Consider the following 57,671-nt stretch of genomic DNA (forward strand, 5'->3'; position numbering starts at 1 on the left):
GTCAGCGCGTGCACCCGCTTCGACGCCTCGTCCCACTCGGGCCGCACGCCCAGCAGGGCCAGCACCTCGGCGATGTCGTCTCCGGAGGTGCGCATCGCGGACGTGCCCCACACGGAGAGTCCGACCGACTCGGGGTAGGCGCCCTCCTCCTCGAGGTAGCGGCCGACCAGCGACTCCGCCATCGCCTGCCCGGTCTGCCAGGCCAGCCGGGACGGCACGGCCCGCGGGTCCACGGTGTAGAAGTTGCGGCCGGTCGGGAGCACGTTGACCAGGCCGCGCAGCGGCGAGCCCGAGGGGCCGGCCGGGACGTAGCCGCCGGCCAGCGCGTGCAGCGTGTGGTCGAGCTCGTCGGTGGTGCGGGCCAGACGGGGCACCACCTCGGTGGCCGCGAAGGACAGCACCCTGCGGACCTCGGGTGAGGGGTGCAGGTCGTCGACGCGCGCGACGTCCCACGACGCCTTCTCCATCGCCTCGACCAGCTCACGCGCCTCGGCCTCGACCCGGTCGACCTCGGCGGTCGGCGCGTCGGGCGCGAGGCCGAGCGCGGCGCGCAGGCCGGGGACCGCGTTCGACGTACCTCCCCAGACCTGGGCGGCCCGCAGGATCGCGAGCACGAGGTTGACCCGCGCCTCGCCCTCGGGCGCCTGGCCGAGCACGTGCAGGCCGTCGCGGATCTGGACGTCCTTGATCTCGCAGAGCCAACCGTCGACGTGGAGCAGGAAGTCGTCGAAGTCGTCGTCCTCGGGCTGCTCGTCCATGCCGAGGTCGCGGTGCAGCTCGGCGGCGTGCATCAGCTGCCAGATCTCGCCGCGGATCGCGGCCAGCTTGGCCGGGTCCATCGCGGAGATCTTGTCGTACTCCTCGAGCAGGCCCTCGAGGCGCGCGATGTCGCCGTAGCTCTCGGCCCTCGCCATCGGCGGGACGAGGTGGTCGATGATCGTCGCGTGGGCGCGGCGCTTGGCCTGCGCACCCTCACCGGGGTCGTTGACGAGGAAGGGGTAGATCAGCGGCATGCTGCCGATCGCGGCGTCGGTGGCGCAGGACGCCGACAGCGCGGCGTTCTTGCCCGGCAACCACTCCATCGAGCCGTGCTTGCCGAGGTGCACCACCGCGTGGGCGCCGAAGCCGTTGGCCACCCAGCGGTACGCCGCCAGGTAGTGGTGCGACGGCGCCAGGTCGGGGTCGTGGTAGATCGCGACCGGGTTCTCGCCGAAGCCCCGCGGCGGCTGGATCATCAGCACGATGTTGCCGGCCTGCAGGGTGGCCAGCACGATCTCGCCGTCGTCGTTGACGAACAGCGAGCCGGGCGACTCGCCCCACGCCTCGACCATCTCCTCGCGCAGGTCGTCCGGCAGGTCGGCGGTCCACGCGTCGTAGTCCGCCTTGCTGACCCGCACGTGCGCGTCGGTCAGCTGCGCCGACGTCAGCCACTCCTCGTCCTGGCCACCGGCCGCGATGAGGGCGTGGATGAGCGTGTCCCCGGCGACGGTGTCGTCGTCGAGGTCGAGCACCCCGAAGCCGTCGCCGACGTCGTAGCCGGCGTCGCGCAGCTTGCGAAGCATCCGGACGGCCGACACCGGCGTGTCGAGACCGACGGCGTTGCCGATCCGCGAGTGCTTGGTCGGGTAGGCGCTGAGCATCAGCGCCAGCCTCTTCTCGCTGTTGGGCACGTGGCGCAGGCGGGCGTAGCCGACCGCGAGGCCGGCGACGCGGGCGGCGCGCTCCGGGTCGGCGACGTACGACGGCAGGCCGGCCGGGTCGAGCTCCTTGAACGAGAACGGCGCCGTGCTGATCCGGCCGTCGAATTCCGGGATCGCCACCTGGTTGGCGTAGTCGAGCGGGCTGACGCCGTCGTCGGACGCCTCCCACTCCTCACGGCTGCTGGTCAGGCACAGGCCCTGCAGGACCGGGATGTCGAGGGCGGCGATCCGCTCCACGTCCCACGTCTCGTCGGCGCCACCCGCACTGGCGGCGGCCGGCGTCGACCCACCGGCGGCGAGGACGGTGACCACGAGGGCGTCGAGCTCGCCGAGCGCCGTGAACAGCTCGTCCGGCGCCGCTCGCAGTGACCCGGCGAAGACCGGTACGCCGACGGCCTCCCCCGTCGCGTCGATCGCGTCGCACAGCGCGTGCACGAAGTCGGTGTTCCCGCTGGCGTGGTGGGCGCGGTAGAAGAGCACCCCGACCCTCGCCTTCTCGACACCACCGGGCCGGTCGAGGATCCCCCACGCCGGGATCTCCTCCGGCGCCTCGAAGCCCTCACCGGTCAGCAGCACGGTGTCGGACAGGAAGGCGTGCAGCTGGCCGAGGTTCCGCGGCCCGCCCTCGGCGAGATAGCGGTGCGCCTCCGCCGCGACCCCGACCGGGACGGTCGAGGCCTCCATGAGCTCGGCGCTGGGCGTCAGCTCGCCACCGAGCACCACGAGCGGCCGGCCCGTGCCGCGCAGCGCGGCCAGCTCGGCGTCGTACTGCTGCGGGGAGCCGAGGAGGCGGATGACGACGAGGTCCGCCGCCTCCGCGAGCGCCACCAGGCCCGGCAGGTCGCTGCGCGACGGGTTGGCCCACGCGTAGTCGGCACCGCTCGCGCGGGCCGACAGCAGGTCGGTGTCGGACGTGGAAAGGAGTGCGATCTGCACGGGTCCTCCTCGGGGTTCGCGCCCCTCTTCGGCAGGTGTCGTCCGAGCGCAGTGTCTGGCTCTCCCGGCCGCGGGGGCCGGGATCACAGTGGCGGAACCGCCCCGGTCTCACACCGGGTTCCTGCCTCACGGACCTGTGGGGGCTCAGCCTACGGTGGTCCCATGCAGGCTCAGGCGAGTGGTCTCCAGGTCTCGGTGCACGGACATCCGAATGCGGACACCCTGCTCCTGTGGCACCCGGCCGCGGCCACCGACCCCGACGGCGTCGCGGCGCTCGCCAGCCGGATCGCGACCCGCAGCAGCGTCCGCGTCGTCGTACCGGTCTGGACGCTCCACTCCGCCGGTCGCGACCTGCTCCGATCGGTCCGCTACGCCCGCGAGTCGTCGGTGCACCCGCCCGACAACCTCTCCGTCGTCGGGTACGACGCCGCCGGCATCGCCGCGCTCAGCCTCGCCCTCAACCAGCGACGCCTCGGGATCGGCCTGACCCGGGTGACCTGCGTCGACGGTGGTCCGGACACGCTCGACCCGATCAGCGGCCAGCCGCTGCCCGCGCCGTCGCCCGCTCCGGTGGAGACCGCGGTCGACGTCGTCGAGACCGACGGCGACTGGGCGCGCGCGACGGTCGCCGCGTGGCAGGGCGCCGGCTGGGCCGCCACGCTGGTGCCGCGGTCTCAGTTCACCTGGCGGGTGAACCCCTCCCAGTAGGGCGCGCGCAGCTTGAACTTCTGCAGCTTGCCGGTCGCCGTGCGGGCCAGCTCGTCGCGGAACTCCACCGAGGTCGGCGCCTTGTAGCCCGCCAGCCGGTCCTTGCACCAGCGGACCAGCTCGGCCTCCATCTCGGGCCCGGCCCGGCCGGCCTCCTCGGCGGTGAGCACGACGAGGGCCTTGATCGTCTCGCCCCACTTCTCGCTCGGGACGCCGATCACCGCGACCTCGGCGACGGCCGGGTGCGAGAACAGCGTGTCCTCGACCTCGATCGAGGTGACGTTCTCACCGCCGGTGATGATGACGTCCTTCTTGCGGTCGGCGATGGTGAGGTAGCCGTCGTCGCCGAGGTAGCCGCCGTCGCCGGTGTGGAACCAGTCGCCGGCGAGCGCCTTCGCGCTCTCCTCCGGTTGCTCCCAGTAGCCCTCGAGCACGACGTTGGAGCGGGCCAGCACCTCGCCGGCGCCCTCCTCGGACTCGTCGATCCTCAGCCGCACGCCGATGGCGGGCGCGCCCGCACGGGTCAGCCTCGCAGCGCGCTCCTCCGGCGGCAGGTCGTCCCACTCGGCCCGGGTCCGGTTGAAGGTCAGCAGCGGCGAGGTCTCGGTGAGGCCGTAGATCTGGATGAACTCCCAGCCCAGCTCCTCCTGGACCCGGATCACCGTCTTCGTCGGCGGCGGCGCGCCGGCCATGATGATGCGGACCCGGTCGCGCCCGGGGATCTCGCCCTCCCACGACTGCGCGGCCTCGAGGACGGCCGCCGCGACGGCAGGGGCGGCGCACATGACGGTGACCCCGTGGTCGCGCACCCGGCGCAGGATCTCGGCGCCGTCGACCTTGCGCAGCACGATGTGCTGGGCGCCGACGCCGGTCATCGCGAACGGCATGCCCCAGCCGTTGGCGTGGAACATCGGCAGCGTGTGGAGGTAGACGTCGCGGTCGCCGATCTGGGCGTGCAGCCCGAAGGTCATCGCATTGGTCCAGATGTTGCGGTGGGTGATCTGCACGCCCTTGGGGCGCGCGGTCGTGCCGGAGGTGTAGTTGATCGTGGCGGTCGCCGCCTCGTCGTACTCCCAGGGCTTGGGCTCGGCGCCCTCCGGCGCGTAGAGCTGCTCGTCGTCACCGAGCACGAACTTCCGCTCGCAGGTGACACCCGCGAGGTGCTCCTCGATCTCCGGGTCGACGTAGAGGACCCGCGCCCCGGAGTGGTCGACGATGTACTGGACCTCGTCGGCGCTGAGCCGGAAGTTCACCGGCACCAGCACGCGTCCCCACCCGCTGACGCCGTAGAAGGAGGTGAGCAGGCGGGCACTGTTGTGGCTGACGACCGCGACCCGCTCACCCACGCCGATGCCGAGCTCGTCGAGCTTCGCGGCCTGGCGCCGCGCCAGCTCGCCCACCTGCGCGTAGGTGAGCCCACCCAGGCTGGGCGCCGGCTGGTCCGGCTCGTCCACGACGCCGACGCGCTCGCCGTACACCTGCACGGCGCGGTCGAGGAAGTCATTGACGCTGAACGGGACGAACACGGTGGTCCTCCTGGGGGTCGCGGGCGCGGGACGTGACGCTCACCACCCTAGTGTCGGAGCGGGTGCGCGTGACCCCCTCGATCGGAGGGGGCCACGCGCTGGGCGGGCACCGCCCGCCCGGTCGGTGGACGGGTCAGTGGACGACGGCCCGGCGGCCCCTGTGCACCAGCCAGGCGCCGGCCAGCGTGCCGAGCCCGCCGAGCAGGGCGAGCGCGGGCAGGTGGTCGGCTGCACCCGTCGCCGGGAGGGCGCTGCCCGAGGAGCCGACCCCGGGGACACCGGGCCCGGCGTCGTCGCCGATCCCGCCGGTCTCACCCGACGCCCCCTCCCCGGGCGGCTCCTCACCCGGCGGCTCCTCACCCGGCGGCTCCTCGCCCGGCACCTCGGCAGGGCACACGGCCTCGCTGATCTCGCTGGCCCGCTCGCCGGGCGCCGCATAGCGCACGGCGACGGACTTGAAGTGCGCATCGGAGAACGGGAACGGGAACACCCCGGCGAAGCCCTTGCCGAGAAGGGCGTTCTCGTTGACGACGATGATGTGGGAGAAGACCTCCGCGGCCCCGGGCTTGCGGACGTACTTGCACACCACGACCTTCTGCCCCGGCGCGGCCTCGGCCGCCGGAGCCCCCGGCACCCCGTCGCTCCCGACGCCCGCGGGCGGGCCGGCGGGGACATCGGCGGGGACGTCGGCGGGCCCGTCCGCGGGCCCGTCCGCGGGCACCTCGGCCGGCGGCCCCTGGGGTACGCCGCCTGGCGGGCCGGGGTGCTCTCCCGGCGCGGAGTCTCGCGTGATCGCGTCGTGCGCCGCGGCGTGCTCCGGCGCGGGCAGCGACCCGGTCTGCGCCGGCGCCTCGCCGGACCGTCCCGCCCCGGGAGGGGCATCCGGATCGGCGTGTGCCGGCGTGGTGGAGAGGACGACGAGGGCCAGGACGGCCCCGGGCAGGGACAGCGCGCTGCGCCGTACCGCTGGTGCACGGCCCGCGGGCACGAAGGGTCGCCGGAATGTCTCGGACATGGGAGCTCCAGGAGTGGACGTGCGGATGACCGCTGATGGGTGCTGAACGGGCTGGCCCCCGAAGACCAGGCGAGGGAGTGCCGGCCTCTCGCGGCGTCCCGCGAGCATGTGCGGCCTGCACTCCCTCCATCGGTCGTCACGCTGCCGAGTCGGCGCGACGACCACCCGGTCCCCCGGTATCCACAACCCGACGTTGCACACCCCCCGGGCGTATCGGGGAGGCGGCCTGACAGCACGACGCCGGCCGTCTACGGTGCGGGCATGTACCTCGAGCTCGTCAGCGACCGTCAGCGCCGCCGCCTGCGCCGGGTCGCGCTGACCTGGCTGGCCGCCGCCATGACCTGCGGCTACCTGCTGCCGTGGGCGGTCGCCACCACCCGCGGCAAGGCCAACGCCGGCGCGATCGGCGTCCTCAACGTCGCCCTCGGCTGGACCGTCGTCGGCTGGATCGTCGCCCTCGGCCTGGCCTGCGGGCGCCACGGGATCGCGGGCCTGCGCGTCACCGACTGACGCGCCGCACCGGCCGGACCGGACCGGGTGGGCGCAGAGGGGATCGAACCCCCGACCACCTCGTTGTAAGCGAGGGGCTCTACCGCTGAGCTATACGCCCCAGAAGCGCGGATCAGCCTACCGAAGCCGCCCCCACCCCACCGAACCGGCGGCCCCACGCGCCACCGACGGAAGCCAACCGCGAGCGCGGCAGCGCGGCGAGAGCCGCCGCCTGGCGGCTTGCCGCCACCTCACGAGGCGAAGACGCGCTCGCGCATGAATGAGAAGACGCCCTCGCGCCCCATGCCACGTCTTGCCGCCAGGCGGACACAACCACCTACGGAAGCCAACCGCGAGCGCGGCAGCGCGGCGAGAGCCGCCGCCTGGCGGCTTGCCGCCACCTCATGAGGCGAAGACGCGCTCGCGCAAAAATGAGTTGAACCGCCGGCGTCTCGGGTCACCAGCGGTTCAACGAGTAGAACTCTAGCGGCCACCTTCCGGCCTTCCAAGGGCTGCGGTGGATTTGGTTGAAAAATGACCCAGATGGACTAGGCGGTCCGACCGAGCGAACTATCCATCACTTGCGGCGCGCAGCGCGGCGAGCAGGTCGTCGAGGCTGCGGGCGGCCGGCTTGGGGTGGTGGACGGCCCAGGTGAGCCGGCCCTCCTTGTCGATGACGTACGACGACCGCTCCGGGCAGCCGGCACGCTCGTCGAGGACGCCGTAGGCGCGGGTGACCTCGCCGTGCGGCCAGAAGTCGCTGAGCAGGGTGAAGTTGAGCCCGTCGGTGTCACTGAACGCGCGCAGCGCGTAGACCGGGTCGCAGGAGATCGCGAGGACCTCGGTGTCGAAGGTCAGGAACTCGTCGAGCCGGGCTCGGATGCCGCCCATCTCCCCGGTGCACACGCCGCTGAAGGCGTAGGGGTAGAAGACGAGGGCGACCGCCTTCCTCCCCCGGTATGACGACAGGGTGATGTCCTGCCCGAACTGGTCGCGCAGGGTGAAGTCGGGGGCGATCGCGCCGAGCTCGATGCCGGTCGCGGCGCCCGATCCCGCGGCGTCGGGTCGAGCGTCGGAGCGCACGCCGGGCCTCACGCGTCGGGCTCGAGCGCGGCGAGCTCGCGCTTGAGCACCTTGCCGGTGGCGTTGCGGGGCAGCTCGTCGAGGAACACGATCTCGCGCGGCACCTTGTAGCGCGCGAGGTTGGCCTTGACCAGGTCCTTCAGCTCGTCGGCGCTGACCGGCTCGGCCTCGGGGACCCGCACGACGAAGGCGCGCAGCCGCTTGCCGAAGTCGTCGTCGTCGACACCGATGGCCGCGACCTCGGCGACCCGGTCGTGGGTGGCGATGCAGTCCTCGACCTCCTTCGGGAAGACGTTCTCGCCGCCGGAGACGATCATCTCGTCGTCGCGGCCCTCGACGTACAGGCGACCGTCGGCGTCGAAGCGGCCGACGTCACCGGAGGACATGAGGCCGTCGATCATCTCCTTGCCGCCGCCGCCGGTGTAGCCCTCGATCTGCAGGGAGTTGCCGACGAAGATCCGGCCGGACTCCCCCGTCGGCACCTCGCGGCCGTCGGCGTCGAGGATCCGGACGACGGTCTGGTGCGGCAGGCGCCCGGCGCAGCCGGGGGCCTCGCGCAGGTCCTTCGGGTCGGCGATGGACGCCCAGGCGACCTCGGTCGAGCCGTAGATGGAGTAGAGGTTGTCGCCGTAGCGGTCCATCCACTGGATCGGCAGGTCACCGGGCAGCGCGGACCCGGAGGACGCGACGGCCTTCAGCGCGGGCAGCGGGTACTTGTCGAGGGTCTCCTCCGGGAGCGCGAGGATGCGCTGCAGCATCACCGGGATGACGGCGAAGGAGTCGCACTCCTCGTCGTGGAGGACCTTGAGCGCGCCCTCGGGGTCGAACTTGCGGGTCAGCACGAGCGTGGTGCCCAGCATCATCGCGAGCTGGTAGTGCGCGAAGCCCCAGGTGTGGAAGAGCGGCGCGGCGACGTGGCACTTCCAGCCGCTCTTCAGCGGCATCCGCGACAGCAGCGAGATCGCCGCGGGCAGGCCGCCCTGGGGACGGGGCGCGCCCTTCGGCGTACCGGTCGTGCCGGAGGTCAGGATGATCGTGCGGCCCTTGCTGCTCGGGGCCTTGAGGTCGCCGGTCTGCCCGGCCTTCGTCGCGGCGGCGATGATGCCCTCGAGGCTGTCGTCGCCGGCCTCGCCGTCGGTCCAGCCGAGCACGCGGTCGGCGATGTCGGCCGTGGCGAGCAGCCCGGTGAACTCCTCGTCGTGGACGACGACGCGCGGCTTCTCACGCGCGATGACGTCGGCCAGCTGCGGGCCGGCGAAGGCGGTGTTGAGGTAGAGGACGTCGGCGCCGAGCTTGCTGATCGCGATGGACGCCTCGATGAAGCCGCGGTGGTTGCGGCACATGACGGCCACGCCGTCGCCGGGCTTCACGCCGCGGGCGCGCAGGCCGTGGGCGAGCGCGTTGGTGCGCTCCTGGAGCTCGCCGAAGGTGAGCGAGCCGCGCTCGTCGATGATCGCGACCTGCGTCGGCATCCGCAGCGCGATGGTCTTGAAGCCGCCGGCGGGCGTGGTGCTCCACTGCCGCAGGGCGTTGGCCATGCCACCGAGCACCACCGGCGAGTAGGGACGGACGATGCCCGACTCGGTCAGGATCTTCAGGCTGGTTCCGGCGTCCTTGACCCGGCTGGCGATCTTCCCCATGGGCCTAGGGTATGTCCGGCGGTTCTCGGCGGATGGCCGGGCCGTCCAGTGCGTGCGATGGCAAGGCGCCGACGCGCTGCCAGACCGGGCGTCTTTCGAGCGTCGGCAACGCCGCCAGTGTGCGTGCTGGGCGGTCCGGACGCCGCCATGGAACCGCCGGACATGCCCTCACGTATGGCCCCGCCGATCCGCGGCGTTCAGCTGATCGACTTGGGGGCGACCAGGCGGGTCGCCGCCCAGTCCTTGCTGACCGTCGCCGCCGTCGTCTGCGCGAGGCCGGCGATGGGCGCGGCCTCGGCGATGTCGGCGGCGTCGACCGCTCCGGGTCGCCCGATCTTCGGGGTGAGCAGCCAGATCACGCCGCCCCCGACGAGGTCGGTCAACGAGTCGACCAGGCCGTCGACGAGGTCGCCGTCGTCGTCGCGCCACCACAGCACGACGGCGTCGACCACGTTGCCGTAGTCGCCGTCGACCATGTCGCCGTCGATCGCGTCCTCGATCGCGACGCGGAGGTCGTCGTCGGTGTCGTTGTCCCAGCCGAGTTCCTGGACCACCAACCCCGGCTTGAGGCCCATCCGCTCGGCGGGTCCGGTCGGGGTGGTGCCGCCAGGGGCGGTCGAAGTCACGGTGCATCCTCCAGGGTGCTCGGGGTACGACGAAGGCCCCGCCCGGTGCGGGGACTGGCCCTAGTCCAGCGGAGTCGGGGGGCGGGGCGCAACCCTCACGCTCCAGTCCGGCCCTCCGAAGGTCTACTCCCGAGTAGATTCCCCGGCTGGATCTCCGGTGCAAGGATGGCTGCGTGACCTCCGACACCCCCGATGCCACAGCCCCCGGCCCGACCCCGGCCGTCCGCCCCGCCTCGGTCATCCACGAGGGCCTCCCGACCCAGCTCCCGGACATCGATCCGGAGGAGACCCAGGACTGGATCGACTCCTTCACCGCCCTCGTCGACGAGCGCGGTCGCGAGCGCGCCCGCTACGTGATGCTGCGGCTGCTGGAGAGCGCGCGCCAGAAGCAGGTGGGTGTCCCGGCGCTGCGCAGCACCGACTACATCAACACGATCCCGCCGGAGCGGGAGCCGTGGTTCCCCGGTGACGAGGACGTCGAGCGGCGGATCCGCGCGTTCATCCGCTGGAACGCCGCGGTCACCGTCTCCTCGGCCAACCGCAAGGGGCTGGAGGTCGGCGGCCACATCGCCACCTACCAGTCGTCGGCAAGCCTGTACGAGGTCGGCTTCAACCACTTCTTCAAGGGCAAGGACCACCCCGGTGGCGGCGACCAGCTGTTCATCCAGGGCCACGCCTCCCCCGGCATCTACGCGCGCGCGTTCCTCGAGGGCCGGCTCACCGAGGAGCAGCTGTTCCGGTTCCGCCAGGAGGTCCAGCACGGGCGCGGGGCCGGCCTGCCGTCGTACCCGCACCCGCGGCTGATGCCGGACTTCTGGGAGTTCCCGACGGTCTCGATGGGCCTGACCGGCATCAACTCGATCTACCAGGCGCGCTTCAACCGCTACCTGCACAACCGCGGCATCAAGGACACCAGCCAGCAGCACGTCTGGGCCTTCCTCGGCGACGGCGAGATGGCCGAGCCGGAGTCGCTCGGCGCGATCCGGATCGCGGCCCGCGAGGAGCTCGACAACCTCACCTGGGTCATCAACTGCAACCTGCAGCAGCTCGACGGCCCGGTCACCGGCAACGGCAAGATCATCCAGGAGCTCGAGGCCAACTTCCGCGGTGCCGGCTGGAACGTCATCAAGGTCGTGTGGGGCCGCGAGTGGGACGCCCTGCTCGCCCGCGACGTCGACGGCGTGCTCGTCAACAAGATGAACACCACGCCCGACGGCGCCTTCCAGACCTTCTCCGTCGAGTCCGGCGCCTACAACCGCGAGCACTTCTTCGGCCCCGACCCGCGCCTGCGCGCGATGGTCGAGCACATGACCGACCGGCAGATCGAGAAGCTGCCGCGCGGGGGCCACGACTACCGCAAGGTGTACGCCGCCTTCGACGCCGCGACCAAGCACGTCGGCCAGCCGACGGTGATCCTCGCCCACACGGTGAAGGGCTGGACGATCGACGCCCTGGAGGGCAAGAACGCCACCCACCAGATGAAGAAGCTGACCAAGGACGACCTCAAGAAGTTCCGCGACCGGCTCTACCTGCCGATCAGCGACCGCGACCTCGAGACGGCCTACGAGTCGACCGGCACGGCACCCTTCTTCCACCCGGGCGCGGACTCCCCCGAGATCGAGTACATGATGGAGCGCCGCCGCCAGCTCGGTGGCTCGCTGCCCCGCCGGGTGGTGCGGGCGAAGGCCCCGAAGCTCCCCGGCGACGAGATGTACGCCGAGCTCAAGAAGGGCGCCGGCAACCACAAGGTCGCCACCACGATGGCTGCCGTCCGGCTGCTCCGCGACTGGATGAAGGACCCCGAGATCGGCAAGCGGATCGTCCCGATCGCGCCCGACGAGTACCGCACCTTCGGCATGGACTCGATGTTCCCGTCGGCCAAGGTCTACGACCCGGCCGGCCAGACCTACGAGTCGGTCGACCGCAACATGCTGCTGCAGTACAAGATGTCGCCGCAGGGCCAGATGCTCCACGAGGGCATCTCCGAGGCCGGCGCGATGGCGTCCGCGATCGCCGCCGGGTCGTCGTACTCGACCCACGGCGAGGCGATGATCCCGTTCTACATCTTCTACTCGATGTTCGGCTTCCAGCGCACGGGCGACTCGATCTGGGCGATGGCCGACCAGCTGGCGCGCGGCTTCCTCGTCGGCGCCACCGCCGGCCGCACCACGCTGACCGGCGAGGGCCTGCAGCACGCCGACGGCCACTCGCCCCTGATCGCGGCGACCAACCCGGCGGTCGTGCACTACGACCCGGCCTTCGGCTACGAGGTCGGGCACATCATGCGCTCGGGCCTGGAGCGGATGTACGGCACGAGCGAGGCGCACCCGCTCGGCGAGGACGTCATCTTCTACATCACCGTCTACAACGAGCCGGTCGCCCAGCCCGCCGAGCCCGAGGGCCTCGACGTCGCGGGCCTGCTCAAGGGGATGTACCGGGTCTCCTCCCCGGGCGGCGACGCGGAGGGCCCGCGGGTCCGGCTGCTGGCCTCCGGCGTCGGCTTCCCGTGGATCGACGAGGCGGCCCGGATGCTGAGCGAGGACTGGGGCGTCCAGGCCGAGACCTGGTCGGTCACGTCGTGGAACGAGCTGGCCCGCGACGGCATCGAGACCGGCAAGTGGAACCTCCTCCACCCGGACGAGGCCCACCGGACGGCGTACGTCACCGCAGCGCTGGGCGAGGGCGCCAACGCCAACGCCCCGGTCGTGGCGGTCTCGGACTACATGACCGCGGTCCCGCTGCAGATCGCGCCGTGGGTGCCGGCCGACTACCGCGTCCTCGGCGCCGACGGCTTCGGCTTCGCCGACACCCGCCCCGCCGCCCGCCGCTTCTTCCAGGTCGACGCGCCCTCGGTCGTCGTCCAGGCGCTCGCCGCCCTCGCCGACGCCGGCGAGATCGACCCGGGCCGGGTCAAGGACGCGTTGGAGAAGTACCGCATCGACGACCCGACCGCGGTCGCTGGCGTGAAGCAGGAAGGCGGCGACGCCTAGGGACTGCTAGGACACGCCCTGGCCCCGCGCCTTCACGACGTCCCAGCTGCGCGAGATCCACGCGCTGGGCGGCGTGCCGTTGAGCAGGTGGTCGCCGACGATCGTCTGCCGGTAGATCGCCGGGTTGTGCGAGGCCAGGGTGCGGGCGTTGCGCCAGTGCCGGTCGAGCCGGAAACGGTCGGTGACCGCGGAGGACCCGCCGACCTCGAACAGCTCGGTCACCAGGGCGAGCACGGTGTCGATGACGACGGACTGCGCCGCGAAGGTCGCGGCGTCCGCCTCGTCGAACGGCTCGGTGCCGACGGGGCCCGGCCCGCCCGCGACCTGCACCTGGTACGCCGCCTCCACGCGCTCGGCCGCCGCGATCGTCGTGGCCTCGGCGGCGAACGCCCTGCCCTGGACGCGCCCGACGACCTGCTGGACCTGCGGGTCCTGCGCCGGGTCCGGGTAGGCCGGGTTGGCGAAGTTGCGGCCGCGCTGGCGCACGAACGCGACGGCGTCGTCCACGGCGGCCTTCCCGATGCCGGCCAGCGTGGCGAGGTGCACCAGCTGGAAGAAGGCCAGCAGGTAGCTGCCGCTGAAGTCGCCGTTGGGGTGGATCTCCACGTCGTCGAGGTGGATCGGGACGTCCTCGAAGATCGTGGTCCCGCTGCCGGTGAGCCGCTGGCCGAAGCCGTCCCAGTCGTCGATCCGCTGGACACCCTGCGCGCTGGTCGGCACCAGCACGGTGGCGCTGTTGGCGGAGTCGACCGTCGCCGTGGTGTGGATCCAGTCGGCGAAGAGGCTGCCGGTGGAGTAGAACTTGCGGCCCGAGAGCAGCCATCCGCTCCCCTCGCGGCGGATCGTCGTGGCGTTCTGCCAGAACGAGCTGTTGCCCTGCTCGGACTGCGCATTGCCCACGAGGACACCCGCGGCGACCCGGCGCAGCCACCGGTCCCGCACGTCCGGGTCGCGGTGGGTGAGCCGGGTCTCGACGAAGCCCGCATGACCGCGCAGCAGCTGCGGGAGGTTCGAGTCGGCGCGGGCGAGCTCGACGAGCTGGCGGAAGTACTGCGGCAGGGTCGCGCCGAGGCCTCCGTTCTCGACGGGCACCCGGATCCGGCCGAAGCCGGACTCACGCAGCCACTCCACCTGCTCGAACGGCAGCGTCCGGTCCGCCTCCCGCTCGGCCGCGCCCTCGGCGATCTTCGCGAAGACGGGGCCGAAGCGCGCGGAGAGCTCGGCGTCCGTCGTACCCGGTCCGGGGGCGGTCACCGGGTCGTCTCCAGCCGTGGGAGCGCCGTGAGCAGCTGCTGCGTGTAGGGATGCTGCGGGCGCTCGAACACGTCGTCGGCGGTGCCGGACTCGACGACCTCGCCGTCCTTCATCACCAGGACCCGGTCGCACATGTGGTGGATGACGCCGAGGTCGTGGGAGATGAACAGGTAGGTCACACCGAGCTCGTCCTGCAGGTCGGTCAGCAGGTCGAGCACCTGCGCCTGCACCGAGACGTCGAGCGCGGAGACCGGCTCGTCGCAGACGATCAGGTCGGGCTCCGGCGCGAGCGCCCGGGCGATCGCGACCCGCTGCCGCTGGCCGCCGGAGAGCCGCAGCGGAGCGGCGTTGAGGTGCTCGGCGCCGAGGCCCACCTGCTCCAGCAGGGCCCGCGACCGCGAGCGCGCCTCGCGGGAGCTCTCCGGCGGGTTCGGGCCGCGGGACAGGGCGTCGGCGAGGATCCGCGCGACGCTCCAGCGCGGGTCGAAGCTGCTCAGCGGGTCCTGGTAGACGACGCCGATCCGACTGCGCTCGGGCCGCCGCTGCCGGGGGCTCAGCGACGACCAGGGCTCGCCCCGCAGCAGCACCTCGCCGCTGGTGGGCGCCGTGAGCGCGAGGGCGATCCGCGCCGTGGTCGTCTTGCCGGACCCCGACTCCCCCACGATCCCGAGCGTCTCGCCGCCGAACACCTCGAAGGACACGTCGCGCACGACCTCGCGGTCCTTGCCGTCCGGGCCGCGGAAGGCCTTCACCAGGTGCCGGGCCTCGATCAGCGGGCGACCGCGGTCGATCGGGCGCCTCGTCCGCGCCGGCTTCTCCTCGCCGTCCGCGGGCCGCACCAGGCGGGTGCCCCGCGTGTGCTCCGACGGTACGGCGTCCAGGAGCGCCTGCGTGTACGGGTGCTGCGGCCGCTGCAGGATCTCCTCGACCGGCCCGTGCTCGACGAGCACCCCGCCCTGCATCACGGCGACGTCGTCGGCGAGGCGGGCCACGACGGCGAGGTCGTGGCTGATCAGGATGATCGACGTGCCCCGCGCCTTCGACTCGGCCAGCAGGTCGAGGACCTGGGCGCCGACCGTCACGTCGAGCGCCGTGGTGGGCTCGTCCGCGATCACCAGCGGTGGGTCGAGCGCGATCGCGGACGCGATCAGCGCGCGTTGCCGCAGGCCCCCGGACAGCTCGTAGGGACGTTGCGCGGCCCGGACCTCGGGCTCCGGAACCCCGACGGCACGCAGCAGCTCGATCGCCTTCGCCGCACGGGAGCGCCGGTCGCCGACCTTGTGCACCGCCAGCGGCTCGGCCACCTCGTGGCCGACCTTGCGGAGCTGGTCGAGCGAGACGAGGGCGTCCTGGAGCACGAAGCCGACCTCCTTGCCGCGGATCCGGCGCCACTGCCGCTCGCGGAGCGAGGTCAGGTCGTGCGGTCCGAGCTCGAGCCGGTCGGCCTCGACCTGCGCGCCCGGACCGGTCAAGCCGACCAGGGTGCGGGCCGTGACGCTCTTGCCGGACCCCGACTCCCCCACGATCGCGAGGCAGCGGCCGGCGTGGGCGGTGAACGAGATGCCCTTGACCACCTCCCTGCCCGCGAAGGAGACCCGGAGGCCCTCCACCTCGAGCAGCGGGACCGGCGCCGCCGGACCCTCCACGGCGCGGGCGGTGGGCGCGACGGCGGTCGCGGGCGTCGTACCGGCGGGGGTGTTGGTCTCGACGATGCTCATCGGCTGGCTCCTTCGAGTCGGCGTTGCAGGGTGCGGCCCAGGGTGGTGACCGAGATCGCGAAGAGCACGATCACCAGGCCCGGCAGGATCTCCAGCCACCACGACGTGGTGATGTAGAGCCGCCCGGCGTCGAGCAGGGCACCCCACTCGGGGTTGGGCGGGGCGATGCCGAGGCCGAGGAAGGCCAGGCTGGAGGCCCAGACGATCGACTGGCCGACACCGAGGGTGACGACGGCGACGAGCGGCCGCATCGCGTTGGGGAAGAGGTGCCGGCGGACCACGGTCCACCGGCCGTGGCCGAGCGCCGCGGCGGCCTCGATGTAGCCGGCCTGCCGGACGTTCAGCACCTGGCCGCGGACCATCCGGGCGTAGCCGGGGGCGGACCCGATCCCCACGGCGATGACCTGGGTGGTGGCCGACGGCCCGAAGATCGCGATGAGGAGCAGGGCCAGCAGCAGCGCCGGGAAGGCGAAGGCCACCTCGAGCACACGGGTGATCGCGGTGTCGACGATCCCGCCCGCCAGCGCGGCCGTGAAGCCGAGCAGGATCGCGATCGACATCGCCAGCGCCGTGGCGCCGAGGCCGATCCCGAGCGAGAGCCGGGAGCCGTAGATGACCCGGGTGAGCAGGTCGCGGCCGACCTCGTCGGTCCCGAACGGATGGCTCCACGACGGCGCGGCGAGGGCGTTGCCGAACTCGATCGCCGTCGGGCTGCGGTCGGTGAGCACGCCGGGCGCCACGGCCGCGACCACGACGAGGGTGACGAACGCCAGCGCCAGGAGGGTGCCGGGACGGGCGCGCAGGCCGGTCAGTCGCGCCGCGGGGACCCGCAGCGCCGGTGCGAGGGTCGTCATGCCGTCGCCGCCTTCGCGTGGGTGCGCAGCCGCGGGTCGACCGCCGCGTAGGCGAGGTCCACGAGCAGGTTCGCCACGACGTACACGCCGGCGACGACGAGGACGATGCCCGACACGGTCGGCACGTCCCGGGTGTTGACCGCGGTCACCAGGACCTGCCCGATGCCGGGCCGGCCGTAGATGTTCTCCGCGATCACCGCCCCCGAGATCAGGGCGCCGAGCGCCCAGCCGGACAGGGTGATCCCCGGCAGCACGGCGTGCCGCAACCCGTGCCGGAGCCGGACGGCCGTGTCCCCCATCCCGCGGGTGCGGGCGGTGGTCACGAACGGCTGGTCCAGCACCTTGTCGAACTCGTCGCGCGTCACCTGGCCGAGGAACCCGGCCAGCGGGATGGCGAGGGTGAGGACCGGCAGGACGGTGCCCCACACCCCGCTTCCCCCGATGACCGGGAAGACCGGGATCTTCACCGCGAGCACGACGAGCAGCACCACGCCGACCCAGTACGTCGGCAGGCTGGCCGCGAAGGTCTCCCACCCCGACCCGAGGCCGGTCACGAACCGGCCCCGCTTGACCGTCAGCAGGGTCACCCCGACCGCCAGTCCCCACGCGACGACGAGCGCCGCCGCGGTGAGGACCAGGCTCGGCCCGATCTGGGCGCCGATGACCGAGGTCACCGACTGGTACTGCGTGTACGACGTCCCCAGGTCGCCCTTGAGCAGGCCGCCGACGTAGTGCAGGTACTGCAGCGCGAGCGGGTCGTCGAACCCGAACTTCGCGTTGACGGGTGCGAGCTCGGCAGCGGTCCACTCCTGCTCGCGCCCGTTCTGCAGGTTCAGGATCGTGGTGGCCCGGTCACCGGGCACCAGCAGCTGCGCGAAGAAGGTCACCGAGGCGGCCGCGACGAGCACGGCCACGACGGAGAGCAACCGGAACAGGATCTTCATCCGCCATCACTCCACGAAGTACGCATCGGAGAAGATCGGCTCGCCCTGGCTCTTCTCGACCCAGACGTCCTTGAGGTTGTTGGCGACGGCCATCGTCGTGTTCTGGGTGTAGAGCCCGATGCCGGCGGCGTCGTCCTGGATGATCTGCTGCGCCTTCTTGTAGAGCTCGGTCGCCGTCGCGGGGTCGAGCTCGCTGTTGGCCGCCTGGATCGTGCGGGACAGCTCCTCGTTGTTGTAGAAGGAGCGGTTGTTGTAGTTCGGCAGCGCCTCGGTCGACGGCCGCCACACGATCCACAGGATCGCCGGGCTCGGGCTCGTCCAGTACGACGGCGTCGCGTCGAAGGTCGACGGGTCGGAGTACTTCCCGCCCCACAGCTCCGCCATCGTGGCCGGGACCAGCTTCACGTCGAAGCCGACCTCCTTCCACTGCTCCTGCAGGGCCTGCAGCACGGTGGCGCCCTCGGAGGTGAAGATGAACCCGGCGCCGTACACGAGCTTGGCGCTCAGCGTCCTCCCGCCCTTGGTGCGCACGCCGTCGGCGTTCTTCTCGCTCCAGCCGGCCTCGTCGAGCAGCTCGTTGGCCTTGTCCTGGTCGAAGGCGTACGCGTCGGCGGCGTCGCTGTTGTAGTCGGGCGTCGACTGGCTGACCGACGGGTTGCCCTCGTAGGGGATCACGCCGTGGAAGCCGGTCTCGACGGCACCCTTGCGGTCGGCGCCGTAGGCGAACGCCTGGCGCACGAGCTTGTCGGTGAAGATGCCCTGCTGCGTGTTGATGTAGAAGGACACCGGCTTGCCCGGCGTGATGTAGCGGATCGTGTTGTCGAACTTCTGCTCCGCGTCCTTCCAGTTCACCGTCGGCACCTCGTAGATGACGTCCGTCTGTCCGGTCGTCAGCGAGGCGTAGCGGGAGACCCCGTCGGCGACGAACTTCCAGCGCAGCTCGTCGACGTACGCCGGGCCCTCGTGCTTCGCGGTGGACGGCCAGGAGGTGTAGTCCGGGTTCTTCTTGAAGACGACCTCCTCGCCCTTCTTCCACTCCTCGACGGTGAAGGCGCCCGAGCCGATCGGCTGCTCGCAGTTCTGCTCCTTCGTGCGGGTCTTCAGCGCCTTCGGCGACTGGATCCCGAAGTAGCCCTGGGTGATGAGCGTGAGGAACTGGGGGTAGGGCTTGTTGAGCGCGATCTCCACGTGCGTGGCGTCGATCGCCCGGGCCTTCTTGTAGTACGGGTCGATCGAGACCTTGGCCGTGCCGTTGAGGTCGGTGTGCTCGAACTGCTCGAAGTTGTAGGCGACCGCCGCGGCGTCCAGCGGCGTGCCGTCGGTGAACTTCACGCCGTCCTTGAGCGTGAACGTGTAGGTCAGGCCGTCCTCGGAGACCTTCCACTCCGTGGCCAGCCACGGCTTCACCGACCCGTCCTCGTCCTGGGTGACCAGGCCGTCGAGAACCTGGCGGGAGATGTAGGCCTGCTGGATCCAGCCGCCGAAGATGCAGGGCGGCTCCTGGACGTGGGCGTAGGTGATGGTGCCGCCCTCGACGCGGTCCCCCGCGCCGGACACCGTGTCGGAACCGCAGGCGGTGAGTCCCTGACCGGCGAGCGCGAGGCCGGCGGTCGCAGCAGCGATCCGGAGGCGGCGGTGGGTGGTGGGACTGGTCATGTGAGTGGTTCCTTCGTGGTTTCTCGGGGTGTGGTGATGGGTGGTCATGCGGTGAGCTGGTCCGGGTCCGAGATCCCGGTCCGGTTGGGCAGGTGGGCGCCGCCGCGGTAGCGCGCGCCGAAGTGCCGCTCGGGAAGGCGGTCGCCCTCGCCGAAGATGCGGTCGCGCAGGGACTCCCCCTCGTCGTACGACGTCCGGAGGCGGCCGCGCTCGCGGAGCACCGGGGCGACGAGCTCGATGAAGTCCTTCGCCGTGTCGTAGGTGTGGTACTGGAGGAGGTTGATGCCGTCGATGTCGAGCTCGTCGAGCCAGCGCTCGACCTCGTCGGCGACCTGGTCGGGCGTGCCGACCGCGAAGAGCGGGTGCGCGCTCAGGTCGCCGAAGCCGGCGAGGTAGTCGCCGACGGTCTGCTCGGGGTCCGCGATCCGGCGCCAGCGGCCGTGGGCCCGGCTGTCGGCGAGCTCGCCCAGCCTCGCGTCCGCCGGGTGCGCGGTCGGGTCCCACGGCAGCCCGGCATGGGCCAGGTAGCCCTCCGGGTCGGAGAGCTCCTGGAAGCGGGCGAGCTTGGCCCGCGCCTCCTCCTCGGTCGCTCCCACGATGATCCCCGCGGTGGTGACGACCTTCAGGTCACCGGGAGCGCGGCCCGCGTCGACCGCGGCCCGCTTCAGCCGCGCCACCGTCGCCGCGAGGCCGGCCTGGTCGGGACCGCCGGTGAAGACGACCTCGGCGTGCTTGCCCGCGAAGGCGGTGCCCGCGTCGGACTGGGTCGCCGTGATCAGCAGCGGCGTGCGCTGCCGGCTCGGCGAGGGCAGGTGCGGCCCCTCGACCTTGTAGTACGTGCCGTCGTGGTCGATCGGCCGGATCTTCGCGGGATCGGCGAAGACGTTGTGCTCGCGGTCGGCGACGATCGCGTCGTCGTCCCAGGAGCCCTCCCACAGCTTGTAGAGGACGTCGAGGTACTCGTCGGCCCGGGCGAAGCGCTCGTCGTGCTCGACCTCGCCCTCGAGGTCGAAGTTGCGTGCCGCGTTCGGGAGGTACGACGTCACGATGTTCCAGCCGACGCGCCCCTTGGTGAGGTGGTCGAGCGTGCTCGCCCGCCGTGCCCAGGCGAACGGCGGCTCGTAGGTCGTGGAGAACGTGATCCCGAACCCGAGGTGCTTCGTCACCGCCGCCATCGCCGGTACGACGACCGCCGGGTCGTTGTTCGGGATCTGCAGCCCCTGCCTCACCGCGGTCTCCGCACTGCCGCGGAAGACGTCGTAGGTGCCGACGACGTCGGCCAGGAAGACCGCGTCGAAGCCGCCGTCCTCGAGCAGCCGCGCCAGCTCGGTCCAGTACTCGATGTCGTTGAACCGCTCGCGGTTGTTGTCCGGCAGCCGCCACAGCCCGTGGGTGATGTGGCTGACGCAGTTCATCTCGAACAGGTTGAGGATCAGCCGCTTGGGCTGGTCCGTGCCCGTCGTCATCGGGCGCCGACCGGGGCGAAGGCGCCGCGGTAGCGGGTCGCCGGGTGCCGGTCCGGCAGCCGGTCGCCGCGGCCGAAGAGCTTCTCGCGCAAGGTGCCCTCGCGGTACTCCGTCTGCGCGAGCCCGCGGGCCTGGAGCGTCGGGATGACGTGGTCGACGAACTCCTCGTAGCTGCCGGGGATCTCGGCGTTGACCAGGTTGACGCCGTCGACGCCGGCCGCCTGCCAGGCCGCCAGCCGGTCCGCGATCTGCTCGGGCGTGCCGACGATGCGGTTGTTGGTCGCCGTGAAGTGCGCGACGTCGCGCAGGGTGGCCGGGCGGTCGGTCACGAGGTCGTGGATCCAGCCGACGATCGACTGCACCCCCTCGGTCCGGATCTCCCCCACCGGGGTGTCGAGGTCGTCGTGTCCGAAGTCGACGCCGACGGCACCCGACATGTGCGAGAGCTGCGCGTCGTAGTCGATCCACTCGTCCAGCTCCGCCGCCTTGCGGCGCGCCTCCTCCTCGGTGGACGCCGGGACGACGTACAGGCCCTGGAAGAACTTGAGGTCGTCGGCCCGCCGGCCCTCGGCGACCGCGCGGCTGCGGATGTCGCCGGTGTCGCGGGCGGCGGCCTCGAGCGTGGGCGCCTGGATGAAGACCGCCTCGGCGTTGCGGGCGGCGAAGCTGCGCCCGGCCTCGGAGGCGCCGGCCTGGAACAGCAGGGGCGTGCGCTGCGGGCTCGGGCTGACCAGGTGCGGGCCCTCGACCTTGTAGCGCGGGCCCTCGTGGTTGATCCGGTGCACCTTGTCGAAGTGCGCGTGGATGCCGCTCTCCCGGTCCTGGACGAGGGCGTCCTCCTCCCACGAGCCCTCCCACAGCTTGTAGGTGACGTCGACGTACTCGTCGGCCCACGCGTAGCGCTCGTCGTGCTTCGTCAGGCCCTCGAGCCCGAAGTTGCGCGAGGCGTTCGGCAGGTAGTTGGTGACGATGTTCCACGCCACCCGGCCCTTGCTGGCGTGGTCGAGCGTGCTGACCCGCCGGGCGAAGTTGAACGGGTGCTCCTGCAGGATCGAGGCCGTGTAGGCGATGCCGAGGTGCTCGGTGGCGTAGGCGATCGCGCTGGCGAGCACGCTCGGGTCGTTGCTCGGGACCTGCAGGCCGGCCTCGAAGTACCGGCGCTCGTCGCCGCGGTACGGCGCGTAGAGGCCGACGACGTCGGCGAAGAAGATCGCGTCGAACTTGCCGCGCTCGAGGGTCTTCGCGAGGCCGACCCAGTGCTCGAGGTCGTTGAAGTCGGTCTGGCGGGCGCTCGGCCGGCGCCAGGTGCCCTGGATGATGTGGCCGGTCGTGTTCATCACGAACGCGGCGAAGTGGAGTGGGCGTGCAGGGGGCGTGGACATGTCGTCCTCCGGGTGGGTGCGTGCGGCGGTGCTGTCGGGCACGCGGTGCGGGCAGGGGGCAGGAGCCCTCGTCGGCGTCGTTGCCGACGACGGATCGACCTGACCGACCCCGGAGGGTGTCCGAGACGGAGCGAGTCAGGCGAGGATCACGAGGTCAGCGACAGGTCGCGCTGGAGACCAGGCAGAGGTCGACGTGGCGGCGGCAGATCAGCCGGGTGGTGGCCATGCGTCGTTCCCTCCTCGTGCGTGGTCGGTCGAGTCGGCACCCCCGACTCTTGAAAGACCATAGAGTTACTCGACTTTGAGGGCAAGCCGATCCGACCACGGTGGCGACAGGGGTTGCCGCTCACCCCCGCGACCGAACCTCTCACCCGGTGGTCGAGGAGGTCGCGCAGCCCGGTGGTCGAGGAGGTCGCGCAGCCCGGTGGTCGAGGAGGTCGCGCAGCCCGGTGGTCGAGGAGGTCGCGCAGCGACCGTCACGAGACCCCCGGGCCCCGCGGTCAGGCGGAGGTGGCCGCCTGCGGCTCCGGCGCGCCCTCGAGGGTCGGCACCGGGCTCGCGGGGGCCGAGCCGCCCGCCTTCAGCATCCGCCGGAAGCGCGCCCGGTTGTACGACGCCGGCTCGGTCGAGCTGACGAAGTCGTCCAGGATCCGCGCGAACTCCTCCGGGTGGTCCTTGTGCGGGAAGTGCCCCGCGTCGGGCAGCACCTCCACCCGGACGTCCGGCGCGAGGGCGGCGGCGTTGCTGGCGTGCCGGACCGGGATGACCTGGTCGTCCCTGCCCCACACCACGGCCATCGGCATGGCGTCGCTGAGGTAGGCCCGGTCGGACATGGTGACGATCTGGCCGCGCCAGTCGATGACCGCACGCACGAGGTGACGGATCGCGAAGCGGGTGCGCCGGTCCTTCCACGACTCGACGATGTCGGCGACCTCGTCGAGGTCACGGGTGACCTTGCGCAGCGGCCCCACGTCGCCGTACTCGTGGGCGGTGCGGAGCGCGAAGGTCTCCAGGTGGCGCACGCCCGGCAGGGTCAGCACGCCCATCACCCGGAACCAGCCGGGGACCTGGATCAGCTTGATCAGGGGGGTCACCTCGGGGCCGAGGCCGCCGGTGGCGACGAGCATGACCCGCTGGGTGCGCTCGGGGAACTGGTAGGCGAACTGCATCGCGACGCCGCCGCCGAAGCTGTGCCCCACGACGGTGACCTTGTCGATGCCGAGGACGGTGAGCAGGTCGCGCATGCCGTTGGCGTAGCCGCCCAGGGTGTAGTCGGCGCGCGGCTTGTCGGAGAGGCCGTGCCCCAGCAGGTCGGGGGCGATCACGGTGTACTTCTTCGCCAGCTGGTCGATCACGGGGGTCCACGTGGTGTGGTCGCAGGCGAGGCCGTGCAGCAGGAGGAGCGCGGGACCGCTGCCCTTGAGCACGAAGGCGCGCTTCTTGCCGTGGATGGTGACGTACTGGACGTCGTCGCGCATCGCCGCGGCGCGGTCAGCCTTCTCCGCCATGGCGGGCCCCCTCACTGACGAGCTAGCAGGCGCTTGCTCCTGCTAGCAGGTGATGGACGATTCAATCACGCCGACCGCTCGCCGCGACACCCACCCGCCGGGATCCGTCCGGTGGCCGCGGGCCTCGGGGTGAGCCCTACGCTGGTGCCATGTCGCCGACCGGACCGAGGGCACACCAGAGCGCCACCCGGCAGCTCCGCGCGGCCTCCGGGTCGCTCAGCACCGCGGCCGTCGCGCGGATGGAGGCCGACCTCAGCTGGTTCCGCCAGCTCGGCGCCGAGGAGCGCTCCTGGGTCGGGATGATCGTGCAGGCCGGCGTGAAGGGCTTCGTCGACTGGTTCGCCGAGGGCGGTGCCACCGACCCCGACGACGACGAGGTGGTCATCCAGGTCTTCGGCGCCGCGCCGCGGGCCATGGCCGGCGTGGTCGACCTGCACCAGACCGTCGAGCTGATCAAGCTGACCATCGACGAGGTCGAGCGCAACATCCAGCTGCTCCTGGAGCCCGACGTGATGGAGGAGGTGCACGCCGCCGTCCTGCGCTACGGGCGCGAGGTCGCGTTCGCCACCGCCGAGGTCTACGCCCGCGCCGCCGAGGTCCGGGGCCGGTGGGACGCCCGCCTCGAGGCGCTGGTCGTCGACGCGGTGCTGCGGGCCGAGACGGACGAGTCGGTGCTGTCCCGGGCCAGTGCGGTCGGTTGGGCGGCGCGTGGCGCCGTGGCCGTGGTGGTCGGGACCGCCCCCGCCGAGGCCACCGGTGCGCAGACCGGCGCCTTCGACGCCGTACGACGAGAGGCGCACGAACGCGGCCTCGACGCCCTCTGTGCCGTGCAGGGCCACCTCCTCGTCGTGATCCTGGGCGGTGTCGGCACCCCCGAGAAGGACGCCGCCCCCCTCGTGGGCCTGTTCGGCGAGGGCCCCGTGGTGGTCGGCCCGACCGCCGCCGACCTGTCCACCGCCCACGTGTCGGCACGCGTCGCGCTGGGTGCCCTGCGGGCCGCGGTCGGCTGGCCCGACGCCCCGCGCCCGGTGTCCGCCCACGACCTGCTCCCGGAGCGGATCCTGGCCGGCGACGACGCCGCGCGTGTCGACGCCGTCGAGCAGCTGTACCGCCCCCTCGCCGAGGCCCGCGGCGAGCTCGTCGAGACCCTGGTCGCCTACTTCGCCAACGGCGGCGGCATCGAGGCCACCTCGCGCGCGCTCTTCGTGCACGCCAACACGGTGCGCTACCGGCTCGGCCAGATCGGCGACGTGACCGGCCTGACGCCCTCGGTCCCCCGCGACGCGCTGGTCCTCCAGCTCGCCCTCGTCCTGGGCCGGCAGGCGGGACTGTAGGCGGCAGCCCGGTGGAGACCCGCCGGCCGATCAACTTGTAGGGGTTCCACAACGCCGCGGGGCCAGTTTCGTCGGCGGCGCAGGCGCGTGTGCCCCGCCCCGCCCGGCAGGCTGGACCCGTGCTCGTGATCGTGGCCCCCGGACAAGGGGCACAGACCCCCGGATTCCTCTCCGCCTGGCTGGAGGACCCGGCCTTCGCCGCGCGCATCGGCTGGCTCTCGGCCGTCTCCGGTCTCGACCTGGCCCACTACGGCACCGAGGCCGACGGCGACACGATCCGCGACACGAAGATCGCCCAGCCGCTCCTGGTCGCCGCGGCCCTCGCCACGGCCCAGCAGCTCGGCCCGCAGCCGGCCGCAGCTGTCGCGGGCCACAGCGTCGGAGAGTTCGGCGCCGCCGTGGCCGCAGGCGTCCTGAGCCCCGAGCAGGCGATGGTCCTGGTCCGCGAGCGAGGCCAGGCGATGGCCGACGCCGCGGCGGTGACCCCGACCGGCATGACCGCCTCCCTGGGCGGCGACCGTGACGAGGTCCTCGCCGCGATCGAGGCCCACGGCCTCACGCCCGCCAACGACAACGGTCCCGGTCAGATCGTCGCCGCCGGCACGCTCGAGAAGCTCGCGGCGTTCGCGGAGAACCCGCCGAAGGGCGCCCGGCTCCGGCCGCTCGCCGTCGCCGGCGCGTTCCACTCCCCGCACATGGCGCCGGCCGTCGAGCACGTCGCCGCTCTCGCGGGCTCGGTGGACGTGGACGACGCGCGGATCCCGTTCATCACCAACTCCGACGGCACCCTGCTGACCGACGGCGCCGTGGTCCTCGACCGGATCGTCGGCCAGATCGCCCGCCCGGTCCGCTGGGACCTGTGCCTGGACGCCATGGCCGAGCTGGGCGTGACCGGCTTCCTCGAGCTGCCGCCCGCCGGCACGCTGACCGGGATCGCCAAGCGCTTCTTCCGCGACCGCGGGATGACGGTCGAGACGTTCGCGCTCAACGGGCCCGAGCAGCTCGACGAGGCACGCGAGTTCTGCGAGCGGCACGCCGCGCTGGCCGAGGTCGTGCCCGCATGAGCGCCACGATCCGCACCGAGACCGGTTCCACCCACGCTGCCTTCCTCGGCGTGGGTGCCTACCGGCCGTCCCGCCTCGTGCCGAACTCCGAGGTCGTCGACGCCATCGACTCCAGCGACGAGTGGATCCAGCAGCGCTCGGGCATCAAGACCCGTCGCTTCGCAGGCGAGGACGAGACCGTCGTCTCGATGGCTGTCGCCGCCTCGCAGAAGGCGCTCGACGCCGCCGGCATCGACGCACAACAGGTCGACGCCGTGATCGTGGCGACCATCAGCCACCTGATCCAGACCCCCTCCGCCGCGACGGCGATCGCGCACGCGCTGGGCACCGCGCAGCCGGCCGCGTTCGACATCTCCGCGGCCTGCGCCGGCTTCTGCCACGGGGTCGCCCTGGCCAACGACATGGTCCGCGGCGGCAGCGCCCGCCACGTCCTGGTGATCGGCGTCGAGAAGCTGTCCGACATCACCGACCCCACCGACCGCGGGACGGCGTTCATCTTCGCCGACGGCGCCGGCGCCGTCGTCGTGGGACCGTCCGACTCCCCCGGCATCGGCCCGGTCGTGTGGGGCTCCGACGGCGAGCACTACGACCACATCCGCACGCCCGACTGGCGCGACATCCTCGCTGCGGGCGGCGGCATGCCCAACCTGTCGATGAAGGGCAACGAGGTCTTCCGCTGGGCGTCGTACGGCATGGCCAAGGTGGCCCAGCAGGCGCTCGACCGCGCGGGCATCACCGCCGACCAGCTCGACGTCTTCGTGCCCCACCAGGCCAACAACCGGATCACCGACACCATGGCCCGTGCCCTCCGGCTGCCCGACACGGTGCGCATCGCGCGCGACATCATCGACGCCGGCAACACCTCGGCCGCCTCGATCCCGCTCGCCCTCGACCGCATGATCGCCGACGGCGAGGCGAAGTCCGGGGACCTCGCGCTCCTCATCGCCTTCGGCGCCGGCCTGGCGTACGCCGCCCAGGTCGTCACCGTCCCCTGACCCTCTGGCACGACCCACGATTTGCCCCGAGTTCCACCAACAACCCTGGAGAAGAAGATGAGCACCGAAGAGATCCGCGCCGCCCTCGCCGACATCGTCAACGAGGTCGCCGGCATCCCCGCCGACGACGTCCAGCTCGACAAGTCCTTCAGCGACGACCTCGACGTCGACTCGCTGTCGATGGTCGAGGTCGTGGTCGAGGCCGAGGAGAAGTTCGGCGTCACGATCCCCGACGACGAGGTCAAGAACCTCAAGACCGTCGGCGACGCCGTCGCCTACATCGAGCGCAACCAGGCCGCCTGAGCCAGCTCGTCTGACCCAGCAAGCCTGACCCTCACGAAGGAGACCGACAGCCATGTCCCGCATCCGTGTCGTCGTCACCGGCCTGGGCACCACCAGCCCGCTCGGCGGCGATGTCGCCAGCACCTGGGAGGGCCTCCTCGCCGGTCGTTCGGGGGTTCGTCACCTCGGCGACATCGCTGACGGCCTCCCCGTGACCATCGGCGGCGTCGCGGCCGTGGACCCCACCGAGGTCCTCGACCGCGTCGTCGCCCGCCGGCTCGACCGCTCCTCGCAGCTCGCGCTCGTCGCGGCGCTCGAGGCGTGGGCCGACTCCGGCCTGGCCGCCGCCCAGGAGGCCGGCGACCTCGACAGCGAGCGCCTCGGCGTCGCCTTCGCCTCCGGCATCGGTGGCGTGCAGACGCTGCTGTCCAACCACGAGGTCCTGATGGAGAAGGGTCCGCGCCGGGTCTCCCCCATCGCGGTCCCGATGCTGATGGCCAACGCCCCGGCCGCCACCATCAGCCTCCGGATCGGCGCTCGCGGACCGGTCAACACGCCCGTCTCGGCCTGCGCGTCCGGCAACGAGGCCATCTCGCTCGCCGCCGACCAGATCCGGCTCGGCCGGGTCGACGTCGCCGTCGCCGGCGGCACGGAGGCGGCGATCCACCCGCTCCCGATCGCGGCGTTCGCGAACATGATGGCGCTGTCGAAGAACGACGGCGACCCCACCACGGTCTCCCGCCCGTTCGACACCGGTCGTGACGGCTTCGTGCTCGGCGAGGGCGCTGGGGCGCTCGTGCTCGAGTCCTACGAGCACGCCAAGGCACGCGGCGCCCGCATCTACGCGGAGGTGCTGGGCACCGGCATCACGGCCGACGCCCACGACATCGCCCAGCCCGACCCGGCCGGCCGCGGCGGCGCCCGCGCCATCCGGCTCGCCGTGCAGGACGCCGGGGTCGCCCCGTCGGACATCGCCCACGTCAACGCCCACGCGACCTCGACCCCGCAGGGTGACGTCGCGGAGTCGCTGATGCTGCACGCCGTCCTCGGCTCGGCCGCCAACGACCTGGTCGTCTCGGCGACCAAGTCGATGACCGGTCACCTCCTCGGTGGCGCCGGCGCCCTCGAGGGCGTGGCCACCGTGCTCGCGCTCCACCACCGCACTGCTCCCCCCACCATCAACCTCGACGAGCAGGATCCGCGGGTCGAGCTCGACGTGGCGACGAAGGTCCGGGACCTCCCACTCGGCGACGTCGCTGCGCTGAACAACTCCTTCGGTTTCGGCGGTGCCAACGTGGCCGTCATCTTCGGGACGCCGAGCTGACGTCGTACGAGGTGGACGAAGGGCCCGGCGCGATGCGCCGGGCCCTTCGTTTTTTCCTTGCCAGGGGCAGGTCAGACGACCTGGTGCAGCCAGCGGACCGGAGCTCCCTCACCGGCGTGCCGGAAGGTCTCGAGCTCGTCGTCCCAGGGCTTGCCGAGCAGCTTGTCGATCTCGTTCTCGAGGGTGACCTCGCCGAGCGCGGCACGCACGACCGCCGCCTTGAGCCGGTCCTCGGGGATCATGATGTCCCCGTGGATGCCGGTGACGGCGTGGAAGACACCGAGGTCCGGGGTCGAGGAGAAGCGGGCGCCCTCGGTGGACGACGTCGGCTCCTCCGTGATCTCGAACCGCAGGTGGTTCCAGCCGCGCAGTGCGGAGGCCATCTCCGCGGCCGCGCCGACCTTGCCACTCCACGAGAACTCGCAGCGGTAGCTGCCGGACTGCGCGGGCTGCGGCGTCCAGTGCGGGTTGACGGGTACGCCGAGCACGCCGCCCACCGCCCACTCGATGTGAGGGCACAGCGCGGACGGCGCAGAGTGGACGTAGAACACGCCCCTGGTTGCACTCATGCTTCCGGTCACCACGAACTCCTCGACTTCTCCCTACCTCCGGCGCGAGATACGCCTTCCCCAGCGGTCTCCTCGGAAGTGGTCGTCGTCATGGCGTTGCAGCAACCGTCACGTGAGCGACAAATGTGTGGTTGTGGTGACCATTGTGGCCCATGGGACACGTCGACACCAGTGATTGGGCCGTGTGTCCTGGGCTACTCGGCGACGGCCCCGGCGGCGCCCAGGCCGATCAGCTCGTCCATCACCTGCTGTGCGATGCCCAGCCCGCCGAGGTGGCTCTCGCCGTCGATGACGGTCATCGTGGCGTCGGGCAGCCTGCTGACGCAGTGCTCACCGTGGCGGAACGGCACGATGTGGTCGTCGTCGCCGTGCCACCACCGCACCGGCACCTGCACGTCCTCGAGCAGGAAGCCCCACTCCCGCGTGAACAGGATCAGGTCCGAGAGCGGAGCCGAGGTCTGGAAGCGGCTGCCGTTGAGCAGGTCGTCGAGGAACATCGCCTTGAACTCCGGGCGCCCGAGCAGGTTCTTGTCCCCCGGCGGCTGCACGGCCGCGTACAGGTCCAACGCGGGACCTGCGAGTGGCTTGACACTGCGGATGGCGCCGGTCAGCGCGATCCCGAGCGGGACGCGGGTCGCGGCGAGCAGGGGTGCCGCGTGGACGGCGAGCTGGATGATGCCCCCGTCCGCCGCGTCCGGGCCGCGCGTTGGCGCCACACCGCCGAGGACCCCGACGCTGTGCACCCGACCCGGCAGAGCCGCGCCCGCAGCCAGCGCGTAGGGACCACCGCCCGACAGGCCCACCACGCCGAGGGTGTCGATCGCCAGTGCGTCGAGCAAGAGGGCCAGGTCCTCGGTCCAGTCCAGGATGTCGGGATAGAGGTACGGCGTCGACGAGCCGATGCCCGGACGGTCGATCCCGATGATCCGCAGGCCCGCCTCCTCGGCGTACTGCCGTGCGTCGACCGGGATCTGTCGCCGCGCCCCCGGGGTGCCGTGCATCCAGACGAGCGCCGGCCCGCGCGGCGAGCCGTACTCGGCGAAGCTGAGCCGCCGCCCGTCGCGGACGGCGACGCTGCCCTCCAGCGTGGGCCGCCTGGGCTGCTCCGGAATCTTCACCGCCGGGAAAGTCATGCGCAGGAGTGTGGCAGGTGCACACGGTGCGCGCTGGGGTGTCCTAAGGTTCGACCATGACCGAGGGGGGAACCGCGACCGACAGCGCCCGCCAGCCGGGCCGGCGCCGGGCGGAGAAGCCCTCGCGGCGCCTGTCCGCGGGCAACCTCGGCAAGCCCCCGCTCCCCCGGATCTCGCTGCAGTCGAGGTTCTGGCGGTTCGTCTTCGCCGGTGCCGGCGTCCTGCTCCTGCTCGGCTGGTTCACCTGGTACGCCACGACGCCCGACGAGCTGCCGACGAGCGACAAGACCATCAGCGCTCCCGGCGTGGCCGGCACCCCGCTCTACGTCGGCATGTTCGGTGCGCCCGACGGCTTCGACCGCACCCTGCGGATCTCGGGAGTGAAGGTGCACGCGACCACGAGCGCCGATCTCACCATCACTCCCCTGCTGTGCCGTCGGGGCACCGTCGGCGTCACGACCGGACCGGAGCAGTTCTGCTCCGAGCTGATCGATCCCGCAGGGCAGCGCATGGTCGGCGGCGACTCGCTCGTGCTGAAGTTCGAGGCCGCCGAGCCGGTGATCGCCGTCGTCGACCAGCTGCGGGTCGCCTACCGCGAGGACGTGCGGTGGGACACGCAGCCGGCCGGCGTCGAGCAGGCCATCGTGACCTTCAGCGCCAGGCCCGACGTCGCGGACGACGCCACGAGCGAGTGAGCACGCCCGCGGTCAGCCGCGGTCGACCCGCTTCTCGAGCGACTCGGCCCGCTCCGCGGCATCGGTGACCTCGTCGGAGTCGATCGCGTTGGTCTTGTGGAACCAGGTGAGCGCGTCGTTGAGCCGGCCGGCCGCCTCGAGCGTGTCGGCGTAGGCATAGCGCAGGCGCACGACCCACGGCTCGCGGCTCTTGCTGTTGAGCGGCGACACCTCGAGGGTGCGCAGCGCGGCATCCATCTGGCCCAGGTCGCGCCGTGCCCCGGCCTCGACGATGGTCATCTCGGCCTTGGCGGCCGAGGGGAACCGAGCGACCGAAGGGCTCTTCGCCAGCTCGAGCGCACGGGTCGGGTTGCCGAGCGCGCGGTGGCAGTCGGCCATGATCGGCAGGTACGCGGTCGCTCCGTTCAGCCGCTTCGCGGCGCGGAGCTCTGCCAGCGCCTCGGCGTAGTGACCCGCCGCATAGGCGGTCTCACCGACGGCCTCTCGCACGACGGCGATCCGCGCAGCGCGCGCCTTGGCCGCCAGCGTGTGCTTGTACGCCGTCTCCGGGTCGTCGTCGACCAGCTGACCGGCCGCCGCGAGGTGACGCGACACGCGCAGCGCCAGCTTCTCCGGCAGGCTCCGCAGCTGGGCGCGGATGGACGCGTCGAGCTCGGTGCCCGTGATGTCGTCAGGGATCGGCGGGCCGTCGTAGACCGCCTGCTCCACGGTGCGCTCGCGCTGCTCAGGCGCGCCACCGATGCGGCGCTCGCCCTGTCCGCCGGCCGGCTTGCCGCGGCGCTGACCGCCGCGCTCGCTGGCAGGCCGGCGGTCTCCGTCCTTCCGGTCGAAGGACTTCTTGTCGTCCCGGCGCTCGTACGGCTTCTTGTCGCCGTCCTTGCGCTCGAAGGGCTTGCGATCCCGACCGGAGCCACCGCTGCTGCGGGGCTTGCCGTCGCCGCGCGACGAGCTGCTCTTGCGTGGGTCACCGCCCTGGCCCTGCCGGGGCCCGCCCGACCGGGATCCGCCGTCCCGGCGTCCTCGCTGGTCTGTCACGTCCGTGCACCTGCTCCGTGTTGAGATCGCTATTGAGATGAGAGAAGTGTGTCTGCAAAAGACAGTAGAGGCCACCCCTGAGGGTGGCCTCTACTGGAATGTTTGTCCGGCGGCGTCCTACTCTCCCACATCCTCTCGGTTGCAGTACCATCGGCGCTGGCAGGCTTAACTTCCGGGTTCGGGATGGGACCGGGTGTTTCCCTGCCGCTATGGCCGCCGTAACTCTATGAACCGCCAGGTGTACCCCGTGTAAGGGGTGGTCGGACCTGGGGTTGGTCTCTTGTAGTGGACGCGCGCACCCCGATTGATGGGGTGGTGTTGTTCCCGTAACACTTGATTTGTTGATGTGTGTTGGGGGTTTGTTGTGGCAAGTCTTCGGCCTATTAGTACCGGTCGGCTGGGCATTGCTGCTGTACACCTCCGGCCTATCAACCCAGTGTTCTGCTGGGGGCCTTAACCCACAAGGGGTGGGAAACCTCATCTTGAAACGTGCTTCCCGCTTAGATGCGTTCAGCGGTTATCACTTCCGAACGTAGCCAACCAGCCCTGCACCTGGCGGTACAACTGGCACACCAGAGGTTCGTCCATCCCGGTCCTCTCGTACTAGGGACAGCCTTTCTCAAGTTTCCTACGCGCGCGGCGGATAGGGACCGAACTGTCTCACGACGTTCTAAACCCAGCTCGCGTGCCGCTTTAATGGGCGAACAGCCCAACCCTTGGGACCTACTCCAGCCCCAGGATGCGACGAGCCGACATCGAGGTGCCAAACCATCCCGTCGATATGGACTCTTGGGGAAGATCAGCCTGTTATCCCCGGGGTACCTTTTATCCGTTGAGCGACGACCCTTCCACTCGGAGTCGCCGGATCACTAGTTCCGACTTTCGTCCCTGCTCGACATGTCTGTCTCACAGTCAAGCTCCCTTGTGCACTTACACTCGAAACCTGATTGCCAACCAGGCTGAGGGAACCTTTGAGCGCCTCCGTTACATTTTGGGAGGCAACCGCCCCAGTTAAACTACCCATCAGGCACTGTCCCTGAACCAGATCATGGCCCTAGGTTAGACATCTAGTACGACCAGAGTGGTATTTCAACGATGACTCCACCCCAACTGGCGTCGAGGCTTCACAGTCTCCCACCTATCCTACACAAGCCGAACCAAACACCAATGCCAAACTATAGTAAAGGTCCCGGGGTCTTTCCGTCCTGCCGCGCGTAACGAGCATCTTTACTCGTAGTGCAATTTCGCCGAGTCCATGGTTGAGACAGTAGGAAAGTCGTTACTCCATTCGTGCAGGTCGGAACTTACCCGACAAGGAATTTCGCTACCTTAGGATGGTTATAGTTACCACCGCCGTTTACTGGGGCTTAAATTCTGAGCTTCGACTTGCGTCTAACCCGTCCTCTTAACCTTCCAGCACCGGGCAGGAGTCAGTCCGTATACATCGTCTTACAACTTCGCACGGACCTGTGTTTTTAGTAAACAGTCGCTTTCCCCTGGTCTCTGCGGCCCTTCACGCTCACCCAGCAAGTGGGGTCACGATCCGGGCCCCCCTTCTCCCGAAGTTACGGGGGCATTTTGCCGAGTTCCTTAACCATGGTTGTCTCGATCGCCTCGGTATTCTCTACCTGATCACCTGAGTCGGTTTCGGGTACGGGCGGCTCGTGGCTCGCTAGAGGTTTTTCTCGGCAGCATAGGATCACCCACTTCCCCCCTACGGGGTCGGCATCACATCTCAGGGTCACCGACCAAACGGCTACGTGGCGGATTTGCCTACCACGTCCCCTACATGCTTACCCGCCGTCTACCATCGCGGCGGTTGGGCTACCTTCCTGCGTCACCCCATCGCTTGCCTACTACCGGGTCGGATCCCACGCTCCACACCAAGCTCTCACCCCGAAGGGATCGATACGAGGTGCTTCGGGTGGTTAGCATCACCGGGTTCAGCATGGGCGCCACTTCGCCGGTACGGGAATATCAACCCGTTGTCCATCGACTACGCCTGTCGGCCTCGCCTTAGGTCCCGACTTACCCAGGGCAGATTAGCTTGACCCTGGAACCCTTGATCAATCGGCGCACGGGTTTCTCACCCGTGATTCGCTACTCATGCCTGCATTCTCACTCGTGTCACATCCAGCCCTGGATCACTCCGGACCTTCACCCGTGACACGACGCTCCCCTACCCACCAGTACCCCTGAACCAAGATCAAGTCCGGCTTGGGTTACGTACTAGTGCCATGGCTTCGGCGGACGGCTTGAGCCCCGCTACATTGTCGGCGCGGAATCACTTGACCAGTGAGCTATTACGCACTCTTTCAAGGGTGGCTGCTTCCAAGCCAACCTCCTGGTTGTCACTGCGACTCCACATCCTTTTCCACTTAGCCGCCTCTTAGGGGCCTTAGCCGATGGTCTGGGCTGTTTCCCTCTCGACTACGAAGCTTATCCCCCGCAGTCTCACTGCCACGCTCTCACTTACCGGCATTCGGAGTTTGGCTAACGTCAGTAACCTGGTAGGGCCCATCGGCTATCCAGTGCTCTACCTCCGGCAAGAAACACGCAACGCTGCACCTAAATGCATTTCGGGGAGAACCAGCTATCACGGAGTTTGATTGGCCTTTCACCCCTATCCACAGGTCATCCCCTCCATTTTCAACTGAAGTGGGTTCGGTCCTCCACGCCGTCTTACCGGCGCTTCAACCTGCCCATGGATAGATCACTCCGCTTCGGGTCTAGAACACGCGACTCAAACGCCCTATTCGGACTCGCTTTCGCTACGGCTTCCCCACACGGGTTAACCTCGCCACGTATCGCTAACTCGCAGGCTCATTCTTCAAAAGGCACGCCATCACCCTATGACAGGCTTTGACGGATTGTAGGCACATGGTTTCAGGTACTATTTCACTCCCCGCCAGGGGTACTTTTCACCTTTCCCTCACGGTACTGGTCCGCTATCGGTCATCGAGAAGTATTTAGGCTTAACGGGTGGTCCCGCCAGATTCACACACCATTCCAGGAGTGGCGTGTTACTTGGGAAATGCTGAACACAGCCTGACACTATCGTCTACGGGGCTATCACCCGCTACGGCACCGCTTTCCAACGGTCTTCGACCTCGTCTCAGGTTTCTGACTGCGCGCCACCCCGGCAGAGACGGCAACAACACTCCCACAACCCCCCGACTGCAACGCCTGCCGGCTATCACACAATCGAGGTTTGGCCTCATCCGATTTCGCTCGCCACTACTCTCGGAATCACTTTTGTTTTCTCTTCCTGCGGGTACTGAGATGTTTCACTTCCCCGCGTTCCCTCCACACACCCTATTTCATTCAGGTGCAGGTAACACGACATGACTCGTGCTGGGTTTCCCCATTCGGACATCCCCGGATCAACGCTCGGTTGCCAACTCCCCAGGGCATTTCGCAGGCTCCCACGTCCTTCATCGGCTCTCGATGCCAAGGCATCCACCATGTGCCCTTAACAACTTGCCCACAACAAACCACCAACACACACAAACAAACCACCCACCCCAAAGGAACAAACCCCCAGAACAGGCAATCGCTCGAGCTCTGTCAGCGGCCTCTTGCAGTACAAACCGATTAAGAGAACACACAAAACAATCAATTCGATACGAAACAACACAACACCCACCAAACCCAACCCACAACGGGGCCAGATCCACGCGGGTGCAATGCTCGCGTCCACTATCAAGAAGTCAAACAACCAGAAGCCAACCAGCACCAACACTCCCGCCCCCCGAAGGGAACAGCTTGTGCGAGCGCGGCGTCTGATGCCTCAGACACCCAACAGCGTGCCATGCCTCCAGGACCAAACCCACCAGTCGAAACCAACTGGCCGATCGGCCCAACAAGACGATTGTGTTCCACTAAGAACACCCCTAGACGTCGACAACTCATTCGGCTGTCGAACTGGGTGTGCTCCTTAGAAAGGAGGTGATCCAGCCGCACCTTCCGGTACGGCTACCTTGTTACGACTTCGTCCCAATCGCCAGCCCCACCTTCGACGGCTCCCCCCACAAGGGTTAGGCCACCGGCTTCGGGTGTTGCCGACTTTCGTGACGTGACGGGCGGTGTGTACAAGGCCCGGGAACGTATTCACCGCAGCGTTGCTGATCTGCGATTACTAGCGACTCCGACTTCATGGGGTCGAGTTGCAGACCCCAATCCGAACTGAGACCGGCTTTTTGGGATTCGCTCCCCCTCACGGGATCGCAGCCCTTTGTACCGGCCATTGTAGCATGCGTGAAGCCCTGGACATAAGGGGCATGATGACTTGACGTCATCCCCACCTTCCTCCGAGTTGACCCCGGCAGTCTCCCATGAGTCCCCGGCATAACCCGCTGGCAACATGGAACGAGGGTTGCGCTCGTTGCGGGACTTAACCCAACATCTCACGACACGAGCTGACGACAGCCATGCACCACCTGTACACCAGTATCAAAGAGACCCCCATCTCTGGGGGCTTCCGGTGTATGTCAAACCCAGGTAAGGTTCTTCGCGTTGCATCGAATTAATCCGCATGCTCCGCCGCTTGTGCGGGCCCCCGTCAATTCCTTTGAGTTTTAGCCTTGCGGCCGTACTCCCCAGGCGGGGCGCTTAATGCGTTAGCTACGGCACGGAATCCGTGGAAAGGACCCCACACCTAGCGCCCAACGTTTACGGTGTGGACTACCAGGGTATCTAATCCTGTTCGCTCCCCACACTTTCGCTCCTCAGCGTCAGGTAATGCCCAGAGAACCGCCTTCGCCACCGGTGTTCCTCCTGATATCTGCGCATTTCACCGCTACACCAGGAATTCCATTCTCCCCTGCATACCTCTAGTCTGCCCGTATCGGAAGCAAGCAACGAGTTAAGCCCGCTGTTTTCACTCCCGACGCGACAAACCGCCTACGAGCCCTTTACGCCCAATAATTCCGGACAACGCTCGGACCCTACGTATTACCGCGGCTGCTGGCACGTAGTTGGCCGGTCCTTCTTCTGTACCTACCGTCACTTTCGCTTCGTCGGTACTGAAAGAGGTTTACAACCCGAAGGCCGTCATCCCTCACGCGGCGTTGCTGGATCAGGCTTCCGCCCATTGTCCAATATTCCCCACTGCTGCCTCCCGTAGGAGTCTGGGCCGTGTCTCAGTCCCAGTGTGACCGGTCACCCTCTCAGGCCGGCTACCCGTCAAAGCCTTGGTGAGCCATTACCTCACCAACAAGCTGATAGGCCGCGAGCACATCCTGCGCCGAAAAACTTTCCACCACCAACACATGCGTGTAGCGGTCATATCCGGTATTAATCACCGTTTCCGGTGGCTATCCCAGAGCGCAGGGCAGATTACTCACGTGTTACTCACCCGTTCGCCGCTCGAGTACCCCCGAAGGAGCCTTTCCGCTCGACTTGCATGTGTTAAGCACGCCGCCAGCGTTCGTCCTGAGCCAGGATCAAACTCTCCATAAGAAGAAACATAATCCCAACAAAGAAACTGCTGACAAACTGTCCACAGAATCATTCATTGACAAGAAAGCACCAACCAAACACCCCACAAAGAGGCATCCAGCCAATGCACACAAACGTCACAATCGAATCTATGCATGACACACTGTTGAGTTCTCAAACATCACACGCTGCGAACCTCGTCGTTTCCGACTCGTCTTCGCGCTGATGTGCGCCCCGGACTCTAGCTCTTCGTCCTGGTCTGTACCAAACCCGCAAGGCTTGCTTTTCTGACCAGCACTCGAAGCTGATGCTCGAGGCAAGTGGTCGCGGGGCCGGAAGCCCTCCGGCTGACCGCCGTCTTGCTTCCCGCCGCACCCGGCGACGAAGAGAACATTACGCATTCCCCCGCAGAAGCACAAATCGAAACGACGTGACCCGGGCCACACCGCTCCGACGGGGCTGTCGGAGCCCTCCGGAGAGGCCCTGGTGAGCCTCCCCGGAGGGGTCGCGTCAGCGCACCCGCACGCCGGCGAAGCGCTTCTTGCCGCGCCGGAGCACCAGCCACGACGAGGCGATCAGGTCGCCTGCGGCGGGGACGTGCTCGGGGTCGTCGACACGGACGTTGTTGACGTAGGCGCCGCCCTCCGCGACGGTGCGCCGCGCCTCGCCCTTGGACTTCGCGAGCCCGGTCAGGGTCAGCAGCTCCACCACGTCGGGGATGCCGGAGGTCCCGTCGACGTCGATGGCCCCGGCCTCGCCCAGTGCTGCCTCGAGGGTCGCGCCCGAGAGGCTCGTGATGTCGCCCGTGCCGAAGAGTGCCTCGGCGGCCGCCTTGGCGTTCTCGGTCTCGGTCGCACCGTGCACGAGCGTCGTGACCTCGTCGGCGAGGACCTTCTGCGCCTCCCGGAGGAACGGCTTCTCCGCGTGCCGCGCCTCGAGCCCCTCGATCTCCTCGCGGGGGAGGAAGGTGAAGACGCGCAGCAGCTCGCCGACCTTCTCGTCCTCGACGTTGAGCCAGAACTGGTGGAAGGCATAGGGCGGCATCAGCTCGGGGTCGAGCCAGAGGGCGCCGCCCTCGGTCTTGCCGTACTTCGTGCCGTCGGCCTTGGTGATGAGCGGCGTGGCGAAGGCGTGGACCGTGGCACCTTCCGCGCGTCGGATCAGGTCGACGCCGCCGGTGAGGTTGCCCCACTGGTCCGATCCCCCGAACTGCAGGGTCACGCCGTGCTGACGGTGCAGGGTGAGGTAGTCCATCGACTGCAGGAGGACGTAGGAGAACTCGGTGTAGCTGATCCCCGACTCGAGCCGGCGGCGTACCGTCTCGCGCGCCAGCATCCGGTTGACCGGGAAGTGCTTGCCGATGTCGCGCAGGAAGTCGATGACCGAGAGCCCGTCGGTCCAGTCGAAGTTGTTGACCATCGTCGCGGCGTTGTCGCCCTCGAAGGACAGGAAGGGCTCGATCTGCCCGCGGACACGCGCCGTCCACTGCTGCACGGTGTCCAGTGAGTTGAGGGTGCGCTCCCCCGAGTCGCGCGGGTCGCCGATCATGCCGGTCGCGCCGCCGACGAGGGCGAACGGCGTGTGGCCGGCGCGCTGGAGGCGCATGGCCGTGACGATCTGGACCAGGTTGCCCATGTGGAGGCTCGGCGCGGTCGGGTCGAAGCCGACATAGAACCGGACACTGCCCTCCGAGAGCGCCGAGCGCAGCGCGTCGCGGTCGGTGGTCTCGGCCAGGAGGCCGCGCCACTCGAGGTCGTCGAGGAGGGTCGGGTCGACGGGCACGTCGTACTTCTTCCGTTCGGTGGAGCGGGCCGTTCCCGCGTCCGGTGCACTCCAAGGGTGCCGCATGGATCACGCCTGCCTCCAATGGGTTCACGGCGGTGGTCACGGGTACCGTGCAAGGACCATGACCACGCGACGGGTAGCAGGCAGGTACGAGCTGCGGCGCGCCGTCGGCCGAGGCGCCAACGGCACGGTCTGGCTCGCGCACGACGAGGTCCTCGGGCGTGCCGTCGCCCTCAAGCGGACGGCGCCGGGTGCAGGCTTCGAGCACCAGGCGGTCCGGGTCGAGCGCGAGGCGCGTCTCGCCGCGCAGGTCGCCCACCCGAACGTCGTGTCGGTCTACGACCTGGTCGACGACGGCAGCGACACCTGGCTGGTCATGGAGTACGTCGATGGACCACCGCTCTCGACCGTGGTCCGCGAGGCGGGGCCGCTCCGCCCCGACGACGCCGCGCGCCTGCTCGCCCCGGTGGCCGACGCCCTCGTCCACGCACACGGGCTGGGCATCGTGCACCGCGACATCAAGCCGTCGAACATCCTCGCTCCCGGGGGCGGCGGGGCGAAGCTGACCGACTTCGGGATCGCCCGCAGCACGGCCGACGCCACGCTGACCCAGACCGGGATGATCACCGGGTCGCCCGCCTACCTGGCTCCCGAGGTCGCCACCGGTGGTCAGGCGACGCCGGCGAGCGACGTGTGGGCCTTCGGGGCGACCCTCGTCCACCTGCTGACGGCCCGGCCGCCGTACCACCGCGACGACCTCGACAACGGCCCGCTCTCGGTGGTCTTCCGGATCGTCAACGAGGAGCCGCCCACCGTTCTCGGCGCGGGCTGGCTCGGCCCGCTCATCGCCGCGACGATGGAGCGCGACCCCGGCGCGCGGCCCACGATGGCCCAGCTGCGCGACCGGCTCGAGCGCACCGCCGACCTGTCCGTCCAGACCATGGCGTTGCCGGCCGTGCCGCCACCCCCGGCGCCTCCCGTGCTCGCACCGCTGCCTCCCCCGCCCCACCGGCCGCACCGGCCGCACCGGCGCCCGTCCGGCCGGATGGCGGCCGTGGTCGCGACCGGCTCGGCAGCCGTAGTCGCCCTCGTCACGATCCTGGCGCTGCAGGGCGCCGGCGACGAGGACCCGGTGAGCGCCGATCCCCGTCCGGGCGCGACCACGACCGACGCACCCACCGAGACCGGACCTCCTGCCCCGACCGCTGCCGAGATGGAGGACTTCGCGCGGACCTACATCCGGACCGCCGACGCCGACCCGGACGCGGGGTTCGCGATGCTCACGCCGACGTACCAGGGCGACAGCCCGCGCTACGCCGACTTCTGGGGCCCGATGCACAACCCGCGCGTCCTCACGATCAGCGCCGACCCGGCCGCGATGACGGTGACCTACACCTACCGCTACGCCTTCCCGCGGAAGGGCAACCTCACCGAGACCGTGACGCTCCGGCTCGAGCAGGCCGACGACGGTCGCCTCCTCATCGCGGGCACCGCCTGACGGACGGCCCTGAGACCCCTCGCTGAAAGTCGCCTCCCGCGCCGTCGCGGTGGGTAGCCTGACCCGGGTGAGCGAGTACGACGCCCGGTTGGCCGACCGGGTGCGCACCCGCGGCGTCCTCGGGCCCGACGACGCCGCGCGCCTCCTGCTCCCCGTCGCGGACGCACTCGCGGCACTCCACGCCACCGGGGCTGCCCACGGGGCGCTCTCCCCCACGGCCGTGCGGATCGAGGGCGAGGGCCGCGCGGTCCTGGTCGACCGCGCGGTGGTGGCACCCGATCCGTCGTACACGGCGCCGGACCCGAGCGCCGGGCTCCGGGCCCACCCGGCCCCGGACGACGTGTGGGCGTTCGCCGCCCTGCTGCGCTTCGTCACCACCGGGACCAGCCCGCACGCGGGCCAGCTGCCCACCGCGGGAACGAACGGCTTCCGGGACATCGGGTGGCTGGCGCCGATCACCGAGCTGGCGCTGCTCGCCGACCCGCGGGAGCGGCCGAGCATGGCGGAGGTGGCGGCGTACCTGCGCGCGCGGGTCGGCGGGCCGGCGCCCTCCGACGGGCGGCGGCGACCGTCGGGCCCCCTGCTCGCCATCGGTGGTGCCGCCGTCATCGTCGGGCTCGCGCTGGTCGGGGCCGCGCTCCTGTTCCTCGGGCCGGACGACGAGCCCGCCGGCCGGAGGCCCGCGGCGTCCAGCACGGGACCGGACCGGTCGGGCGATGCCGGCGACGGGCGGCAGGAGGAGCCTGCGCCGTCGGAGACCGCCGACGCGGTGAGCGCCCGAGAGCTCGAGGAGTTCGCGCGCGACTACGTCGAGCTCGCCAGCCGCGACCCCGAGCAGGGCTTCCGGCTGCTGACGCGGTCCTACCAGCAGCAGAGCCCGCGCTACCGCGAGGTGTGGTCGGCGATCGACGACCCGCGGATCCTGGCGATCACCCCGGACCCGCTGGCGATGTCGGTGAGCTACACCTACCGCTACTCGCTCCCCGGCGGCCGGACCCGGACCGAGGACATCACCTTGCGGCTGGTGCGGCGCGGTGAGCGGCTGCTCATCGCTGGGGCATCGGCACGCTGAGGCCGGAGCCCGCGGCCACGCCCGCGGCGACCGCTGCCTCGACCCGGTCCGGCTCCCCGGCGACGAAGACGTACTCGACGTTGCGCAGCCGCCCCACCTCGCCGACGCGTTGCCCGGTCGGCCCGTGGATCCCGATCTGCGCGCCGACGTACCTCTTGCGGTCGAAGGCGAGCACCGCGACCTCGCGGTGGCCGGCGTCGCGCAGGATCGTCGTCATCTCGGCGGGCGCGATCCACGACTCGTCGTTGTAGGACACGACGGCGACGTCGGCGCGGACCCTGGCCAGCACGTCGGTGAGCGCGGCCGGCATCGTGCGGCGGCTGTTGAAGACGCTGCGCTGCTCGCGGGCGTCGACCCGCTTGCACGCGATGCCGTAGTGCTCCGGGGCGTCCCAGCGGACCAGGGTCTCCCAGATGTGGTAGTTCGCGAAGTACCGGTGCTGGTTGTACGGCGGGTCGACGTAGACGAGGTCGACCGTGGGCAACCGGTCGACCGTCTCCAGCACGTCGCCGCCCTCCGTGGCGCCGGGACCCGCCAGCAGCTCGGGCCGGCGCAGCTCCAGCTCGCCGAGCGCACGCGGCGCCCAGGCCTTGAGGTAGGCCATCTGCACGCCCGTCGTCGAGTCGACCCGGTCGGCCGCGAGCATCAGGCTGGTCAGCAGCAGCGGCCGCAGCGGGCTGCCGGGTGGGTGGTCGCGCTCGATCGCGTCGCGGATGGCGTCGACGCGCTCGCCGTTGCGGGGCTGGAAGAAGCGGGCCCGCTCGCAGAAGGTCTCGGTGAAGTAGCCGCGGTGCCCGGGCAGCGCGCCGAGACGGGCGAGCTCGGCATCCAGGATGGCGAGGTCGACGGTGTCGGCGTCCGTGGCGATGTAGCAGTCGCTCAGCACGGTGGAGTACGACGCCAGGTCGGCCGCCGTGACGAACAGCCCCCGCCGCTTGAGCTCCTGGGCGACCCGGGTCGTGCCGGTGAACAGGTCGACCGCGGTCCGCGCTCCCGCCGCGACGGCGATCTCCCCCAGCGCCGGCACCAGGGTGCGCTTGGAGCCGAGGTACTTGATCACAGGGGCAGCGTAGATGCGACCTGGACCACATCCGGTCAGGCGGAGGTGTGGTGCGGCGTGGCGCGGGAAGGCGGCGGACACCATTTCACTCGGGGGAAGGAACCACCCATGTCCGTCAAGCTCGCCCTGCCCGCCGCGCTGCTCGCGGTCCTCGCGCTCAGCGCCTGCCAGGACGACGAGGTCCCGTCCGCCGGCGACCCGTCGTCCGACGCCACCACCGACACCTCCAGCGAGTCGCCGTCGGAGTCGACCGAGTCGACCGAGTCCACCGAGGAGACCGAGTCCACCGACGACGGCGGCGAGGGTGCCTCCGCGGGCTCCGTCACCGCCCCCGGCACCGAGCTGTCGATCGGCGACAAGGCCGTGCTCCCGCTGACCTACGGCACCGACGGCACCGCCACCGTCGAGGTCACCGTCACCGGCATCCGCGAGGGCGCGTCCGCCGACCTCGAGGCCGCGAAGGTCGAGAACGCCGCCGACTACACGCCCTTCTACATCGACCTCGAGATGACGATCCTGTCGGTCGGCCCCGACGGCTTCGGCGGCTACACGGCCGGCAGCGACTTCGACGGTCTCATCGGCTCGCAGAAGGCCGGCAGCCTCATCGTCTTCGGCGACTTCGCGCCCTGCGCCGACGGTGGCTTCGAGTACGACGCCGCGGTCGGAGACACCGCGAAGGGCTGCGTCCCGGCCCTGGCCACCAAGGGCTCGACCGTCGACGGCGTCCAGTTCAGCGGCGGTGGTGACGACTCGCCGTACGACCAGTTCGACGGCGAGCCCGTCGTGTGGAAGTGACCCACCACCGCTGAGCGGATCGACCCGCTCCACCCGCACCGCCCCGGCCGGCCCACGTGAGCCCGGCCGGGGCGGTGTCGTCCCCGGCCCGGCGGGTACGGCGCGGGCGTGGGCGAGATCCGTGTCGGCACCTCCGGCTGGTCGTACGACGGCTGGCACGGCGACTTCTACCCGGACGACCTGCCGCGGCGCGAGGAGCTGGCGTACCTGTCGCGGCGGCTGACGTCGGTCGAGGTCAACGGCTCCTTCTACTCGCTGCAGCGGCCGTCGTCGTACCGGGCCTGGCGGGACGCGACGCCCGAGGACTTCGTGCTCGCCGTGAAGGGCGGCCGCTTCATCACCCACGTGAAGCGGTTGCGCGGCATCGAGGCGCCGCTGGCGAACTTCTTCGCGTCGGGCGTGCTGGCGCTCGGTCCCAAGCTCGGCCCGGTCCTGTGGCAGCTCCCCGAGAACCTCCCGTACGACACGGCGCTGATGGCGGACTTCTACGCGCTCCTGCCGCGCACCACCGCCGCGGCCGCCGACCTGGCGTCACGCCACGACGAGCGGCTCTCGGGCGACCGGGTGCTGGCGTCGTACGACGTCGACCGGCCGGTCGCGCACGTGCTGGAGTTCCGCAACCGGTCCTTCTGCACGGACGAGGCACTGGCCCAGATGCGGGAGCACGACATCGGGTGCGTCGTCGCGGACTCCGACGGGCGCTGGCCCCGCGCGGAGGCGGTCACCAGCGGCGTCGTGCACGTCCGGCTGCACGGGCACACGAAGCTCTACACCAGCCGCTACTCGTCGCGGTCGCTCGACAAGTGGGCCGTCAGGTGCCGTCGTTGGGCGGAGCAGGCCGACGTCTTCGTCTACTTCGACAACGATGCCGACGGGCACGCGCCGCACGACGCGGAGGCGCTGCTCCGGCGGCTGGACTGAGGCGTCGCGGGTACCACAGCGCCATGTCGGTGCTGCTCACCTTCGCCTTCGCGCTCCAGCTGATCGTGGGGGGCTACATGTACAGCTTCGTCCTCGCCGCGGGCCAGCGCTCGAGCAACGCGCGGGCGACGCGGATCCCCGACCTGGTCGCGTTCGCGCACCCGATCGCGGCGCTCGTGACCTTCTCGGTCTGGATCGCCTATGTCACCAGTGATCGCGCCGGCTTCGCGTGGGCGAGCTTCGCCGCCGTCCTGGTGACCGCGAGTGGCGGAGCGGTGATGGGTGTCGCCACGCTGCGCGGCAGCCGGTACGTCGACCGGCCCGAGCCGCACCGCGGCGTGCTCGACCCGGGCGACCCCTCGGAGGTGCGCGTGGCGGAGAAGCAGATCCCGCTCGTCTCCATCGCGCTGCACGGCGGGACCTTCCTCCTGCTCGCGGTCGGCACGTTCCTCGTGGCGCTCGGCGTGCTCGACTGAGATGCTCGCTGCATGGCGGACACCCCCTCTCCCCTGCAGCCGCTCGACGAGGACTGGCAGCGGGCGCTGTGCATCGTGGCCCACCCCGACGACATGGAGTTCGGCGCCGCCGCGGCGGTCGCCCGCTGGACCGGGCAGGGCAAGACGGTCGTCTACTGCATGGTGACCAGCGGCGAGGCCGGCATCGACGGCCTCTCCCCCGACGAGTGCCGGTCCGTGCGCGAGGCCGAGCAGGTCGCCTCCGCGCAGGTCGTCGGCGTCGACGTCGTCGAGTTCCTCGGCCTCCCCGACGGCGTCCTCGAGTACGGCGTCCCACTGCGGCGCGAGCTCGCGGGCGTCGTACGCAGGCACCGGCCGGAGATCGTGGTCACCGGCAACTTCCGCGACACCTGGGGCGGGCGGAACCTCAACCAGGCCGACCACATCGCCGTGGGCAGGGCCGTGGTCGACGCCGTGCGCGACGCGGGCAACCGGTGGGTTTTCAACGAGCAGCTGGTCGACGGGCTCGAGCCGTGGGGCGGGGTGCGGGAGGTCTGGGCCTTCGGCTCGCCCGACTCCACCCACGCCGTCGACACGACCGCCACCTTCGACGCGGGCGTCGAGTCGCTGAAGGCGCACGCGGCGTACATCGACGGGCTGGGCTGGGAGAACTGGGACCCGCGGGAGTTCCTCGAGGGCATGGCCCGCGGCACCGGGACCCGGCTGGGCGTGGCGTTCGCCGCGCCGTTCGAGGTGTTCCCGATGGGCTGGGGCGACTGACGCACCGAGCTTGGGTGGGGCGGGTGGGGCTCGAACCCACGACCCAAGGATTATGAGTCCTCTGCTCTGACCGACTGAGCTACCGCCCCTTGCATCGCGGAGCACACCCTAGCGGCGGGACCGGGCGACGGCGTGGCCGCTCCGGGGCCCACGACGGATCCACCGTTCGAGCCCCGGCAGTCGCCTCCGACCCTGGTCCGCATCGAACGGTGGATCGCTGGTGCACGGCGATCGGCGAGCCCGGCTCTGCGAGCATGGGCCCATGGACACGCTGCGCTCGATCGCCCTGTTCGTGGCCGCCGCGGTCGCCGAGATCGGGGGCGCCTGGCTGGTGTGGCAGGGCGTGCGGGAGCACCGCGGCTGGATCTGGATCGGGGCCGGCGTGATCGCCCTCGGCGCCTACGGGTTCGTCGCGACGCTCCAGCCGGATGCGCACTTCGGGCGGATCCTGGCGGCGTACGGCGGGGTCTTCGTGGCCGGCTCGCTGGTGTGGGGCATGGTGGCCGACGGCTTCCGTCCGGACCGGTACGACGTGATCGGCGCGCTGGTCTGTCTCGTGGGCGTCGCGGTGATCATGTACGCGCCGCGCTCGGCCTGACCTCGACGGGCGGCACCTCGAGCAGGAGGGCGAGCCAGCGGGCCGGGACGTAGCCCCACTCCGCCTGCTCGTCGCGGGTCATCGTCGCGACGCAGCGCCGCCAGGACTCCACCCGCGCGAGCCGGGCCAGCTGCAGGGCGGCCGGCAGGGCGGCGCGGAGCGCGGCGATCGGGGCGAGATCGCTCCACACCTCGAGACCGGCGTCGGCGATGCGCCACAGCCGCGGGTCGTCGTGGGTGGCGTGCAGCTCGCCCTGGGCGATGTAGAGCGGCACGAGCAGGTTGCCGAGGGGCTCGCCGACGACGGCGTCGCCGAAGTCGAAGAAGCGCAGGGTGCCGTCGAGGGGCACGACATTCGCCGCGTGCAGGTCGTTGTGGACCAGGGTCAGCGGCAGGTCGAGGTCCTCGACACGGTCGGACCAGCGGTCCACCGTGGGCAGCAGCCGCTCGAGGCGGTGCGCCACCTCGGGTGCCAGCCGCCGGGGGTCGTCGGGCGGGAGCGCGGCGAGGCGGCCGACCGCGTCGGCGACGTACGTCGACGCGTCGGACGGGTCCATCACCGTCAGTCCGGGGTCGAAGCCGACCGAGGCGACCCGACGTTGGAGGGCCGCGGACTCGGCGACGACGCGGCACCACACGTCGACGTCGGCGGCACGCCCGAGCTCCTGGAGCGTCGGCCCGAGGTCCTCGGTCAGCAGGAGGTCGCGCCCGGCGTCCGCGGCGAGCACCGGCACGACCTGGTCGGGGGCGATCCGCGCGAGCTCGGCGACGAGCCGCGCCTCGTGCGCCTGGCCCGGGCAGTTCTGCTTGACGTACGACGTCCCGGAGCCCGCGTGCGCCCGCCACACCGCGGACCAGGGCTGCCGTCCGACGGGCTCGAGCGTGACCGGCTCGCCGACGGCGTCCGCCACGAACGAGTGCAGGCCGGCGAGGAACTCCTCATCGGACCACACTGCGCTGGTCCAGGTGCTCACGTTCGCAGCGTGACCCACTCCGGGCCCGGGCGCCAGCGGTTTGTCAGCGAGCGCGGAAGACGCCGCTCGGCGGGCCGCCGGCGGGGATACCGCCACCGCCTCCCCCGAAGCCGCCTCCCCCGAAGCCTCCTTGCTCGCTGCCGCCGCTGGGCAGGTCGGCGTCGAGGTCGGCCAGGACCACCTCGTCGCCGGCCTCCAGCCCGTCGGTCACCTCGATCTGCGTCGCGCCGACGATGCCGGTGGTCACCCGGACCCGCTGGGCCACGCCGTCCTCGACCACGGTGACCGATCCGTTGCTGACCGCGGAGGCCGGGACCACGACGACGTCGTCGGCGGCGCCGACCACCGCCGTCACCGAGGCCGGCATCCCGTCGGGGAGCTGCAGGTCGCGCTCGTCGAGCACGATCCCGACCGTGTACGTCGGGTCTGAGCCGGTCGAGGAGTCGCTCGTCGCCACGTGCTCGATCCGGCTGACCGCACCGGCCAGCGCCTCGGTCGCCCCGGCCGGGGTGACCTCGACGTCCATGCCCTGCTCCAGTTGGGCGGCCTGCGTCGCGGTCGCCTCGACGCTCACCGTGGTCAGGCCGGGCGCGACCACCGTCGCGACGGTGTCTCCGGCCGCGACCTCGTCATCGGTGGCGACAACGAGGGACGCGACGGTCCCGTCAGCGGGAGCGCGGACGACGGCGCCGGCCAGGTCGGCCTCCGCGGCCGCGAGGTCCGCCTTCGCGCGGTCGATCGACGCCTGGTCCTGGGCGAGGGTCGCGGCGGTCACGGTCTGGCCGGACGCGCCACCGGCCGGCGCGGCCGCCGAGGACCCGGTGGATCCGGTGGATCCGGTGGACCCGGTGGCCCCGGTGGACCCGGTGCCGCTCGGGGCGCTCCCGGAGCCGGTCGAGCCGCCTCCCGATGAGCCCGTCGAGGGGTCCGCCTGCACGGATCCGAGCGCCTCCGTCAGCGTGCTGCCGAGCGTCTCCAGCGCCGTCTGGAGGGCGGTCTGGGCCTCGCTCGCCGTCGCCTGCGCGGACTGCACGGCGACCAGCGCCGCGCTGCACTCCTCGCTGAGCACGGCGGTGGTCGTCGTACCGGCGTCGGCGGTGGTGCCGTCCGTCGCCGAGTCGGTGGCCGCGTCGGTGGCCGCGTCGGTGCTCTCCGTCGTGGTGACCGGGTCGGCACAGGCCGTCTGCTGGTCGGCGAGCGCGGTCCCGGCGGCGGACAGCGCCGTGCCGGCGGCCGTCTGCGCCGCGAGGACGGCGTCCTGCTGCGCGGTCAGCTGCTTCACGACGGCAGCCGTCGAGGAGGACGTGCCCGAGGACGGGGCACCCGAGGACGGGGCACCCGAGGACGGGGCACCGCCGGACGAGGACCCGCTGGAGCCGGACCTCCCCGCCGTGGCCGACGCCGAGGAGGAGCTCGTCGACGTCGTCACCGCAGTGGTCTGCGCCTCGCGGTCGTCGGCGAGCTGTGCCTTCGCCGACGCCAGGTCGGAGGCCGCCCGGTCGACCGCGGCGCGCAGCGAGGCCCGGTCGAGGACCGCGATGACGTCGCCCTCCTCGACCGTGTCGCCCTGCTCGACGCGCACCTTCGCAACCGTCCCGGCAGTGCCGAACGCGAGCTCGGAGCTGCCGCTCGGGGAGATCGTGCCGGACAGGCTCAGCCCCTGCTCGACGGAACCGGTGGTCGCGCTGACGGTGCGGTAGTCGACGCTGTCGTCGCCGACGGCGCCGTACGCCGCGACGCCCGTGCCGGCCAGCGCGAGCGCCGCCAGCGGGAGCGCCACACGGCGCGAGCGGATCAGCGGCCGCACTGGTCGTCCACCTTGTCGCTGACCCGGATCGTCGCCGCAGTCACGGCGCCGGTGTCGTCGGCGTCGCCCTGCGCCTGGACGCAGCGGCCGACGGTGAGGGCGCTGGCGTCGGCCGCGACCTGCTTCGAGTACGTCGTGTCCGCGCCGACCGTCACGGTGACGTCGCCGTCCTGGCCCTCCACGACGAAGCCGTCGGCAGAGACCGACTTCACCGCGCCGACGGTGCCGAAACCGCCGCCCGGGCGACCGCCGCCGGGTCCACCCGACGGCAGGTCGCTCGGGAAGTCCGACGGGAGGTCCGTGGGCAGGTCCGTGGGTCGCTCGCCGCCGCCGGGGAAGCCTCCGCCGCCGAAGCCTGCGGCGCAGCCGTCGTCGCCGCCCTCGGAGATCGCGACCGAGGCGGCCGTCACCTCGGTGGCCGCGGTGTCGGAGCCGGCGTCGTCGCCGTCGGCCGTGCGGACGACGACGCAGGCCCCCACGGCCACGTCGGCCGGCTTCGCCGCGGCCTGGTCGGTGATCGTGGTGCCGGACGTGACCGTCACGGCGACCTGCCCGGTCATCGGGCTCTGCACCTGGAGCACGTCGCCGTCGACGGCGGCGATCTCGCCGAAGGCGCCCGGCATGCCATCAGCGCCGGGGCCGCCCGCGGGGGCGCCCGATGCGGCGCCCGCCGGCGAGGAGTCGCTGGCGGTGTCGGTCGCGTCGTCGGACCCGCAGCCCACGAGGAGGACGGCCAGCGCGAGGGCGCAGGTCGTCGTACCGAGGGGGCGGGCGGCGCGGGTGAGGTGGGTCAGGGACATGGGTCGGGTTCTCCTCGGGGTGGTCATGTCACTCGCTGCGGAGCGCGTCGATGGGGGTGAGTCGGGCGGCGCGGCTGGCCGGGTACACGCCGAAGCCGACGCCGAGGGCGAGCGAGGTGGCGAGCGCCGCGACCGTCGCGAGCGCCGAGATCGCGACGGCCTGGTCGATGAAGTGCGGCAGCACCTGGGCGCCGATGACGCCGATGAGGACGCCGACGACGCCGCCGGTCAGGCCCAGCAGGGACGCCTCGACGAGGAACTGCCGGCGGATCACGTTCGGCGCGGCGCCGAGGGCTTTGCGCAGCCCGATCTCGCGGATCCGCTCGGTGACCGAGACGAGCATGATGTTCATGACGCCGATCCCGCCGACGAGCAGCGAGATCCCCGCGACGCCGCCGAGCAGGACCGTGAACGTCCGGTTGGTCTCGTTGGCCGTCTCCACCAGCGAGTCCTGCGTGGAGATGGAGAAGTCCGCGTCGGCCGTCGTCACGCCGTGCCGGTTGGCGAGCAGCGCCTGCACCTCCTGGTACGCCGCCGCGAGGGTCTCCTCGCTCACGGCCTCCACGTAGATCGTCGAGACCGTGTCGGACGTGCTGCCGGTGAGCCGGCTCGCCGTGCCCACCGGTACGACGGCCTGGTCGTCCTCGCTCGTCCCGGTCGAGGACGCCCCCGACGAGGTCAGCACGCCGACGACCGTGAGCCGGGTGCCGTTGACGGTGACCGTCTGTCCGACCGGGCTCTGGCGGGCGAACAGCTCCGAGGCCGTGTCGGCGCCGATCACGGTGACCGCCGCACCCTGCGCGGCCTCCTCGGCCGTGAAGAAGCGGCCCGCGGACAGGTCGCGGCTGCGCACGTCGAGCCAGGCGGTCGTCGTACCGACGAGGGAGGTGGTCCAGTTGGTGTCGCCGCTGACGAGCGAGACCGAGCTGGAGGTGGTCGGCGCGACGGCGGCGGCGTCGGGCACGGCCTCGGGGTCGGCGATCGCGGTGGCGTCGGCGTAGGTGAGCGTGGAGGCCGACCCGAAGCCGCCACGCATCCCCGAGGAGTCGGTGCTGCTGCCCGGCGAGACGATCAGCAGGTTGGACCCGAGCGCGTCGATCTGGTCCTCGACCTCCTGCTGCGCGCCCTGGCCGAGGCCGACGGTGAGGATCACCGACGAGATGCCGATGACGATGCCCAGGACCGTCAGCGACGAGCGCAGTCGGTGGGACCGGATGGCGGCGAAGCCGGAGCGGAAGGTCTCCCACCAGCTCATCGGGCGACCACCCCAGTCGCGAGGCGGTCCTCGGTGATCAGGCCGTCGTCGATGACCAGGTTGCGCCCGGCACGGGCCGCGACGTCGGGCTCGTGGGTGATCAGCACGATCGTGCGCCCCGCGGCGTGCAGCTCGTCGAAGAGGCCGAGCACGTCGTGGGTCGAGCGGGAGTCGAGGTTGCCGGTCGGCTCGTCGGCGAGCAGCAGCGCGGGCTCCGTGACCAGCGCCCGGGCGACGGCGACCCGCTGCTGCTGGCCGCCGGAGAGCTCGCCCGGGCGGTGGTCGAGGCGCTCGGCGAGGCCGACCCGGGAGAGCGCGGCCGCGGCCCGCTCGCGACGCTCGGCGCGCGAGACGCCGGCGTACACGAGCGGGAGCTCGACGTTGCGCAGGGCGGTCATCGACGGCAGCAGGTGGAACTGCTGGAAGACGAAGCCGATGCGCCGGTTGCGGATGGCCGCGAGGGCCGCCTCGTCGAGGCTGGACGTGTCGTCGCCGGCGAGCACGTAGCGGCCCTCGGTCGGCACGTCGAGGCAGCCGAGCAGGTTCATCAGGGTCGACTTGCCGGACCCGGACGGGCCGATCACGGCGACGTACTCCCCCGGCTGGACGGACGTGTCGATGCCGCGCAGCGCCTCGAACTCGACGCTGCCCGACCGGTAGGTCTTGCGCACGCCCTCGAGCTCGATGATCGCGGTCACTGCGGGGCTCCCGGGAAGCCGCCCTGGCCGCCACCGGGGAAGCCGCCGCCGTCCTGCATCCGCTCCTGCATCTGGCGCTGGAACTCCTGCATCTGCTCGTCGCCGCCCGAGCCGCCGGGACCCGCGAAGCCGGGCACCTGGACGACATCGCCCTCGGCCAGGCCGGAGGTGACCTCGGTGACCAGGCCGGAGGTCTCACCGGTCTCGACGGTGACCCGCTCGGTGGCGCCCGTGGTGCTGTCGGTGACCTTCTCGACGTACGTCGTGTCGCCGTCGGTCCGGAGCGCCCGGCTGTCGACGGTGAGGACGTCGGCGCGCTGGCTGACGACGACGGCGACGTCGGCGGAGGTGCCGGCGTAGAGGTCGTCGCGCTCGCCCGTCACCTCGATCGTCACGGGGAAGGCCGCGGCTCCGGAGGAGTCGGTCTCGGCGACGAGGCCGACCTCGGCGACCGTGCCGTAGACCGTCTCGTCGATCCCGCTCACCGTGACCTCGGCCTGCATGCCCTTCTCGACCTTCTCCACGTCGCTGCTGGAGACGGTGGCGTCGACGACGAAGTGCCCGGTCGAGACGACGGTGATCGTGCCGCTGGAGGTGTCGCTGCCCGTCGAGGTGGACGTCGTGCCGGTGCTGGGCTGGCCCGACCCGCTCGAGCCGGCGCTGTCGCCGACCTCGATGCCGACATCGGTCACCGTGCCGGCGATGGTCGAGCGGAGGACCGCGTCGTCGACGGCGTCCTGCGCCTCGGCGAGGCTCGACTCCGCGGCGAGGACCGCCGCCTCGTCGGCCGCCAACTGCACGTCGGAGGCACCGTCGGAGACGTGCTCGGACCGGGCGGACTCGGCAGCGTCCAGCGAGCTCTGCGCGGCCTCCAGCTCCGCCTGGAGCACGTCGTCGTCCACCCGCGCCAGCCGCTGGCCCTTCTTCACGGTGTCGCCGGGCTCGACGAGCACCCTGGTGACGGTGCCGCTGACGTCGAAGGAGAGGTCGGCGGTCGTCGCGGCCGCCACCGTGCCGCTGGCCGTCACGGTCTGCTTCAGCGTCTGCGTCGACACCGTCGCCGTCGTCGTGGACGCCGCGGCCGGCTCGTCGCCGCGCAGCAGCAGCCAGGCCCCGGCGAGGCCGGCGACGACCACCAGCGCGGAGAGGACCAGGACCAGTCGCCGGGGCCGGCGCCACGGCGGACGCACCCGGTGCAGCAGCTTTCTCATCACGGCCCCGACCCTGTCGGCCGCGACTGTGCCGTCCGTCTGGTCGACCTATGAGGACGCTGTGAGCCGCACCCGTACGACGGTGTCGCCCGGCACGCTGGCCAGCGTCACGTGGCCGCCGTGCGCCGCCACGATGGCCTGCACCAGCGCCAGGCCGAGGCCGACGCCGTCCGACCGGTGCCGGGATGCGTCGCCGCGGGTGAACCGCTCGAACGCCGTACCGACGAGGTCGGCGGGGAAGCCGGGGCCGTCGTCGTGGACGTCGAAGCCGTCGGGCCGTGCGGTCACCGTGACCACGGTGCCGGCCGGGGTGTACTTGCGGGCGTTGCCCAGCAGGTTGGTGACCACCTGGTGCAGGCGGTGCCGGTCACCGGTCACCTCGATCGGCTCGCCGTCGTCGGGCAGCACGATCTGCCACCGGTGGTCCGGCGCGACGACGCGGGCGTCGTCGACCGCCTCGAGCAGCAGCCGGGTCAGGTCGACGGGCTCGGCCTCGAGCGGCCGGCCGGCGTCGAGGCGCGCCAGCAGCAGCAGGTCCTCGACGAGCGCGGTCATCCGGCCCGCCTCCTCCTGCACCTTGGCCAGCGCGACCGCCGCCGTGTCCGCGTCGCCCTGCCTGCGCGCGAGCTCGGTGTAGCCGGCGATGGTGGTCAGCGGGGTGCGCAGCTCGTGCGAGGCGTCGGCGACGAACTGCCGCACCTGCTGCTCGCTGCGGTGCCGGGCCGACAGCGACGACTCGACGTGCGCGAGCAGCTGGTTGAGCGCGAGGCCGACCTGGCCTGCCTCGGTGCGTGGGTCGGTCAGGTGGGCCGGCACCCGTTCGGTGACGCCGATCTCGCCCTCGTCGAGAGGCAGCTCGGCCACGGCGTGGGCGGTGGCGGCGACCTCGGTCAGCGGCCGCAGCTGGCGTCGTACGACGGCCGTGCCGGCCAGCGCCGCGGCGAGGATCCCGAGCAGGGCGAGCGCGACCTCCCACCGGACCAGGGAGAGGGTGGCCTCGTCGACGTCGTCGGTCGGGAGGCCGCTGACAACCGTCTCCCCGGAGCCCTGCACCCGCGCGACCACGCGATAGCTGCCCAGTCCCGGCAGGTCGAGCGTCCGCGCGTCACGCGACGTGCTGTCCCTCAGCACGTCCATGGCCGAGCTGGACAGCGCGACGGGCTCGTAGCCGTCAGTGGTGTCTGCGAGCACGAAGCCGCGCTCGCCCGCGTCCGAGAAGACCGCGGTGATCGAATGCGGCTCCCCGAAGAAGCTCGGCCCGTTGCGGTCGGGCATGTCGTCGGGCAGGAACCGCGGGAGCGCGCCCCTGCCGGGCACACGGTCTACTGCCGCACGGACGTCGTTGTCGAGCCGGTCCATCAACCAGGCCCGCATCCCGAGGGTGGTGACCGCACCGATGAGCAGCGAGACCACCGCGACCAGCGCGACGGCGGTCACGACCAGCCGCGAGGTGAGCGAGCGCGGGAGGAGGCGCGGCATCAGCCCGCCGGCTTCAGCACGTAGCCCGCGCCCCGCATGGTGTGGATCATCGGCTCGCGACCGGCGTCGATCTTCTTGCGCAGGTAGGAGATGTAGAGCTCGACGACATTGGCCTGGCCGCCGAAGTCGTAGTTCCACACCCGGTCGAGGATCTGCGCCTTGCTCAGCACGCGGCGCGGGTTGCGCATCAGGTAGCGCAGCAGCTCGAACTCGGTGTGGGTGAGGCTGACCTGGTCGCCGCCACGGGTCACCTCGTGGCTGTCCTCGTCGAGGACGAGGTCGCCGACGACGAGCGTCGAGCGGCTCTGCTCGACGGCCGAGCCGGCACGCCGGACCAGGGCCCGCAGCCGGGCCACGAGCTCCTCCAGCGAGAACGGCTTGGTCACGTAGTCGTCGCCACCGGCGGTCAGGCCGGCGACCCGGTCCTCCACGGCGTCGCGGGCGGTGAGGAAGAGGACCGGGACCGACGGGTCGTCGGCACGGATCCGACGCAGGACCTCCATGCCGTCGTAGTCGGGCAGCATCATGTCGAGGACCACGACGTCAGGGCCCTGCCCGCGCACCGCCGCGACCGCCTCGCCGCCGGTGTGGGCGGTCTCCACCGCCCAGCCCTCGTAGCGCAGCGCCATCGCGACGAGCTCGGCGATGTTGACCTCGTCGTCGACGACGAGGGCGCGCAGCGGGGTTCCGTCCGGGCGGGTGGCGGTCTCGGTCATGGTCACAGACTGTGCCACCAACCTGTGCCGTTGCTGTGAGTCGCTTGTGCGGGAGGAAAGGACTTCCATCGCTGGGCCACAGGTTCGCCACAGGAGTCGCGCGCATGCTGCTGGCATGAGCGACGACGAGAAGCCCGCGCCCCAGGGCGCTCCCGAGCAGGCCGCCCCGCCGGTCCCGGCTGCCGAGCCGGTCGCGGCCGCCGAGCCGGTGCCGGCGGCCGGCCCCGTCCCGACGAAGGTCCGGTGGCGCGAGCGCGCCTTCACGCTCCGCTCGCTCGTGGCCGTCGCCCTCGCCGGGGTGGTCATCGGCGCCGGCGCAGGGGTCGCGACGACGCTGCTGGTCGACGACGACCACGGCGACGGACCGGGCCGGCACTGGATGGACGGTCCCGGCCGGGGCGGCTTCCCCGGGCCGGGTGGCCCCGGCCGGGGCGACCGGCCGGACTTCGTGCCCCCGGGCCAGCAGCAGGACCAGCCGCAGGACCAGCAACAGGACGACCAGAGTCCGAGCACCAGCTGACGCCTACCAGCCGTACGCCGCCCGGATGGCCTTCCAGTACGCGCTGGTCGTGCGCCGGTTGGTGCCGGCGTCCGCGGCGAGGCCGTCGGGCAACGGCGTGCGGCACGACGCGCCGCTGCAGTCCTTGAGCTGCGTCCACAGCCCGTCCATCGTCGCGCGGACGGCGGCGTACGCCGGGTCGGCGTAGACGTTGCGGTCCTGGCGGGGGTCGAGGAGGAGGTCGTACAGCTCGCCCCCGTCGCGGTAGCGGGTGAAGCTGTAGCGCGAGGTGCGGATGCCGATGCTGGAGCGGCGGTCGGTGAAGTCGGGGTTGCGCCCCCGGGCGGTGTTGATCGCCTCGGTCACGATCGGGGTCGACCAGCCCCGGTCGCCGTACAGCATCGAGCGCCAGCGGCTGACGCCGTCGGCCGTGCGGGGCGCGCTGGCGTCGGCCGCGTCGAGCAGGGTCGCGGTCAGGTCGACGGTGGAGACCGGGTCGTAGCGCCGCTCCCCCGTCCGCATGCCCGGGCCGGTCACCAGCAGCGGCACCCGCAGCGACGGCTCGTGGGCGAAGACCTTGCGCATCGCCATGTCGTGCTCGCCGAGGATCAGGCCGTTGTCGGAGGTGAACACGAAGACCGTGTCGGCCCACTCCCCCGACCGCTTCAGCTCCCGGACGAGCCGGCCGATGTTGCGGTCCATCACGTAGACCGCCTCGGCCCGCTGCCGGGTCGCCCGCAGGATCGCTCGCCGCGCCCGTGGCCCGAGGTGGTCGGAGCGGGCCAGGATCGAGGGCGGCTTGTCGCTGAGGTCGCGCTCGATCGGCTCACCGGTGCGGGCGACGCCGGAGGCGCGCCGGACCAGGTCGTCGAAGCGGCCCTTGACCCAGTTCGGGCGGGCCGGGGTGACCACCTCGATGAGGTTGTCCTCCGTCCCCCGCACGTCGCGCGGGTCGTCGGACTCGAAGGGCGCGCCGTGGTGGGGCGCGACGTAGTTGACGTACATGAGGAACGGCGCGCGCCGGGCGGAGAAGCGCCGCGCCATCCCGACCGACAGGTCGCCCACGACATCGGACTGGTAGCGCCCGCGGTAGTCGGTGACGACCCGGCCGTTCACGTTGAACGGGGTGTTGAAGTAGTTGTAGGTGCCGCCGCCGTACTCGCCGCGGCCGTTGTTCTCGATCGCCGCGCGCCAGTCCGTCCAGCCGTTCGGGACGTAGCGGGTGGACAGCTCGCCGCTCACCCGGGAGCGGTCGCCGCCGTAGCCGTTGAGGTACTTGCCGATGAAGCCCGTGCGGTAGCCCTCCGCCCGCATCGAGGTGGCCAGGGTGCGCGAGTCGTCGAACGAGCCGTAGCCGTAGGGCGCGTCGTGCCAGTAGACCTCGTGGTTGTGGGCGTAGCGCCCGGTCAGGAAGGACGCGCGCGCCGGGCAGCACAGCGGGTACGGCGAGAAGGCGTTCTCGTAGGTCAGTCCCTGTCGCGCCACGAGCCGCCGGAGGTTCGGGGCGAAGGTCAGGTCGTCGACGCGCATGTCGTCGGCCATGACGACCACGACATTGGGCCGTCGAGGGGGCGGGACCTCGCGGGGCGCCGGGTCGGGGACGCCCACCCGCGCCCTCGCGGGGGCGCCGGCCTCCGGCGCGCTGCCCGGCATCGTTGCTGCGGTCGATGCCGCCACCAGCGCGACCAGGAGCACGACGGCGACGAGGACCGGGCGGAGCCGGTTCGCCGGCACGGTCAGTCCTCCCAGCCGTAGGCGGCGTCGATCGCGGCCCAGTAGGCGTCGGTGTCGATGCGGTCCTGCTTCGGACCGGCCGCGAGCACCTTCGGCAGGCGGGGCGCGCACGCCCGCCCGGCACAGTCCTTGATCGTGGGCCACAGCCGGTCGAGCGCGCGTCGTACGGC

The 57,671-nt window shown here is 71.1% G+C and carries 46 protein-coding genes, 2 tRNA genes, 3 rRNA genes and 1 riboswitch (2 of these 52 only partly in view); of the genes, 17 read left to right on the plus strand and 34 right to left on the minus strand.

Annotation, left to right across the window (positions count from 1 at the left end; translation table 11 throughout):
* Positions 1-2,636, minus strand: partial view of a cobaltochelatase subunit CobN gene (gene cobN, locus BJ993_RS01045; RefSeq protein WP_179647421.1) — the 5' portion only. The gene continues 931 nt to the left of window position 1, outside the view; only the first 2,636 of its 3,567 coding nucleotides appear in the window; its start codon is at positions 2,634-2,636; its stop codon lies off the left edge, out of view.
* A gap of 49 nt (positions 2,637-2,685) precedes the next feature.
* Positions 2,686-2,760: riboswitch (cobalamin riboswitch) on the minus strand.
* Positions 2,761-2,798: 38 nt separating this feature from the next.
* Here cobN and BJ993_RS01050 point away from each other — a divergent pair.
* Positions 2,799-3,344 (plus strand): hypothetical protein, encoded by a 546-nt coding sequence (locus tag BJ993_RS01050; RefSeq protein WP_179647422.1) that lies wholly within the window; start codon positions 2,799-2,801, stop codon positions 3,342-3,344.
* Here BJ993_RS01050 and BJ993_RS01055 read toward each other — a convergent pair.
* On the minus strand, positions 3,311-4,870 hold the full coding sequence (locus BJ993_RS01055) for an AMP-binding protein (protein ID WP_179647423.1): 1,560 nt from the start codon (positions 4,868-4,870) through the stop codon (positions 3,311-3,313). The two genes, BJ993_RS01050 and BJ993_RS01055, sit on opposite strands and share 34 nt — an antisense overlap.
* A 133-nt stretch (positions 4,871-5,003) precedes the next feature.
* The gene (locus BJ993_RS01060) at positions 5,004-5,885 is read right to left on the minus strand and encodes an LPXTG cell wall anchor domain-containing protein (protein WP_179647424.1); all 882 of its coding nucleotides are present in this window, start codon (positions 5,883-5,885) and stop codon (positions 5,004-5,006) included.
* Between the two features lie 261 nt (positions 5,886-6,146).
* Between BJ993_RS01060 and BJ993_RS01065 the strand changes: the two genes are divergently transcribed.
* Positions 6,147-6,395 carry a superinfection immunity protein gene (locus BJ993_RS01065; protein ID WP_036544466.1) on the plus strand — a complete coding sequence of 83 codons (249 nt, stop codon included), beginning with the start codon at positions 6,147-6,149 and terminating at the stop codon, positions 6,393-6,395.
* Positions 6,396-6,423: 28 nt separating this feature from the next.
* On the opposite strand, the gene BJ993_RS01070 is transcribed toward BJ993_RS01065, so the two are convergent.
* The 4 genes from BJ993_RS01070 to BJ993_RS01085 all read right to left on the minus strand — a co-directional run bounded on the left by BJ993_RS01070 (position 6,424) and on the right by BJ993_RS01085 (position 9,723).
* Positions 6,424-6,495, minus strand: a tRNA-Val gene (locus BJ993_RS01070).
* Positions 6,496-6,944: 449 nt separating this feature from the next.
* The gene (locus BJ993_RS01075; RefSeq protein ID WP_179647425.1) at positions 6,945-7,457 is read right to left on the minus strand and encodes a peroxiredoxin; all 513 of its coding nucleotides are present in this window, start codon (positions 7,455-7,457) and stop codon (positions 6,945-6,947) included.
* Positions 7,458-7,465: 8 nt separating this feature from the next.
* The gene (locus BJ993_RS01080; RefSeq protein ID WP_036544464.1) at positions 7,466-9,097 is read right to left on the minus strand and encodes an AMP-binding protein; all 1,632 of its coding nucleotides are present in this window, start codon (positions 9,095-9,097) and stop codon (positions 7,466-7,468) included.
* Positions 9,098-9,294: 197 nt separating this feature from the next.
* Positions 9,295-9,723 (minus strand): DUF3052 domain-containing protein, encoded by a 429-nt coding sequence (locus tag BJ993_RS01085; RefSeq protein WP_373366941.1) that lies wholly within the window; start codon positions 9,721-9,723, stop codon positions 9,295-9,297.
* A 239-nt stretch (positions 9,724-9,962) separates the two neighbouring features.
* Here BJ993_RS01085 and aceE point away from each other — a divergent pair, with 239 nt between their 5' ends.
* Positions 9,963-12,713 carry a pyruvate dehydrogenase (acetyl-transferring), homodimeric type gene (gene aceE / locus BJ993_RS01090; protein WP_242530685.1) on the plus strand — a complete coding sequence of 917 codons (2,751 nt, stop codon included), beginning with the start codon at positions 9,963-9,965 and terminating at the stop codon, positions 12,711-12,713.
* Between the two features lie 6 nt (positions 12,714-12,719).
* On the opposite strand, the gene BJ993_RS26285 is transcribed toward aceE, so the two are convergent.
* From BJ993_RS26285 to BJ993_RS01130, 8 genes are all read right to left on the minus strand, one after another.
* Positions 12,720-13,967: an acyl-CoA dehydrogenase family protein gene (locus tag BJ993_RS26285; RefSeq protein ID WP_036544462.1), complete on the minus strand. Its 1,248-nt coding sequence runs from the start codon at positions 13,965-13,967 to the stop codon at positions 12,720-12,722.
* Positions 13,964-15,685 (minus strand): dipeptide ABC transporter ATP-binding protein, encoded by a 1,722-nt coding sequence (locus BJ993_RS01100; RefSeq protein ID WP_179647427.1) that lies wholly within the window; start codon positions 15,683-15,685, stop codon positions 13,964-13,966. Before BJ993_RS01100 ends, BJ993_RS26285 begins: the two co-directional genes overlap by 4 nt.
* Positions 15,682-16,539: an ABC transporter permease gene (locus tag BJ993_RS01105; protein WP_179647428.1), complete on the minus strand. Its 858-nt coding sequence runs from the start codon at positions 16,537-16,539 to the stop codon at positions 15,682-15,684. Before BJ993_RS01105 ends, BJ993_RS01100 begins: the two co-directional genes overlap by 4 nt.
* Entirely contained in the window at positions 16,536-17,483 is a 948-nt protein-coding gene (locus BJ993_RS01110) for an ABC transporter permease (RefSeq protein ID WP_179647429.1), read from the minus strand. The genes BJ993_RS01105 and BJ993_RS01110 overlap by 4 nt, the downstream gene beginning before the upstream one ends.
* Before the next feature lie 6 nt (positions 17,484-17,489).
* Complete coding sequence (locus BJ993_RS01115) at positions 17,490-19,139, minus strand: ABC transporter substrate-binding protein (protein WP_179647430.1); 1,650 nt, start codon at positions 19,137-19,139, stop codon at positions 17,490-17,492.
* A 44-nt stretch (positions 19,140-19,183) separates the two neighbouring features.
* Positions 19,184-20,605, minus strand: coding sequence for an NtaA/DmoA family FMN-dependent monooxygenase (locus tag BJ993_RS01120; protein ID WP_179647431.1), 1,422 nt, complete (start codon positions 20,603-20,605; stop codon positions 19,184-19,186).
* Positions 20,602-22,029: an LLM class flavin-dependent oxidoreductase gene (locus BJ993_RS01125; RefSeq protein WP_218864578.1), complete on the minus strand. Its 1,428-nt coding sequence runs from the start codon at positions 22,027-22,029 to the stop codon at positions 20,602-20,604. The genes BJ993_RS01120 and BJ993_RS01125 overlap by 4 nt, the downstream gene beginning before the upstream one ends.
* 458 nt (positions 22,030-22,487) lie before the next feature.
* The gene (locus BJ993_RS01130) at positions 22,488-23,495 is read right to left on the minus strand and encodes an alpha/beta fold hydrolase (protein WP_179647432.1); all 1,008 of its coding nucleotides are present in this window, start codon (positions 23,493-23,495) and stop codon (positions 22,488-22,490) included.
* A gap of 149 nt (positions 23,496-23,644) precedes the next feature.
* Here BJ993_RS01130 and BJ993_RS01135 point away from each other — a divergent pair, with 149 nt between their 5' ends.
* The 5 genes from BJ993_RS01135 (at position 23,645) to fabF (ending at position 28,494) form a co-directional block, all read left to right on the plus strand.
* Positions 23,645-24,829 carry a PucR family transcriptional regulator gene (locus BJ993_RS01135; protein ID WP_179647433.1) on the plus strand — a complete coding sequence of 395 codons (1,185 nt, stop codon included), beginning with the start codon at positions 23,645-23,647 and terminating at the stop codon, positions 24,827-24,829.
* Between the two features lie 119 nt (positions 24,830-24,948).
* Positions 24,949-25,893, plus strand: a complete 945-nt coding sequence (locus tag BJ993_RS01140) for an ACP S-malonyltransferase (protein WP_179647434.1) — start codon at positions 24,949-24,951, stop codon at positions 25,891-25,893.
* Positions 25,890-26,888 carry a beta-ketoacyl-ACP synthase III gene (locus BJ993_RS01145; protein WP_179647435.1) on the plus strand — a complete coding sequence of 333 codons (999 nt, stop codon included), beginning with the start codon at positions 25,890-25,892 and terminating at the stop codon, positions 26,886-26,888. Before BJ993_RS01140 ends, BJ993_RS01145 begins: the two co-directional genes overlap by 4 nt.
* 57 nt (positions 26,889-26,945) lie before the next feature.
* Entirely contained in the window at positions 26,946-27,191 is a 246-nt protein-coding gene (locus BJ993_RS01150; RefSeq protein WP_036544446.1) for an acyl carrier protein, read from the plus strand.
* A 52-nt stretch (positions 27,192-27,243) separates the two neighbouring features.
* Positions 27,244-28,494: a beta-ketoacyl-ACP synthase II gene (gene fabF / locus BJ993_RS01155; RefSeq protein ID WP_036544443.1), complete on the plus strand. Its 1,251-nt coding sequence runs from the start codon at positions 27,244-27,246 to the stop codon at positions 28,492-28,494.
* 71 nt (positions 28,495-28,565) lie between these two features.
* Here the strand turns inward: fabF and BJ993_RS01160 are convergent, their stop codons facing one another.
* Entirely contained in the window at positions 28,566-29,063 is a 498-nt protein-coding gene (locus tag BJ993_RS01160; RefSeq protein WP_036545093.1) for a DUF3145 domain-containing protein, read from the minus strand.
* A gap of 194 nt (positions 29,064-29,257) precedes the next feature.
* Positions 29,258-30,196 carry an alpha/beta fold hydrolase gene (locus tag BJ993_RS01165; protein ID WP_179647436.1) on the minus strand — a complete coding sequence of 313 codons (939 nt, stop codon included), beginning with the start codon at positions 30,194-30,196 and terminating at the stop codon, positions 29,258-29,260.
* A 56-nt stretch (positions 30,197-30,252) separates the two neighbouring features.
* On the opposite strand from BJ993_RS01165, the gene BJ993_RS01170 reads away from it, so the two are divergent.
* Positions 30,253-30,891: a hypothetical protein gene (locus tag BJ993_RS01170; RefSeq protein ID WP_179647437.1), complete on the plus strand. Its 639-nt coding sequence runs from the start codon at positions 30,253-30,255 to the stop codon at positions 30,889-30,891.
* Positions 30,892-30,903: 12 nt separating this feature from the next.
* Here BJ993_RS01170 and BJ993_RS25490 read toward each other — a convergent pair whose 3' ends face one another.
* The 5 genes from BJ993_RS25490 to tyrS form a co-directional block, all read right to left on the minus strand.
* Positions 30,904-31,926 carry a tetratricopeptide repeat protein gene (locus BJ993_RS25490; RefSeq protein ID WP_179647438.1) on the minus strand — a complete coding sequence of 341 codons (1,023 nt, stop codon included), beginning with the start codon at positions 31,924-31,926 and terminating at the stop codon, positions 30,904-30,906.
* 104 nt (positions 31,927-32,030) lie between these two features.
* Positions 32,031-32,147: ribosomal RNA gene (rrf, locus tag BJ993_RS01180) — 5S ribosomal RNA — on the minus strand.
* 142 nt (positions 32,148-32,289) lie between these two features.
* Positions 32,290-35,412: ribosomal RNA gene (locus BJ993_RS01185) — 23S ribosomal RNA — on the minus strand.
* A gap of 455 nt (positions 35,413-35,867) precedes the next feature.
* Positions 35,868-37,386: ribosomal RNA gene (locus BJ993_RS01190) — 16S ribosomal RNA — on the minus strand.
* The 16S, 23S and 5S rRNA genes sit together here, the layout of an rRNA operon.
* A gap of 489 nt (positions 37,387-37,875) precedes the next feature.
* The gene (tyrS, locus tag BJ993_RS01195; RefSeq protein WP_308645702.1) at positions 37,876-39,147 is read right to left on the minus strand and encodes a tyrosine--tRNA ligase; all 1,272 of its coding nucleotides are present in this window, start codon (positions 39,145-39,147) and stop codon (positions 37,876-37,878) included.
* 124 nt (positions 39,148-39,271) lie between these two features.
* Between tyrS and BJ993_RS01200 the strand changes: the two genes are divergently transcribed.
* Together BJ993_RS01200 and BJ993_RS01205 are read left to right on the plus strand one after the other, a co-directional pair.
* The gene (locus BJ993_RS01200; protein ID WP_179647440.1) at positions 39,272-40,648 is read left to right on the plus strand and encodes a serine/threonine-protein kinase; all 1,377 of its coding nucleotides are present in this window, start codon (positions 39,272-39,274) and stop codon (positions 40,646-40,648) included.
* Positions 40,649-40,715: 67 nt separating this feature from the next.
* A complete protein-coding gene (locus BJ993_RS01205; protein WP_179647441.1) occupies positions 40,716-41,720 on the plus strand; it encodes a serine/threonine-protein kinase in 1,005 nt (334 codons plus the stop codon).
* On the opposite strand, the gene BJ993_RS01210 is transcribed toward BJ993_RS01205, so the two are convergent.
* The gene (locus tag BJ993_RS01210; protein WP_179647442.1) at positions 41,695-42,780 is read right to left on the minus strand and encodes a DNA adenine methylase; all 1,086 of its coding nucleotides are present in this window, start codon (positions 42,778-42,780) and stop codon (positions 41,695-41,697) included. The genes BJ993_RS01205 and BJ993_RS01210 overlap by 26 nt on opposite strands.
* Before the next feature lie 108 nt (positions 42,781-42,888).
* Here BJ993_RS01210 and BJ993_RS01215 point away from each other — a divergent pair, with 108 nt between their 5' ends.
* The 4 genes from BJ993_RS01215 (at position 42,889) to BJ993_RS01230 (ending at position 45,731) form a co-directional block, all read left to right on the plus strand.
* Entirely contained in the window at positions 42,889-43,575 is a 687-nt protein-coding gene (locus tag BJ993_RS01215) for a hypothetical protein (RefSeq protein ID WP_179647443.1), read from the plus strand.
* Positions 43,576-43,683: 108 nt separating this feature from the next.
* On the plus strand, positions 43,684-44,496 hold the full coding sequence (locus BJ993_RS01220) for a DUF72 domain-containing protein (RefSeq protein WP_179647444.1): 813 nt from the start codon (positions 43,684-43,686) through the stop codon (positions 44,494-44,496).
* Between the two features lie 23 nt (positions 44,497-44,519).
* Positions 44,520-44,972, plus strand: coding sequence for a hypothetical protein (locus tag BJ993_RS01225; protein WP_179647445.1), 453 nt, complete (start codon positions 44,520-44,522; stop codon positions 44,970-44,972).
* 12 nt (positions 44,973-44,984) lie between these two features.
* The gene (locus BJ993_RS01230) at positions 44,985-45,731 is read left to right on the plus strand and encodes a PIG-L deacetylase family protein (RefSeq protein WP_179647446.1); all 747 of its coding nucleotides are present in this window, start codon (positions 44,985-44,987) and stop codon (positions 45,729-45,731) included.
* 15 nt (positions 45,732-45,746) lie between these two features.
* Here BJ993_RS01230 and BJ993_RS01235 read toward each other — a convergent pair.
* Positions 45,747-45,820 (minus strand) — tRNA-Ile (locus tag BJ993_RS01235).
* A 173-nt stretch (positions 45,821-45,993) separates the two neighbouring features.
* On the opposite strand from BJ993_RS01235, the gene BJ993_RS01240 reads away from it, so the two are divergent.
* Entirely contained in the window at positions 45,994-46,329 is a 336-nt protein-coding gene (locus BJ993_RS01240; RefSeq protein WP_036546381.1) for a YnfA family protein, read from the plus strand.
* Here the strand turns inward: BJ993_RS01240 and BJ993_RS01245 are convergent.
* From BJ993_RS01245 to BJ993_RS01280, 8 genes are read right to left on the minus strand one after another with little or no spacing between them, the layout of a single operon-like run.
* The gene (locus BJ993_RS01245) at positions 46,304-47,302 is read right to left on the minus strand and encodes a phosphotransferase (protein ID WP_179647447.1); all 999 of its coding nucleotides are present in this window, start codon (positions 47,300-47,302) and stop codon (positions 46,304-46,306) included. The two genes, BJ993_RS01240 and BJ993_RS01245, sit on opposite strands and share 26 nt — an antisense overlap.
* 43 nt (positions 47,303-47,345) lie before the next feature.
* Positions 47,346-49,109 carry an RND family efflux transporter gene (locus BJ993_RS26290; RefSeq protein ID WP_179647448.1) on the minus strand — a complete coding sequence of 588 codons (1,764 nt, stop codon included), beginning with the start codon at positions 49,107-49,109 and terminating at the stop codon, positions 47,346-47,348.
* Positions 49,097-49,909 carry a DUF5666 domain-containing protein gene (locus BJ993_RS01255; RefSeq protein ID WP_179647449.1) on the minus strand — a complete coding sequence of 271 codons (813 nt, stop codon included), beginning with the start codon at positions 49,907-49,909 and terminating at the stop codon, positions 49,097-49,099. The genes BJ993_RS26290 and BJ993_RS01255 overlap by 13 nt, the downstream gene beginning before the upstream one ends.
* Positions 49,910-49,937: 28 nt before the next feature.
* Positions 49,938-51,164 (minus strand): ABC transporter permease, encoded by a 1,227-nt coding sequence (locus BJ993_RS01260; RefSeq protein WP_179647450.1) that lies wholly within the window; start codon positions 51,162-51,164, stop codon positions 49,938-49,940.
* Complete coding sequence (locus tag BJ993_RS01265; protein ID WP_179651868.1) at positions 51,161-51,853, minus strand: ABC transporter ATP-binding protein; 693 nt, start codon at positions 51,851-51,853, stop codon at positions 51,161-51,163. The genes BJ993_RS01260 and BJ993_RS01265 overlap by 4 nt, the downstream gene beginning before the upstream one ends.
* Before the next feature lie 5 nt (positions 51,854-51,858).
* Positions 51,859-53,073, minus strand: coding sequence for an efflux RND transporter periplasmic adaptor subunit (locus BJ993_RS01270; protein WP_257027003.1), 1,215 nt, complete (start codon positions 53,071-53,073; stop codon positions 51,859-51,861).
* Between the two features lie 48 nt (positions 53,074-53,121).
* Positions 53,122-54,552 (minus strand): sensor histidine kinase, encoded by a 1,431-nt coding sequence (locus tag BJ993_RS01275; protein ID WP_179647452.1) that lies wholly within the window; start codon positions 54,550-54,552, stop codon positions 53,122-53,124.
* The gene (locus BJ993_RS01280) at positions 54,552-55,268 is read right to left on the minus strand and encodes a response regulator transcription factor (RefSeq protein WP_036546396.1); all 717 of its coding nucleotides are present in this window, start codon (positions 55,266-55,268) and stop codon (positions 54,552-54,554) included. The genes BJ993_RS01275 and BJ993_RS01280 overlap by 1 nt, the downstream gene beginning before the upstream one ends.
* 115 nt (positions 55,269-55,383) lie before the next feature.
* On the opposite strand from BJ993_RS01280, the gene BJ993_RS01285 reads away from it, so the two are divergent.
* Entirely contained in the window at positions 55,384-55,788 is a 405-nt protein-coding gene (locus BJ993_RS01285; RefSeq protein ID WP_179647453.1) for a hypothetical protein, read from the plus strand.
* 3 nt (positions 55,789-55,791) lie between these two features.
* On the opposite strand, the gene BJ993_RS01290 is transcribed toward BJ993_RS01285, so the two are convergent.
* Positions 55,792-57,501: a sulfatase-like hydrolase/transferase gene (locus BJ993_RS01290; RefSeq protein ID WP_179647454.1), complete on the minus strand. Its 1,710-nt coding sequence runs from the start codon at positions 57,499-57,501 to the stop codon at positions 55,792-55,794.
* 2 nt (positions 57,502-57,503) lie between these two features.
* Positions 57,504-57,671: the 3' end of a sulfatase-like hydrolase/transferase gene (locus BJ993_RS01295; RefSeq protein ID WP_179647455.1), read on the minus strand. It continues 1,566 nt past the right edge of the window; 168 of the gene's 1,734 nt are visible here — the last part of the coding sequence; its start codon lies off the right edge, out of view; the stop codon is at positions 57,504-57,506.

It is taken from the genome of Nocardioides aromaticivorans (genome assembly GCF_013408525.1).
Lineage (GTDB): Bacteria > Actinomycetota > Actinomycetes > Propionibacteriales > Nocardioidaceae > Nocardioides > Nocardioides aromaticivorans.

Coding starts and splice junctions, on each gene's coding strand:
- BJ993_RS01050 (WP_179647422.1), top strand. CDS start 2,799: ATGCAGGCTCAGGCGAGTGGTCTCCAGGTCTCGGTGCACGGACATCCG.
- BJ993_RS01060 (WP_179647424.1), bottom strand. CDS start 5,885: ATGTCCGAGACATTCCGGCGACCCTTCGTGCCCGCGGGCCGTGCACCA.
- BJ993_RS01065 (WP_036544466.1), top strand. CDS start 6,147: ATGTACCTCGAGCTCGTCAGCGACCGTCAGCGCCGCCGCCTGCGCCGG.
- BJ993_RS01080 (WP_036544464.1), bottom strand. CDS start 9,097: ATGGGGAAGATCGCCAGCCGGGTCAAGGACGCCGGAACCAGCCTGAAG.
- BJ993_RS01100 (WP_179647427.1), bottom strand. CDS start 15,685: ATGAGCATCGTCGAGACCAACACCCCCGCCGGTACGACGCCCGCGACC.
- BJ993_RS01105 (WP_179647428.1), bottom strand. CDS start 16,539: ATGACGACCCTCGCACCGGCGCTGCGGGTCCCCGCGGCGCGACTGACC.
- BJ993_RS01110 (WP_179647429.1), bottom strand. CDS start 17,483: ATGAAGATCCTGTTCCGGTTGCTCTCCGTCGTGGCCGTGCTCGTCGCG.
- BJ993_RS01115 (WP_179647430.1), bottom strand. CDS start 19,139: ATGACCAGTCCCACCACCCACCGCCGCCTCCGGATCGCTGCTGCGACC.
- BJ993_RS01120 (WP_179647431.1), bottom strand. CDS start 20,605: ATGACGACGGGCACGGACCAGCCCAAGCGGCTGATCCTCAACCTGTTC.
- BJ993_RS01130 (WP_179647432.1), bottom strand. CDS start 23,495: ATGGCGGAGAAGGCTGACCGCGCCGCGGCGATGCGCGACGACGTCCAG.
- BJ993_RS01135 (WP_179647433.1), top strand. CDS start 23,645: ATGTCGCCGACCGGACCGAGGGCACACCAGAGCGCCACCCGGCAGCTC.
- BJ993_RS01145 (WP_179647435.1), top strand. CDS start 25,890: ATGAGCGCCACGATCCGCACCGAGACCGGTTCCACCCACGCTGCCTTC.
- BJ993_RS01150 (WP_036544446.1), top strand. CDS start 26,946: ATGAGCACCGAAGAGATCCGCGCCGCCCTCGCCGACATCGTCAACGAG.
- fabF (WP_036544443.1), top strand. CDS start 27,244: ATGTCCCGCATCCGTGTCGTCGTCACCGGCCTGGGCACCACCAGCCCG.
- BJ993_RS01160 (WP_036545093.1), bottom strand. CDS start 29,063: ATGAGTGCAACCAGGGGCGTGTTCTACGTCCACTCTGCGCCGTCCGCG.
- BJ993_RS01165 (WP_179647436.1), bottom strand. CDS start 30,196: ATGACTTTCCCGGCGGTGAAGATTCCGGAGCAGCCCAGGCGGCCCACG.
- BJ993_RS01170 (WP_179647437.1), top strand. CDS start 30,253: ATGACCGAGGGGGGAACCGCGACCGACAGCGCCCGCCAGCCGGGCCGG.
- BJ993_RS01200 (WP_179647440.1), top strand. CDS start 39,272: ATGACCACGCGACGGGTAGCAGGCAGGTACGAGCTGCGGCGCGCCGTC.
- BJ993_RS01215 (WP_179647443.1), top strand. CDS start 42,889: ATGTCCGTCAAGCTCGCCCTGCCCGCCGCGCTGCTCGCGGTCCTCGCG.
- BJ993_RS01225 (WP_179647445.1), top strand. CDS start 44,520: ATGTCGGTGCTGCTCACCTTCGCCTTCGCGCTCCAGCTGATCGTGGGG.
- BJ993_RS01230 (WP_179647446.1), top strand. CDS start 44,985: ATGGCGGACACCCCCTCTCCCCTGCAGCCGCTCGACGAGGACTGGCAG.
- BJ993_RS01240 (WP_036546381.1), top strand. CDS start 45,994: ATGGACACGCTGCGCTCGATCGCCCTGTTCGTGGCCGCCGCGGTCGCC.
- BJ993_RS01255 (WP_179647449.1), bottom strand. CDS start 49,909: ATGTCCCTGACCCACCTCACCCGCGCCGCCCGCCCCCTCGGTACGACG.
- BJ993_RS01260 (WP_179647450.1), bottom strand. CDS start 51,164: ATGAGCTGGTGGGAGACCTTCCGCTCCGGCTTCGCCGCCATCCGGTCC.
- BJ993_RS01270 (WP_257027003.1), bottom strand. CDS start 53,073: ATGAGAAAGCTGCTGCACCGGGTGCGTCCGCCGTGGCGCCGGCCCCGG.
- BJ993_RS01275 (WP_179647452.1), bottom strand. CDS start 54,552: ATGCCGCGCCTCCTCCCGCGCTCGCTCACCTCGCGGCTGGTCGTGACC.
- BJ993_RS01280 (WP_036546396.1), bottom strand. CDS start 55,268: ATGACCGAGACCGCCACCCGCCCGGACGGAACCCCGCTGCGCGCCCTC.
- BJ993_RS01285 (WP_179647453.1), top strand. CDS start 55,384: ATGAGCGACGACGAGAAGCCCGCGCCCCAGGGCGCTCCCGAGCAGGCC.